Origin of the sequence: Paracoccus stylophorae (assembly GCF_028553765.1) — a bacterium.
GTDB lineage: Bacteria > Pseudomonadota > Alphaproteobacteria > Rhodobacterales > Rhodobacteraceae > Paracoccus > Paracoccus stylophorae.
Window position 1 is genome coordinate 327,200 of the sequence record NZ_CP067134.1, and the last position, 56,099, is coordinate 383,298.

51 protein-coding genes, 2 pseudogenes and 2 riboswitches (2 of these 55 running past the window's edge) are annotated in these 56,099 nt (G+C 67.7%); of the genes and pseudogenes, 25 read left to right on the plus strand and 28 right to left on the minus strand.

Annotated elements, in window-relative coordinates:
• Together phoU and phoB are read left to right on the plus strand one after the other, a co-directional pair.
• A protein-coding gene (gene phoU / locus JHW45_RS01575; RefSeq protein WP_272859218.1) for a phosphate signaling complex protein PhoU crosses the window boundary here: on the plus strand, positions 1–657 show its 3' portion. It extends 66 nt beyond the left edge of the window; the window shows 657 of its 723 coding nt (coding positions 67–723); its start codon lies off the left edge, out of view; its stop codon occupies positions 655–657.
• A gap of 5 nt (positions 658–662) precedes the next feature.
• A complete protein-coding gene (gene phoB / locus JHW45_RS01580) occupies positions 663–1,352 on the plus strand; it encodes a phosphate regulon transcriptional regulator PhoB (RefSeq protein ID WP_272859219.1) in 690 nt (229 codons plus the stop codon).
• A gap of 3 nt (positions 1,353–1,355) precedes the next feature.
• Here phoB and JHW45_RS01585 read toward each other — a convergent pair whose 3' ends face one another.
• The 8 genes from JHW45_RS01585 to JHW45_RS01620 form a co-directional block, all read right to left on the minus strand.
• Complete coding sequence (locus tag JHW45_RS01585) at positions 1,356–2,234, minus strand: PfkB family carbohydrate kinase (RefSeq protein WP_272859220.1); 879 nt, start codon at positions 2,232–2,234, stop codon at positions 1,356–1,358.
• Positions 2,235–2,358: 124 nt separating this feature from the next.
• On the minus strand, positions 2,359–3,204 hold the full coding sequence (locus tag JHW45_RS01590) for a cytochrome c1 (RefSeq protein WP_272860505.1): 846 nt from the start codon (positions 3,202–3,204) through the stop codon (positions 2,359–2,361).
• Between the two features lie 543 nt (positions 3,205–3,747).
• On the minus strand, positions 3,748–5,070 hold the full coding sequence (petB, locus tag JHW45_RS01595; protein ID WP_272859221.1) for a cytochrome b: 1,323 nt from the start codon (positions 5,068–5,070) through the stop codon (positions 3,748–3,750).
• A gap of 12 nt (positions 5,071–5,082) precedes the next feature.
• Positions 5,083–5,643, minus strand: a complete 561-nt coding sequence (gene petA / locus JHW45_RS01600; protein WP_272859222.1) for a ubiquinol-cytochrome c reductase iron-sulfur subunit — start codon at positions 5,641–5,643, stop codon at positions 5,083–5,085.
• A 184-nt stretch (positions 5,644–5,827) separates the two neighbouring features.
• Complete coding sequence (gene radC, locus JHW45_RS01605; RefSeq protein ID WP_272859223.1) at positions 5,828–6,622, minus strand: RadC family protein; 795 nt, start codon at positions 6,620–6,622, stop codon at positions 5,828–5,830.
• A gap of 55 nt (positions 6,623–6,677) precedes the next feature.
• Positions 6,678–7,844 carry a molecular chaperone DnaJ gene (dnaJ, locus tag JHW45_RS01610; RefSeq protein ID WP_272859224.1) on the minus strand — a complete coding sequence of 389 codons (1,167 nt, stop codon included), beginning with the start codon at positions 7,842–7,844 and terminating at the stop codon, positions 6,678–6,680.
• 77 nt (positions 7,845–7,921) lie between these two features.
• Positions 7,922–9,841 (minus strand): molecular chaperone DnaK, encoded by a 1,920-nt coding sequence (dnaK, locus tag JHW45_RS01615; protein ID WP_272859225.1) that lies wholly within the window; start codon positions 9,839–9,841, stop codon positions 7,922–7,924.
• 203 nt (positions 9,842–10,044) lie between these two features.
• Entirely contained in the window at positions 10,045–10,839 is a 795-nt protein-coding gene (locus tag JHW45_RS01620; RefSeq protein WP_272859226.1) for an ABC transporter permease, read from the minus strand.
• A 169-nt stretch (positions 10,840–11,008) separates the two neighbouring features.
• On the opposite strand from JHW45_RS01620, the gene cysQ reads away from it, so the two are divergent.
• The 8 genes from cysQ (at position 11,009) to JHW45_RS01660 (ending at position 19,908) form a co-directional block, all read left to right on the plus strand.
• The gene (gene cysQ, locus JHW45_RS01625; RefSeq protein ID WP_272859227.1) at positions 11,009–11,806 is read left to right on the plus strand and encodes a 3'(2'),5'-bisphosphate nucleotidase CysQ; all 798 of its coding nucleotides are present in this window, start codon (positions 11,009–11,011) and stop codon (positions 11,804–11,806) included.
• A gap of 1 nt (position 11,807) precedes the next feature.
• The gene (gene kdsB / locus JHW45_RS01630) at positions 11,808–12,608 is read left to right on the plus strand and encodes a 3-deoxy-manno-octulosonate cytidylyltransferase (protein WP_272859228.1); all 801 of its coding nucleotides are present in this window, start codon (positions 11,808–11,810) and stop codon (positions 12,606–12,608) included.
• A gap of 169 nt (positions 12,609–12,777) precedes the next feature.
• Complete coding sequence (locus tag JHW45_RS01635) at positions 12,778–13,674, plus strand: UTP--glucose-1-phosphate uridylyltransferase (protein WP_272859229.1); 897 nt, start codon at positions 12,778–12,780, stop codon at positions 13,672–13,674.
• Positions 13,675–13,676: 2 nt separating this feature from the next.
• Positions 13,677–14,663: a UDP-glucose 4-epimerase GalE gene (galE, locus tag JHW45_RS01640; RefSeq protein WP_272859230.1), complete on the plus strand. Its 987-nt coding sequence runs from the start codon at positions 13,677–13,679 to the stop codon at positions 14,661–14,663.
• A 1-nt stretch (position 14,664) separates the two neighbouring features.
• Positions 14,665–15,714, plus strand: coding sequence for a glycosyltransferase family 2 protein (locus JHW45_RS01645; protein ID WP_272859231.1), 1,050 nt, complete (start codon positions 14,665–14,667; stop codon positions 15,712–15,714).
• Between the two features lie 86 nt (positions 15,715–15,800).
• Positions 15,801–16,829, plus strand: a complete 1,029-nt coding sequence (locus JHW45_RS01650) for a glycosyltransferase family 2 protein (RefSeq protein ID WP_419181850.1) — start codon at positions 15,801–15,803, stop codon at positions 16,827–16,829.
• Complete coding sequence (locus JHW45_RS01655; protein WP_272859232.1) at positions 16,826–18,514, plus strand: DUF5927 domain-containing protein; 1,689 nt, start codon at positions 16,826–16,828, stop codon at positions 18,512–18,514. Before JHW45_RS01650 ends, JHW45_RS01655 begins: the two co-directional genes overlap by 4 nt.
• Positions 18,511–19,908, plus strand: coding sequence for a sulfotransferase family 2 domain-containing protein (locus tag JHW45_RS01660; protein WP_272859233.1), 1,398 nt, complete (start codon positions 18,511–18,513; stop codon positions 19,906–19,908). The genes JHW45_RS01655 and JHW45_RS01660 overlap by 4 nt, the downstream gene beginning before the upstream one ends.
• A 15-nt stretch (positions 19,909–19,923) precedes the next feature.
• Here the strand turns inward: JHW45_RS01660 and JHW45_RS01665 are convergent, their stop codons facing one another.
• Positions 19,924–21,315 carry a phosphohexomutase domain-containing protein gene (locus JHW45_RS01665; protein ID WP_272859234.1) on the minus strand — a complete coding sequence of 464 codons (1,392 nt, stop codon included), beginning with the start codon at positions 21,313–21,315 and terminating at the stop codon, positions 19,924–19,926.
• Positions 21,316–21,495: 180 nt separating this feature from the next.
• On the opposite strand from JHW45_RS01665, the gene JHW45_RS01670 reads away from it, so the two are divergent.
• The 6 genes from JHW45_RS01670 (at position 21,496) to JHW45_RS01695 (ending at position 25,827) form a co-directional block, all read left to right on the plus strand.
• Positions 21,496–21,897 (plus strand): ketosteroid isomerase-related protein, encoded by a 402-nt coding sequence (locus tag JHW45_RS01670; protein WP_272859235.1) that lies wholly within the window; start codon positions 21,496–21,498, stop codon positions 21,895–21,897.
• Positions 21,894–22,478 (plus strand): GNAT family N-acetyltransferase, encoded by a 585-nt coding sequence (locus JHW45_RS01675; protein WP_272859236.1) that lies wholly within the window; start codon positions 21,894–21,896, stop codon positions 22,476–22,478. Before JHW45_RS01670 ends, JHW45_RS01675 begins: the two co-directional genes overlap by 4 nt.
• The gene (locus JHW45_RS01680; RefSeq protein WP_272859237.1) at positions 22,475–23,329 is read left to right on the plus strand and encodes a carbon-nitrogen hydrolase family protein; all 855 of its coding nucleotides are present in this window, start codon (positions 22,475–22,477) and stop codon (positions 23,327–23,329) included. The genes JHW45_RS01675 and JHW45_RS01680 overlap by 4 nt, the downstream gene beginning before the upstream one ends.
• A gap of 90 nt (positions 23,330–23,419) precedes the next feature.
• Positions 23,420–23,842 carry an alternative ribosome rescue aminoacyl-tRNA hydrolase ArfB gene (arfB, locus tag JHW45_RS01685; protein WP_272859238.1) on the plus strand — a complete coding sequence of 141 codons (423 nt, stop codon included), beginning with the start codon at positions 23,420–23,422 and terminating at the stop codon, positions 23,840–23,842.
• Complete coding sequence (locus JHW45_RS01690) at positions 23,839–24,330, plus strand: NUDIX hydrolase (protein ID WP_272859239.1); 492 nt, start codon at positions 23,839–23,841, stop codon at positions 24,328–24,330. Before arfB ends, JHW45_RS01690 begins: the two co-directional genes overlap by 4 nt.
• Before the next feature lie 33 nt (positions 24,331–24,363).
• A complete protein-coding gene (locus tag JHW45_RS01695; protein ID WP_272859240.1) occupies positions 24,364–25,827 on the plus strand; it encodes an inorganic phosphate transporter in 1,464 nt (487 codons plus the stop codon).
• On the opposite strand, the gene pncB is transcribed toward JHW45_RS01695, so the two are convergent.
• Both pncB and pncA read right to left on the minus strand, forming a co-directional pair.
• Positions 25,828–27,120 (minus strand): nicotinate phosphoribosyltransferase, encoded by a 1,293-nt coding sequence (gene pncB / locus JHW45_RS01700; protein WP_272859241.1) that lies wholly within the window; start codon positions 27,118–27,120, stop codon positions 25,828–25,830.
• A 71-nt stretch (positions 27,121–27,191) separates the two neighbouring features.
• On the minus strand, positions 27,192–27,788 hold the full coding sequence (gene pncA, locus JHW45_RS01705) for a bifunctional nicotinamidase/pyrazinamidase (protein WP_272859242.1): 597 nt from the start codon (positions 27,786–27,788) through the stop codon (positions 27,192–27,194).
• A 133-nt stretch (positions 27,789–27,921) separates the two neighbouring features.
• Here pncA and JHW45_RS01710 point away from each other — a divergent pair.
• Positions 27,922–28,176 (plus strand): annotated as a pseudogene (locus JHW45_RS01710) (oxygen-dependent tRNA uridine(34) hydroxylase TrhO); the annotation flags it as partial.
• Between the two features lie 49 nt (positions 28,177–28,225).
• Here the strand turns inward: JHW45_RS01710 and JHW45_RS01715 are convergent.
• Positions 28,226–29,158 carry an IS5 family transposase gene (locus JHW45_RS01715; RefSeq protein WP_119136892.1) on the minus strand — a complete coding sequence of 311 codons (933 nt, stop codon included), beginning with the start codon at positions 29,156–29,158 and terminating at the stop codon, positions 28,226–28,228.
• A 59-nt stretch (positions 29,159–29,217) separates the two neighbouring features.
• Here JHW45_RS01715 and trhO point away from each other — a divergent pair.
• Positions 29,218–29,883 (plus strand): annotated as a pseudogene (trhO, locus tag JHW45_RS01720) (oxygen-dependent tRNA uridine(34) hydroxylase TrhO); the annotation flags it as partial.
• Here the strand turns inward: trhO and JHW45_RS01725 are convergent.
• Both JHW45_RS01725 and JHW45_RS01730 read right to left on the minus strand, forming a co-directional pair.
• Positions 29,880–30,971, minus strand: a complete 1,092-nt coding sequence (locus JHW45_RS01725) for a DUF475 domain-containing protein (protein WP_272859243.1) — start codon at positions 30,969–30,971, stop codon at positions 29,880–29,882. The pseudogene trhO and the gene JHW45_RS01725 overlap by 4 nt on opposite strands.
• 163 nt (positions 30,972–31,134) lie before the next feature.
• Positions 31,135–32,619, minus strand: a complete 1,485-nt coding sequence (locus JHW45_RS01730) for an inorganic phosphate transporter (RefSeq protein WP_272859244.1) — start codon at positions 32,617–32,619, stop codon at positions 31,135–31,137.
• Between the two features lie 288 nt (positions 32,620–32,907).
• On the opposite strand from JHW45_RS01730, the gene JHW45_RS01735 reads away from it, so the two are divergent.
• Positions 32,908–35,694 carry an aminotransferase class I/II-fold pyridoxal phosphate-dependent enzyme gene (locus tag JHW45_RS01735; protein ID WP_272859245.1) on the plus strand — a complete coding sequence of 929 codons (2,787 nt, stop codon included), beginning with the start codon at positions 32,908–32,910 and terminating at the stop codon, positions 35,692–35,694.
• A 21-nt stretch (positions 35,695–35,715) separates the two neighbouring features.
• Here the strand turns inward: JHW45_RS01735 and JHW45_RS01740 are convergent, their stop codons facing one another.
• Entirely contained in the window at positions 35,716–36,297 is a 582-nt protein-coding gene (locus tag JHW45_RS01740; protein ID WP_272859246.1) for a cupin domain-containing protein, read from the minus strand.
• A gap of 142 nt (positions 36,298–36,439) precedes the next feature.
• On the opposite strand from JHW45_RS01740, the gene JHW45_RS01745 reads away from it, so the two are divergent.
• The 4 genes from JHW45_RS01745 (at position 36,440) to JHW45_RS01760 (ending at position 41,656) form a co-directional block, all read left to right on the plus strand.
• Positions 36,440–37,738 carry a 4-aminobutyrate--2-oxoglutarate transaminase gene (locus tag JHW45_RS01745; RefSeq protein WP_272859247.1) on the plus strand — a complete coding sequence of 433 codons (1,299 nt, stop codon included), beginning with the start codon at positions 36,440–36,442 and terminating at the stop codon, positions 37,736–37,738.
• A 279-nt stretch (positions 37,739–38,017) separates the two neighbouring features.
• Positions 38,018–39,010: a carbon-nitrogen hydrolase family protein gene (locus tag JHW45_RS01750; protein ID WP_272859248.1), complete on the plus strand. Its 993-nt coding sequence runs from the start codon at positions 38,018–38,020 to the stop codon at positions 39,008–39,010.
• 184 nt (positions 39,011–39,194) lie between these two features.
• Entirely contained in the window at positions 39,195–40,646 is a 1,452-nt protein-coding gene (locus tag JHW45_RS01755; protein WP_272859249.1) for a biotin carboxylase, read from the plus strand.
• Positions 40,647–40,654: 8 nt separating this feature from the next.
• A complete protein-coding gene (locus JHW45_RS01760; RefSeq protein WP_272859250.1) occupies positions 40,655–41,656 on the plus strand; it encodes a C45 family autoproteolytic acyltransferase/hydrolase in 1,002 nt (333 codons plus the stop codon).
• Here JHW45_RS01760 and cobF read toward each other — a convergent pair.
• The 6 genes from cobF to cbiE form a co-directional block, all read right to left on the minus strand.
• Positions 41,590–42,399, minus strand: coding sequence for a precorrin-6A synthase (deacetylating) (gene cobF / locus JHW45_RS01765; protein WP_272859251.1), 810 nt, complete (start codon positions 42,397–42,399; stop codon positions 41,590–41,592). The genes JHW45_RS01760 and cobF overlap by 67 nt on opposite strands.
• 49 nt (positions 42,400–42,448) lie before the next feature.
• Positions 42,449–43,114 carry an energy-coupling factor ABC transporter permease gene (locus JHW45_RS01770; RefSeq protein ID WP_272859252.1) on the minus strand — a complete coding sequence of 222 codons (666 nt, stop codon included), beginning with the start codon at positions 43,112–43,114 and terminating at the stop codon, positions 42,449–42,451.
• Between the two features lie 33 nt (positions 43,115–43,147).
• A riboswitch (cobalamin riboswitch) is annotated at positions 43,148–43,372 on the minus strand.
• Positions 43,373–43,390: 18 nt separating this feature from the next.
• Positions 43,391–44,722, minus strand: a complete 1,332-nt coding sequence (locus tag JHW45_RS01775) for a cobyrinic acid a,c-diamide synthase CobB (protein WP_272859253.1) — start codon at positions 44,720–44,722, stop codon at positions 43,391–43,393.
• Positions 44,719–45,504, minus strand: coding sequence for a precorrin-4 C(11)-methyltransferase (gene cobM, locus JHW45_RS01780; RefSeq protein WP_272859254.1), 786 nt, complete (start codon positions 45,502–45,504; stop codon positions 44,719–44,721). Before cobM ends, JHW45_RS01775 begins: the two co-directional genes overlap by 4 nt.
• The gene (locus JHW45_RS01785) at positions 45,501–45,848 is read right to left on the minus strand and encodes a cobalamin biosynthesis protein (protein WP_272859255.1); all 348 of its coding nucleotides are present in this window, start codon (positions 45,846–45,848) and stop codon (positions 45,501–45,503) included. The genes cobM and JHW45_RS01785 overlap by 4 nt, the downstream gene beginning before the upstream one ends.
• Positions 45,845–47,035, minus strand: coding sequence for a precorrin-6y C5,15-methyltransferase (decarboxylating) subunit CbiE (gene cbiE, locus JHW45_RS01790; RefSeq protein ID WP_272859256.1), 1,191 nt, complete (start codon positions 47,033–47,035; stop codon positions 45,845–45,847). Before cbiE ends, JHW45_RS01785 begins: the two co-directional genes overlap by 4 nt.
• Between cbiE and JHW45_RS01795 the strand changes: the two genes are divergently transcribed.
• Positions 47,034–47,792, plus strand: coding sequence for a cobalt-precorrin-6A reductase (locus JHW45_RS01795; protein ID WP_272859257.1), 759 nt, complete (start codon positions 47,034–47,036; stop codon positions 47,790–47,792). The two genes, cbiE and JHW45_RS01795, sit on opposite strands and share 2 nt — an antisense overlap.
• Here the strand turns inward: JHW45_RS01795 and cobJ are convergent.
• Genes cobJ through JHW45_RS01830 form a run of 7 tightly spaced genes read right to left on the minus strand, consistent with a single transcriptional unit; the run spans position 47,756 to position 55,625 of the window.
• Complete coding sequence (cobJ, locus tag JHW45_RS01800) at positions 47,756–48,499, minus strand: precorrin-3B C(17)-methyltransferase (protein WP_272859258.1); 744 nt, start codon at positions 48,497–48,499, stop codon at positions 47,756–47,758. The genes JHW45_RS01795 and cobJ overlap by 37 nt on opposite strands.
• Positions 48,496–49,239, minus strand: a complete 744-nt coding sequence (locus JHW45_RS01805; protein ID WP_272859259.1) for a precorrin-2 C(20)-methyltransferase — start codon at positions 49,237–49,239, stop codon at positions 48,496–48,498. The genes cobJ and JHW45_RS01805 overlap by 4 nt, the downstream gene beginning before the upstream one ends.
• Before the next feature lie 2 nt (positions 49,240–49,241).
• A complete protein-coding gene (locus tag JHW45_RS01810; protein WP_272859260.1) occupies positions 49,242–49,871 on the minus strand; it encodes a precorrin-8X methylmutase in 630 nt (209 codons plus the stop codon).
• Positions 49,871–50,980: a precorrin-3B synthase gene (locus JHW45_RS01815; protein ID WP_272859261.1), complete on the minus strand. Its 1,110-nt coding sequence runs from the start codon at positions 50,978–50,980 to the stop codon at positions 49,871–49,873. Before JHW45_RS01815 ends, JHW45_RS01810 begins: the two co-directional genes overlap by 1 nt.
• The gene (gene cobN, locus JHW45_RS01820; RefSeq protein WP_272859262.1) at positions 50,977–54,210 is read right to left on the minus strand and encodes a cobaltochelatase subunit CobN; all 3,234 of its coding nucleotides are present in this window, start codon (positions 54,208–54,210) and stop codon (positions 50,977–50,979) included. Before cobN ends, JHW45_RS01815 begins: the two co-directional genes overlap by 4 nt.
• On the minus strand, positions 54,210–55,256 hold the full coding sequence (cobW, locus tag JHW45_RS01825; RefSeq protein ID WP_272859263.1) for a cobalamin biosynthesis protein CobW: 1,047 nt from the start codon (positions 55,254–55,256) through the stop codon (positions 54,210–54,212). The genes cobN and cobW overlap by 1 nt, the downstream gene beginning before the upstream one ends.
• A 3-nt stretch (positions 55,257–55,259) precedes the next feature.
• Complete coding sequence (locus tag JHW45_RS01830; protein ID WP_272859264.1) at positions 55,260–55,625, minus strand: DUF1636 domain-containing protein; 366 nt, start codon at positions 55,623–55,625, stop codon at positions 55,260–55,262.
• Between the two features lie 99 nt (positions 55,626–55,724).
• Positions 55,725–55,928, minus strand: a riboswitch (cobalamin riboswitch).
• A gap of 39 nt (positions 55,929–55,967) precedes the next feature.
• Here JHW45_RS01830 and cobO point away from each other — a divergent pair.
• On the plus strand, positions 55,968–56,099 hold the start of the coding sequence (gene cobO / locus JHW45_RS01835) for a cob(I)yrinic acid a,c-diamide adenosyltransferase (protein ID WP_272859265.1). Its footprint extends 498 nt past the window's final position; only the first 132 of its 630 coding nucleotides appear in the window; the start codon lies at positions 55,968–55,970; its stop codon lies beyond the right edge, outside the window.

Here is a 56,099-nt window from a genome sequence, read left to right on the forward strand (position 1 = left end):
GTGAAGATGGGCGGCATGGTCGAGGCCGCAATCGCCGACGCCTCGGCCGCGCTGGAGGGGCGCGACGAGGATCTGGCCGAACAGGTCCGCCGCCGCGACCGGGCCATCGACGCGCTGGAGGCGCAGATCAACGAGGATGCGGCCCGCCTGATCGCGCGGCGCGCACCCACGGCAACCGATCTGCGGATGGTTCTGGCCGTGATCAAGATCAGCGCCGCGCTGGAACGGGTGGGCGATTACGCCAAGAACATGGCCAAGCGGACGCCGGTGCTGTCGCAACTGCCGGTGATCGACGGCGCGGCGATGGCGCTGCGCCGGATGAACCAGTCCGTCAGCCGGATGTTGCAGGACGCGCTGGACGCCTATATCCGCCGCGACGCCCGGCTGGCCGAGGATGTGCGGCTGCGCGATCTTGAGGTGGACCAGATGTATAACGCGCTGTTCCGCGAGTTCCTGACCCACATGATGGAGGATCCGCGCAACATCACCGCCTGCATGCATCTGCATTTCCTGGCCAAGAATACCGAACGGATGGGCGATCACGCGACCTCGATTGCCGAACAGGTCATCTATCTGGTGACCGGCCGGATGCCCGACGACGCCCGCCCCAAGTCGGACAGCGTGCAGATGGCCGCGCCCGCGCCGGGCGGGGGTTAAGGGCGATGGCCGATCACGCCCCCTGCGTTCTGGTGGTCGAGGACGAAGGCGCGCAGCGCGAGATCCTGCGCTATAACCTGGAATCCGAAGGGTTCGGCGTGGTTCTGGCCGATAACGGCGAAGACGCGCTGTTGCTGGCGCGCGAGGAAGTGCCCGATCTGATCGTGCTGGACTGGATGCTGCCCCGCGTGCCGGGGATCGAGGTCTGCCGGCGCATCAAGGCCGATGCGGGCCTGCGCGACATCCCGGTCATCATGCTGTCGGCGCGCGGCGAAGAGGCCGACCGGGTGCGCGGGCTGGAAACCGGGGCGGACGATTACGTCGTCAAACCCTTCTCCGTGGTCGAACTGATCGCCCGGCTGCGCACGCAACTGCGCCGCACCCGTCCCGCCAGCATGGGCCAGCGGCTGAGCTTTGCCGATATCGTGCTGGATGCCGCCGAACACCGCGTGTCCCGCGCCGGCCGGCCGCTGCATCTGGGTCCGACCGAATTCCGGCTGCTGTCCACGCTGATGGAGCGCCCCGGCCGGGTCTGGACGCGCGAACAGTTGCTGGACCGCGTCTGGGGCCGCGACATCCATGTCGATTCGCGCACCATCGACGTGCATGTGGGCCGGCTGCGCAAGGCGCTGATGCAGCATGGCGGCGACAACCCGGTGCGCACCGTGCGCGGCACCGGCTATGCGCTTGGGTAAGATCTAGGCCGGGTTGCGGCGGATGAAGTCCAGAACCTCGTCGCGGTCCGGAATGGCGTCGCCCGCGCCGGGCCGCGTGACCTGCAACGCCGATGCGGCGGCCGCCAGTCGCAGCGCCGCCGGAATGGCATCGCCGCGATCCAGCGCGGCGGCGAAATAGCCGGCAAAGGTGTCGCCCGCCCCGGTCGTATCGACGGCGGTGACGCGAAATGCGGCCTGCCGGTATGTTTGGCCGGTGCGCAGATCGCGGTATTCGGCCCCGTCCGCCCCGCGCGTGATCAGCAGCCCCCGGACCGGCAGATCGCCCGGCAGCGCCGCGAAAAGCTGCTGCGCCTCGCCCGCGTTCATGGCCAGGATCGACACATGCGGCAGCACCTGCCGCACCGCGTCGATGTCGAACGGCGCGGCGGAATAGATCACCCGCGCGCCGGCCTGCCGCGCCTGCCTTGCGGCTTCGAGCTGACAGCTGGTCTCGTTCTGCAACAGCAGCGTGTCGTCGGGCCCGATTTCGGACAGCGCGCGGCGCAGCGCGTCGCGGTCGATTGCGCGGTTGGCGCCGGGGTGGATGACGATGGCGTTTTCGCCCGCCCGGTCCAGCAGGATGATCGCGTGCCCGGTCGCCTCGTCCGGCAGGCGCTGGATGCCCGCCGGGCAGGCGCCAGTGGCGCGGATACGCTCGATCACCCAGTCATCGCCCTGACCCATCGCGCCCAGATGGCGGGTCCGCGCGCCCGCCCGCGCGGCGGCGACGGTCTGGTTCGCGCCCTTGCCGCCCAGCCCGGTGGAATAGCTGCGCGCGGCCTGCGTCGCGCCGGGTTCCGGCAGGCGATCCAGCCGATAGACATGGTCGATATTGATCGAGCCCAGATTCCAGATCGGCATGATCACCCTTTCCCCTTCGCCTGCATCTGAGCGTCGCGGGTCTGCCTTGTCCAGCGGCCGGGCATGAAAAAACGCGCCCCGGTCAGGGGGCGCGTCGATTGTTCTGGTCCGGTGCTGGGCCGGATCAGTCTTTGGACCGTTTCGCGCCCTTGTGCGGGGCCCACAGACGCTTGTTCGTCAGATACAGCAGCGCCGTCAGCACGATCAGGAACAGGACCGAGACCAGACCGACCATCTTGCGGTCCATCATCTTCGGTTCGGCGGTCCACATCAGGAATGCCGACACGTCGCGCGACATCTGGTCGACCGTGGCCGGCGTGCCGTCCTCGTATGTCACCAGATCGTCCGACAGCGGCGGCGGCATCGAGATCGCCCCGGTCGAGAAGGCGGTGTTGACATAGAACACGCTGCCCGCCTGTTCGACCTCTTCGCCGGTATAGCTGGTCAGCAGGGCATGGATATACTCTGGCCCGCCGATCCCCCTGAACAGCTGGCTGAGCCCGGTGCCGTAGGGGCCGTGGAAACCCGCGCGCGCCTTGGCCATCAGCGACAGGTCCGGCCCCATGCCCATTCCCGTCACCTCGGGGAAATGGTCGGTCGGAAGGCGGGTGCGATCCTCGCCGGTTTCCTCGTCGGTGACTTCGGACATGTTGGCGGCATAGGCGCGGACCTGATCCTCCGGCAGGGCGGGTCCGCCATCATCCGCAAGGGTGCGGATCGGCACGAACTTCATGCCGTGGCAGGCCGAGCAGACCTCGGTATAGACCTGCAGGCCGCGCTGAAGCTGGAACTGGTCGAACTTGCCGAACGGACCCTCGAAGCTGAACGAGATATCCTCGATATGGCCGCCCTCATGTTCGCCGGCGCCGGTTTCGTCATGCGCGCCGCCGCCCGCACCGGCAGAACCGGAATCGATCGTCTCGTCGGCTTCCTCGGCGGTCACGGGCTCTGCCTCGGTCGGTTCCTCCATCTCGTCGCCGATGGCGTCGTCGGTGGCGGCCTCCCCGGCCTCGGTCGCCGCCTCGTCCTGTTCGCCCGCGTCAGCCGGTTCGGCATTGGCGTCTGCGGCGGATTCCGCCGTGGGTTCGGCGTCGGCCTCGGCGGCATCCTGATCCGCGGCGGCTTCGTCCGCCGCTTCATCCACCGCCTCATCACCTGCCGCCTCATCACCTGCCGCCTCATCGGTGGCGGGTGCGGTGTCGTCCTGCGTCGCAGGCTCGTCCGCCGCAGCCTCTGCCGCCGGCGCATCTTCTGCCGGCTGGTCTTCTTCCGCCGGCGCGGCATCCGCGGCCGCGTCTTCGGTTTCCGCGTCGCCCGTCGCCGCGTCGTCTGTCGGCGTGGCCACGAAGGTCGTGCTTCCCTCGGCGACCGGGGCGCTTTGCGCCTCGGCCGGTTGCTGCAAGGGCACCGTGGTGGTCGAGCCATCCTGCGCCAGCGCGAAGCCGGCGGCAGAGATGGTCAGGGCCGCAACGGCCGTGAGCGTCTTGGTTCTCAGGGTCATTGATGGCTCTCCTTACTCGGCCATGCGCGTGGGCGATTCGTGATGCGCGAGGAAATCTTCCTCGATCGTGGCCGGCATCGGGTCGGGTTTCTCGATCACCCCCAGAAGCGGCAGGATCACCAGGAAATAGGCAAACCAGTAGGCCGAACCGGCCAGCGCGATATAGGGATAGATCCCTTCGGGCGGCTGTGCGCCGACCCAGGTCAGGACCACGAAATCGACCACCAGCAGCCAGAACCACCACTTGAACTGCGGACGATACTTGCCCGACCGCACGCGGCTGGTATCAAGCCACGGCACCAGCGCCATGACCAGGATCGCGCCGAACATGGCGATGACGCCGAAGAACTTGGCGTCGATGATCCCGAAGCTGATCCAGTTGACAAGCTGCACCAGCCAGACATCTGCGGTGAATGCGCGCAGGATGGCGTAGAACGGCAGGAAATACCATTCCGGCACGATATGGGCCGGCGTCGCCAGCGGGTTCGCCTCGATATAGTTGTCGGGGTGGCCCAGATAGTTCGGCATGAAGCCCACGATCGCGAAGAACACGATCAGCACGATCCCCAGCGCGAACAGGTCCTTCATCACGAAATAGGGCCAGAAGGGCAGGGTGTCCCTTTCGGCCTCTTCCTTGCTGGTCCGGCGCACCTCGACCCCGGTGGGGTTGTTGTTGCCGGTGGTGTGGAAGGCCCAGATATGGACCACGACCAGCGCCGCGATGATGAACGGCAGCAGATAATGCAGCGAGAAGAAGCGGTTCAGCGTGGCGTTGTCCACCGCCGGCCCGCCCAGAAGCCAGGTCTGGATCGACGGCCCGATGCCCGGAATCGCGCCGAACAGGCCGGTGATCACGGTCGCGCCCCAGAACGACATTTGCCCCCAGGGCAGCACATAGCCCATGAAGGCGGTGCCCATCATGCACAGATAGATCAGCATCCCGATGATCCAGGTCACCTCGCGCGGGGCCTTGTAGCTGCCGTAATACAGCCCGCGGAAGATGTGCAGATAGACCGCGAGGAAGAACAGCGACGCGCCGTTCGTGTGCAGATAGCGCAGCATGTAGCCGCCGTTCACGTCGCGCATGATGTGTTCGACACTGGCAAAGGCCAGATCGACATGCGGCGTGTAATGCATCACCAGCACGATGCCGGTGATGATCTGCAACGCCAGGCAGAAGGCCAGCACGATGCCCCAGATCCACATCCAGTTGAGGTTCTTGGGCGTCGGGATCATCAGCGTGTCGTAAAGGAGGGCCACAACCGGAAGACGGCGGTGCAGCCAGCGTTCGAAGCCCGAGCCGGGCTCGTAATGGTCGTGCGGAATACCTGCCATGTGGAACCCTCCTCAGCCCAGCTTGATGGTTGTGTCGTCGACGAACTCGGCGACCGGAATATGCAGGTTCTCGGGCGCCGGGCCGCGGCGGATGCGCCCGGCGGTGTCGTAGTGCGAGCCGTGGCAGGGGCAGAACCAGCCGTCGTAATCGCCCGCGCCGTCGCCGATCGGCACGCAGCCCAGATGAGTGCAGACGCCGATCATGACCAGCCATTCGCCGGCCTCGTCCAGCGTCCGGTTCTGGTCAAGCGCGGGTTCGCCAGGCCTGTTGGGATTTTCGGCGTCCTGGTCGATCAGCTCGTTCAGCTGGACCGCGCGGCCTTCCTCGATCTCGGTTTCGGTCCGACGCCGGATGAATACGGGCTTGCCCAGCCATTTGACCGTCAGCTGCGTGCCGGTCTCGACGCCGCTGATGTCGACCTGGATCGAGGAGAGCGCCTGAACGTCGGCGGACGGGTTCATCTGGTTAACAAGCGTCCAGGCGGCGGCGCCAGCGGCCACCGTGCCTGCGCCCGCCGTGGCATAATAGAGGAAATCCCTCCTTGTGCCTACGTGGTCATCTGCGTGGGACACGGGTCATTCTCCAATTCGGGCCGGGGGCCGGCCGATACGACAATCCGGGCCGCGTCTGATCGCAGCCTTCGCGTCCGCGGTTCTACCGATCAATTATGTGTCAGTCCAGACGATAAGCCGGTCCGGCCCGGTGCATATCGCCGCATCTGTTGAATTTTTGTCGCGCAGCGCCATGGCGGGCCGCCTACAGCAACCCCTCGGCCCGAAAGCTGAGTTCGCGGGATTTTCCGATGATCAGATGGTCGTGGATGGTGATTCCCATGCTGTCGGCGGCCTGCGCGACGCGCGCCGTCATCGAAATGTCCGAATCCGAGGGGGTGGGATCGCCCGAGGGATGGTTGTGGACCAGAATCAGCGCCGAGGCGTTCAGTTCCAGCGCCCGCCGGATGATCTCGCGCGGATAGACCGGGACGTGATCGACGGTGCCGCGGCCCTGCTCCTCATCCGCGATCAGCACGTTCTTGCGGTCCAGATACAGAACCCGGAACTGTTCGATCTCGCGATGCGCCATCGCCGTGTGGCAGTAATCCAGCAGCGCGTCCCAGCCTGACAGGACCGGACGATGCATCACCCGCGCGCGCGACAGGCGCTGCGCCGCGGCCTCGACGATCTTCAGCTCGGTGACGACGGCGGGGCCGACGCCCTCGGTCTCCGCCAGACGCGCCGGGCTGGCCGACAGCACCCGGTTGAAATCGCCGAACCGGTCGATCAGCCGGCGCGCCAGCGGCTTGACATCCTGTCGGGGAATGGCGCGGAACAGCACCAGTTCCAGCATTTCGTAATCCGGCATCGCGGATGCGCCGCCCTGCATGAAGCGTTCGCGCAGCCGCGCGCGATGATCGGCCAGATAGGACGGCGCGGCCTTGGCGGGCCGCGCCGCCGGACCGGAGCCGGCCGGTGTTTGCGGCTGCGCCACATCGTCGGGCGCGGGCGAAAAAAGGGGCATCGGCATCTCGCCGAAGGAACGATTCGGGCTCATGGCCCCAGCATGGCGCGGAAGCGATGAAGAACCGGTTAACGCACGCCGGCCCGGATCAGCGGGTCATGTCGTCCCAGAAGCCCTTGACCTTGTTGAAGAAGCTGTCCGATTGCGGGCTGTTGTCGGCCTTAACCGCCTCGAATTCCCGCAGCAGTTCTTTCTGTCGCGCGGTCAGGTTCACCGGCGTCTCGACCACCAGTTCGATCAGCATGTCGCCCGCCTCGCCGTTCGAGCCGGCGCCGTGGCGCAAGGGCGGCATGCCCTTGCCGCGCAACCGCATCTGGCGTCCCGACTGGCTGCCCGCGGGCACCTTCACGCGGGCGCGTCCGCCGTCGATAGTGGGCACCTCGACCTCGCCGCCAAGCGCGGCCGCGGCCATGCTGACGGGCACCTGGCAGGCCAGAACCTTGCCGTCGCGCAGGAAGATGTCGTGTTCCTGCACCTCGACGAAGATATAGAGATCGCCCGCGGGACCGCCGCGCAGGCCGGCCTCGCCCTCGCCGGCCAGACGGATGCGGGTGCCCGTCTCGACCCCGGCGGGGATGTTGACCGACAGCGTGCGTTCCTTTTCCTCGCGTCCGGCGCCGTGGCAGGATTTGCAGGGATTCTTGACGATCTGACCCTGGCCGCCGCAGGTCGGGCAGCTGCGTTCGACGGTGAAGAAGCCCTGCTGCGCACGGACCTTGCCCATGCCGCCGCAGGTCGGACAGGTGGCGGGCTGGGTCGCGCCTTCGGCACCGGTGCCCTGACAGTCGCTGCACGCGACCGATCCGCGCACGGTGATGGTCTTTTGCAGGCCGCTATACGCCTCTTCCAGCGCGATCCGCAGGTTATAGCGCAAATCCTGTCCGCGCTGCGCCCGCGACCGCCCGCCGCCGGGTCCGCGCCGGCCCATCATGTCGCCGAACAGATCCTCGAACACGTCGGCAAAGGCCGAGCCGAAATCGCCCGGATGCGCGCCGCGCGCGCCGCCGAAACCGCCGCCCATGCCGCCATTCTCGAACGCCGCGTGACCGAAACGGTCATAGGCGGCCTTCTTCCGGTCGTCCTTCAGACAGTCATAGGCTTCGTTGACTTCCTTGAAACGGGCCTCGGCCTGGCTGTCGTCCTTGTTGCGGTCGGGGTGAAGCTCTTTCGCCTTGCTGCGATAGGCTTTCTTGATTTCTTCCGTCGAAGCCCCGCGGGTGACGCCCAGAACTTCGTAATAGCAACGCTTGGCCATGTCGTTTCCTGTTCACTTCCCCAAGAATGAGGCCGGCCCGCCGTCAGCGGACCGGCCCATGCGGGGCGCGGCCCGGATCAGCCGCGTTTCTTGTCGTCGTCGAGATCCTCGAAATCGGCATCCACGATGTCGTCATCGACATCGCGCGGCGAATCGGGTTCGGCCGCAGCGGCGCTGTCGGCACCGTCCTGCTGCGCCTTGTAGATCGCCTCGCCCAGCTTCATCGACGCATCCATCACGTTCTGGATGCCCGACTTGATCTTGCCGGCGTCGTCCGATTTCAGCGCCTCTTCCAGCGCGTTGATCGACAGCTCGATCGCCTCGACGGTCGATTCGTCGACCTTGTCGGCATGCTCCTCAAGCGACTTGCGGGTCGTGTGGATCAGGCTTTCGGCCTGGTTCCGGGCCTCGACCAGTTCGCGACGTCCCTTGTCGGCCTCGGCATTGGCTTCGGCGTCCTTCACCATCCGGTCGATATCCTCGTCCGACAGACCGCCCGAGGCCTGGATGGTGATGTTCTGTTCCTTGCCGGTGCCCTTGTCCTTGGCGCTGACCGACACGATGCCGTTGGCGTCGATGTCGAACGTCACCTCGATCTGGGGCATGCCGCGCGGTGCCGGCGGAATATCCTCGAGGTTGAACTGGCCCAGCATCTTGTTGTCCGCGGCCATCTCGCGTTCGCCCTGGAAGACCCGGATCGTCACCGCGTTCTGGTTGTCCTCGGCGGTCGAGAAGATCTGGCTTTTCTTGGTCGGGATGGTGGTGTTGCGGTCGATCAGGCGGGTGAACACACCGCCCAGCGTCTCGATGCCCAGGCTCAGCGGCGTCACGTCCAGCAGCACGACATCCTTGACGTCGCCCTGCAGCACGCCGGCCTGAATCGCGGCACCCAGCGCCACGACCTCATCGGGGTTCACGCCCTTGTGGGGTTCCTTGCCGAAGAAATCGGTGACTTCCTGGAACACCTTGGGCATCCGGGTCATGCCGCCGACCAGAACGACCTCGTCGATGTCGCTTTTCGAGATGCCGGCATCCTTCAGCGCGTCCTGAACCGGTTTCATCGTGCGCTTGATCAGATCGCCGACCAGGCTTTCCAGCTTGGCGCGGGTCAGTTTCATGACCATGTGCAGCGGCGTGCCGCTGTCCTTGTCCATGCTGATGAAGGGCTGGTTGATCTCGGTCTGGCTGGAGCTGGACAGTTCGATCTTGGCCTTTTCCGCCGCCTCTTTCAGGCGCTGAAGGGCCATCTTGTCCTTGGTCAGATCGACGCCGTGTTCCTTTTTGAACTCGTCGGCGAGATAGTTGACGATCCGCATGTCGAAATCTTCGCCGCCCAGGAACGTGTCCCCGTTGGTCGATTTCACCTCGAACAGGCCGTCGTCGATTTCCAGGATGGTGATGTCGAAGGTCCCGCCGCCGAGGTCATAGACCGCGATCGTCTTGGTTTCCTTCTTGTCCAGACCATAGGCCAGCGCGGCCGCGGTCGGTTCGTTGATGATGCGCAGCACCTCGAGCCCGGCGATCTTGCCGGCGTCCTTGGTGGCCTGACGCTGTGCGTCGTTGAAATAGGCCGGAACGGTGATGACGGCCTGCTTGACCTCTTCGCCCAGATAGGATTCGGCGGTTTCCTTCATCTTCTGAAGGATCATCGCGCTGACCTGAGCCGGCGAATATTTCTCGCCCTTCACCTCGACCCATGCGTCGCCGTTGCCGCCGTCGATGATCGAATAGGGGACCAGCTTCTTGTCCTTCTCGACGGCCTCGTCGCCGATGCGGCGGCCGATCAGGCGCTTGACGGCGAAGACGGTGTTGGTCGGGTTGGTCACGGCCTGGCGTTTGGCGGACTGGCCGACCAGCCGTTCGCCATCGGTGAAGCCGACGATCGACGGGGTGGTGCGGGCGCCTTCGCTGTTCTCGATCACCTTCGGCTGGCTGCCGTCCATGATGGCGACGCAGCTGTTGGTGGTGCCAAGGTCGATGCCGATAACTTTGGACATGTGTCTTTAACCTCTCTTGCGGCGATGTCTTGGGCCTTGGGTCCGTTACGGCCCCCGTGGCCCGATCCCAGTGTTCAGATCGCCTTCGGACATGCCCGAAGGCTTCGGGGCTGTATATAGGGATGGTTTTCGGCCTCGCAAGCGCATGGTCGATCCAATTTGCGCCCTCTTTCGCCACGCGCGCGAGGGGAGCGGACAGGCCCTTACTGCGCCGCAGTCCAGCTGAGCGATTCGTATTTGCGGGTGGTGAAGTTGATCAGAAGCCCGACCATCAGCGCCGCCAGCGAGAACCACAGCGCGTAAAGCGGATCGGTCTTTCGCGGCGTATAGTTGATGAACAGATCGCCGCGCATCTGGTCGATGATGTGGAACAGCGGGTTCCACGCGAACCACGGCAGCATGAAGCCGGGCAGCATGTTGGCCACGAACATCTTGCCCGAAGCGAACATGTTCACGCGCTGATAGACGGTGGTCAGCAGCGGCGCGACCTTGGGCGCCCAGGGGCGGATGCCCAGAAACACCAGCCCCACGCACGCGCCCGAGAACCAGGCCAGCATGTACATCGCCAGACAGCCGATCGGATCGTCGATGCTGACCGGGCTGATCGCCACGTGATAGATCGCCAGGATCGCGGCGCAGCTGATCGTCTGGCGATACAGCGCCGTCAGCGATCCCGCCGCGATCAGCACCGCCGGCGTCAGCGGTTCGTGCTTGACCAGGCTGTTGGTGACCGAGTGGCTGCCCGCCACCGCGCCCACGGTCTTCACATGCGTCATGAACAGGAAGATGCCCGACATGATATACATCATGAAATCGCCGCGGATGGGCGACTGCCGCACACCAAGAATCAGATAGATCAGCAGGAACACGACCATGAAGGCCACCGTTTGCAGGATCGTCAGCAACAGCCCGATGATCGCGTTCCGGTGGTCCGTTCGCAGATTGTAAACGGTCTGGTGATAGATCAGCGCCAGCGTGGTGCCGGCGGCCTGGATCATGTTCCTGTTTCGGCGCTGCGTGAACAAGCTGATGCATCCACCTGTGGGGTCGGGTCGCGGCCTGCCGGGGCAGGCGCTTGCCCCAGCCGTCATGGACGATCATAAGGGGTTGGGGTTCTGCGCACAATTGCGCGACGGTGTCGGGGCGCCAGATGGGAAGGAAGAATGCATGGAATTTGATCGACTGACCGCCGAGATGCGCCGCCTTGCCCTTCAGGCCGGCCGCCGCATCATGGAGATCTATGAGGCCGAGGATATGGCGGTGCGGGCCAAGTCCGACGAATCGCCCGTGACCGCCGCGGACGAGGCCGCCGATGCGCTGATCTCGGACGGCTTGCGCGCGGCCTTTCCCGACATCCCGCTGGTGACCGAGGAACAGGCGCAGACGCACGAACAAAGCGTCGGCACCTTCCTGATCGTCGATCCGCTGGACGGCACCAAGGAATTCGTCCAGCGGCGCGGCGATTTCACCGTGAACATCGCCTATGTCGAAAACGGCGTGCCGGTGCGGGGCGTCGTCTATGCGCCGGCCAAGGGGCGGCTGTTCTATACCACCGGCGACGGCCGCTCGGTCGAGGAGAAGGGGCCGTTCGGCGACCAGCCGGGCACGACCCAGCCCATCGGCGTCAATCCGACGCCCGACAATCGCGGGCTGATGGTCGTGGCCTCGAAATCGCATCGCGATGCCGCGACCGACGCCTATATCGCGCAATACGGCGTGCGCGACATGACCAGCGCCGGATCGTCGCTGAAATTCTGCCTCGTGGCGACGGGCGAGGCCGATCTGTATCCCCGCCTGGGCCGCACGATGGAATGGGACACCGCCGCGGGCGACGCGGTGCTGCGCGGCGCGGGCGGCGAGGTGGTGCGATTCGACGACCACACGCCGCTGACCTATGGCAAGCCCGGTTTTGAAAACCCCTTCTTCGTCGCCTATGCGCCCGGCGTGCTGCTGGTCAAGGCGTGACATGTCGGTTCTGATCGTCATTCCCGCCCGCCATGCTTCGACCCGCTATCCGGGCAAGCCGCTGGTCGATCTGAAAGGCGCGTCGGGACAGGCGCGCAGCCTGATCCGGCGCAGCTGGGACGCGGCGATGGCCGTCGGCGGCGCGGACCGGGTCGTGGTCGCCACCGATGACGAACGCATCCGCGATCATGCCCGATCCTTCGGGGCCGAGGTGGTGATGACCTCGACGGCATGCCGCAACGGGACCGAACGCTGCGCCGAGGCGGTCGGCAATCTGGCCGTCTCGCCCGATATCGTGGTCAATCTGCAGGGCGACGCGCCGCTGACTCCGTCCTGGTTCGTCGAGGATCTGGTCGCCGGGCTGCGCGCCGACCCGCAGGCCGATGTGGCGACGCCGGTGCTGCGCTGTTCGGGGCGGATGCGCGCGGACCTGATCGCCGACCGGATGGCCGGACGCGTGGGCGGCACTACGGCGGTGTTCGGGCACGACAACCAGGCCCTCTATTTCTCGAAAGAGGTCATTCCGTTCGCGGCGGGCAGTTTCGACGACGACGCCGACAGCCCAGTCTTTCACCATGTCGGCGTCTATGCCTATCGCCCATCGGCGCTGGCGCAGTATCCGGGCTGGGACGAGGGGCGGCTGGAACGGCTGGAAGGTCTGGAACAGCTGCGCTTTCTGGAACGCGGCCGGCGCATCCTGTGCGTCGAGGTCGAGGCGCGCGGACGACAGTTCTGGGAACTCAACAACCCCGAAGATGTTGCACGTATCGAGGAGATGATGCGCACGATGGGAATCGACTAGGACGAACACGGCGGGCAGGCGCGCATCGCGCCCTGTGCCCAGGGGATGCGGACAGGCAGGCGATATGCCGCCCGGAACCGTGGCCGCGGGCTTGCAACGCCCCGCGATATGGTATGATTGGCCGCAACGCGAAGTTCGCGGCCTCCGCAATGCACAAGGGTGTCAGACAATGAGTCGCAAGGTAACGAAGGCCATCTTTCCCGTCGCCGGTCTGGGAACACGGTTCCTGCCCGCCACGAAAAGCATCCCGAAAGAAATCATGACGCTGGTCGACCGACCGCTGATCCAATACGCCATCGACGAGGCGCGGGCTGCCGGGATCAAGGAATTCATCTTCGTCACCTCGCGCGGCAAGGGCGCGCTGGAAGATTATTTCGATCACGCGCACGAGCTGGAATCCAGCCTCAAGCGGTCGGGCAAGACCGAGTTGCTGGAAACGCTGCGCGCCACCAACATGGAATCCGGCGCGATTGCCTATATCCGTCAGCACAAGGCGCTTGGGCTGGGCCACGCGGTCTGGTGCGCCCGCCGGCTGGTCAGCGACGATGAACCTTTCGCGGTGATCCTGACCGATGACGTCATCATGGGCCAGCCGCCCTGCCTGCAACAGATGATCGAGGCCTATGGCGAAACCGGCGGCAGCATGGTCGCCACCATGGAGGTCGCGCCGGACAAGGCGCAGTCCTATGGCGTGCTCGACGTCAGCGAGGATATGGGCGCCATCGTCAAGGCCCGCGGCATGGTGGAGAAACCGGCCCCCGGATCGGCGCCGTCGAACCTGGCGGTGATCGGGCGCTATATCCTTGCACCGACGGTGATGAAGAACCTCAACAAGCTGAAACAGGGATCGGGCGGAGAGATCCAGCTGACCGACGCCATCGCCGACGAGATCGAGGCCGGGCGCGGCGTCTATGGCCTGCGGTTCCGTGGCCAGCGATTCGACTGTGGCTCGAAGGCGGGCTTCCTGCAGGCCACCGTCGCCTTCGGGCTGGAACGTGACGAGCTGAAGGACGAGTTCGCCGAATATCTGCACGGCGTCATGTCGATGCAGCGCGCGGCGGAATAAACGTGGCGCAGACGGTTCTGGTCACCGGCGGCGCCGGCTATATCGGCTCGCATGCCTGCAAGGCGCTGGCGGCGGCGGGGTATCTGCCGGTCACGCTGGACAATCTGTCCACCGGCTGGCGCGATGCGGTCAGGTTCGGGCCGTTGATTGAGGCCGATCTGATGGATCGTGCCGCGCTGGATGCGGCCTTTGCCGCCCATCGCCCGGTTGCCGTGCTGCATTTCGCGGCGCTGAGCCAGGTGGGCGAGGCGATGGCCGAACCCGGCCGATACTGGCGCACCAACGTGGCCGGATCGCTGAACCTGATCGAGGCGGCGGTGGCGGCGGGCTGCCTGGATTTCGTCTTCAGCTCGACCTGCGCGACCTATGGCGACCGCGACGGCGAGGTGCTGGACGAGGAGACGCCGCAGAACCCGCTGAACGCCTATGGCGCCTCGAAACGCGCCATCGAGGATATGCTGTCCGATTTCGGCGCGGCGCACGAATTGCGGCATGTCATCTTCCGCTATTTCAACGTCGCCGGCGCCGACCCCGAGGCCGAGGTGGGCGAGTTTCATCGCCCCGAGACGCATCTGATCCCGCTGATCCTCGATGCGGTGGACGGCAAGCGCGATGCGCTGACCATTCACGGAACCGATTATCCGACCCCGGACGGCACCTGCATCCGCGACTATGTCCATGTCGTGGATCTGGTCGACGCCCATGTGGCCGGTCTGGAATGGCTGCGCGCGGGCCGGGGCAGCCGCGTGTTCTGCCTGGGCACCGGCGACGGGTTTTCCGTCCGCGAAGTGGTCGATGCCACGCGGCACGTCACCAACCGTCCGGTTCCGATGCAGGACGGCCCCCGCCGGGGCGGCGACGCGGTCAAGCTGGTCTGCGGCAGCCAGCGGGCGCGCGACGAGCTGGGATGGGTTCCGGCACGCTCGACCATGAAGCAGATGATCGGCGATGCCTGGCGCTGGCACCAGAACGGCCATTACGAGCGTTAAGATGGCCCCGGGCCGGCTGCGCGGCGCATGGTCGGCCTATCGCCTGCGCTGGAAGCGTCGCCAGCTGATCTGGCGGGCGATCCGCGCCGGACGCCGCCTGACGCCGCTGGCCGACCGGACGGCGACGATCGCGCGGGGCGAGATCCTGCTGTTTGCGACGCTGAGGAACGAGGCCGCGCGAATCCCCGAATTCCTGGACCATTACCGTCGCCTTGGCGTCGGCCATTTCCTGATCGTGGACAATGACAGCGACGATGGCACGGACCGCCTGCTGCGCGATCTGCCCGATATCTCGCTGTGGCGCGCGACCGACAGCTATCGCGATGCCCGGTTCGGCATGGACTGGCTGGGCGCGCTGCTGTTCCGGCACGGCCACGGCCATTGGTGCGTGACCGTCGATGCAGACGAAATGCTGGTCTATCCCGATTGCGACCGGCGCGATCTGAGCGAACTGACCGCGTTTCTGGATGCGCGCGGCGTGGCCGGCATGGGCGCGCTAATGCTGGATCTGTATCCGCGCGCGGCACTGGGGCAAGCGGATGCGCCGCCGGGGGCGCCGCTGACGCATCGACTGCCCTATTTCGACGCTGGCCCTTATCGGTGCCGGGTCCAGCAGCCCCGGCGCAACCGGTGGGTGCAGGGCGGCGTGCGCGAACGGGTCTTTTTCGCCGAGCGCCCGCGCCGCGCGCCCACGCTGAACAAGCTGCCGCTGATCCGCTGGCGGCGCGGGTTCGCCTATGTGAACTCGACCCATTCGATGCTGCCGCCACGGCTGAACGACCTGTATGACGGGCCGGGCGATGCGCGCCTGTCGGGCGTGCTGCTGCACGGCAAGTTCCTGCCCGACATCGTGGCCAGATCGCGCGAGGAACTGGCGCGGCGCCAGCATTTCGCCGACCCCGACGCCTATGCGTCCTATCACCGCGCCCTGATCCGCGCGCCGGTCCTGTGGCATCGGGACTCGGTCCGCTATCAGGGGCCGCAGCAACTGGTCGATCTGAGGCTGATGGGGGCGGCGGGATGGCAGGGCGACCCTGCGGCCGAAGGTTGAAATGACTTGCCAATCTTTCCCCAAGATCGCATGTCGGTTGCGATGATGCGGAACAGAACATCCCCTGCGGGCGGTGCCCCGCCATGATGCGCGCGCTTGGCAGGTTGCCGCTGACCGACCGGATGCGCCGCCGCGCCGAACGTCAATATCTGATCGGCCGCGCGATCAACCGCCGTGGCGTGCTGCGCGCCGTGGCCGACCGCACGGCGCTGATCCGAACAGGCGACATCCTGGCCTTCGTCACGCAACGCAACGAACGCGTCCGGCTGCCCTATTTCCTGGACTATTATCGCGATCTGGGCATCGGGCATTTCCTGTTCGTGGACAACGCCAGCGACGATGGCAGCGCCGATTATCTGCGCGAACAGAAGGACGTGTCGCTGTGGCGCACCAATGCCAGCTACAAGCGGGCGCGTTTCGGCATGGACTGGATCAACTGGCTGCTGCTGCGCTACGGCCGCAACCATTGGTGTTTGACCGTCGATCCCGACGAATTCCTGGTCTATCCCCATTCCGACAGCCGGCCGCTGCGGGCGCTGACCGACTGGCTTGACGATTCGGGGCGGCGGTCGTTCCCGGCGATGCTGCTGGACATGTATCCGCGCGGCAATCTGGACGATCAGGTCTATGTTGAGGGGCAGGACCCGTTCCAGATCGCGCGCTGGTTCGATCCGGCCAATTACGCGATCAGCAAGAACGACTATTCCGGCAATCTGTGGATTCAGGGCGGGCCGCGCACGCGGGCGTTTTTCAGCTATGATCCGCTCAGCGGGCCGGCGCTGAACAAGATCCCGCTGGTCAGATGGCACTGGCGCTATGCCTATGTCAGTTCGACCCACATGCTGCTGCCGCGCAGCCTGAACCTCGTCTATGACGAGGACGGGGGCGAGCGGGCATCCGGCTGTCTTCTTCACGCCAAGTTCCTGTCCACCTTCGCCCGCAAATCCGCCGAAGAGCTGGACCGCCGGCAGCATTACGCCAACAGCCAGGAATACCGCGCCTATCATTCCGGTCTGCGCGACGGTCTTCGGCTGTGGTGCAGCGAATCGCGCGAATATCGCGATTGGCGGCAGCTTGAGGATCTGGGCCTGATCAGCCGGGGCAACTGGGCATGACCGCGCCGGTCCGCCTGGGCGTCATCCTGTTGTGCCACGCCGAACTGGCGGTCGCGGCCCGCATGGCGCGGATCTGGGCCGAGGGCGGGGCGCGCGTGGTCATCCATGTCGATGCCAAGGTGCCCGGGGATCGCATCGCCCCCATGCGCGCCGAACTGGCCCGGTTTCCCGACATCCGCTATTCGCGCCGGCACCGCTGCGACTGGGGCCGGTTCAGTCTTGTGCGCGCGACGCAGGATGCGGCCCAGACGCTGCTGGCGTCGTTTCCCGATACCACCCATGTCTATCTGGCGTCGGGCGCGTGCCTGCCGCTGCGCCCGGTGGCCGAGCTGATCGCGTTCCTGGCCGCCGATCCCGAACGCGACCACATTGAAAGCGTCAGCGCCCACGAGGTCGGCTGGACCGTGGGCGGGCTGAACGAGGAACGGTTCACGCTGTATTACCCGTTCGGCTGGCGCAACCGGCGCTGGCTGTTCGACCGGTTCGTCGAGCGGCAGCGCAAATGGGGCGTGCGCCGGCGCATCCCGCGCGGGGTGTCTCCGCATCTGGGATCGCAATGGTGGTGCCTGACCGCGACCACGCTGCGCGCGATCCTGCACGATCCAAGACGGGCCGAATTCGACCGTTATTTCCGGTTCGTCTGGATTCCTGACGAAAGCTATTTCCAGACGCTGGCCCGCCGCCACACCACCCGGATCGAAAGCCGCTCGCTGACGCTGGCCAAGTTCGATCACAAGGGCCGGCCCTATCAGCTGTATGACGATCACATCCAGATGTTGCAGGAATCGCGCTGTTTCGTGGCCCGCAAGGCGTGGCCGGGCGCATCCGGGCTGCTGGCGTATTTTCCGCGACCCGCCGGCGCGGTCCCGGATCTGTCGCCGCCCCGGCCGGCGCGGATCGAACGGCTGATCAACCGCACCGTCCGCCGCCGCACACTGGGCCGGCCGGGGCTTTACATGCAAAGCCGGTTTCCCCGCAAGGACGCCGAGAACGGCAAGACCTCTGCACCCTATGCCGTGTTTCAGGGCTTCAGCGACGTGTTTCCCGGGTTCGAGACGTGGTTGTCGCAGCGTGTCACGGGCGACGTGCACGGCCATCTGTTCGGGCCCGAGCGGGTCGAATTCGCCGGGCGCCCGGAAATCGGGCCGGGGGCGATCTCATCCAGCCCGGTGCTGCGCGATCACGATGCGCAGGGCTTTCTGACGGCGCTGATCCGGATCACCGCGCGGATGCAGGTGTTTCAGTTCAGCCCGCGCGACAATCAGGTGCTGAACTGGTTCATCGCCACCGACCCGAACGCGCATCTGATCGTGATCACCGGCGCGTGGATGCTGCCCCTGCTGCGATCGGGGATGCCGTTCGACGACATCAGGCGCGTCACCGCGCAGTTGCAGCGGGCCGAGCTGGACCAGCTTCAGGTGCTGAACTCGGTCTGGGTCCGGGCGCGGGTGCAGGTCCATGACCTGACCGATTTTCTGGCCCGCCCGCTGGCCCTGCTGAACGAGGCCGTGCGCCAGATCGAACCGCAGGCCGAGCCGGTCACCGACCTGCCGCCGATGCGCGATCTGACCGGGCTGGAACAGCTTTTGCGCAGGCTGCGCAATTCCGGGCTGAAACCGCGCCTGACGGGCGACGGGCTGCCGCAGCCCCGGCCCGCCGACCACGACAGGACCGCCGCCCAATGACCGCACGATTCCGCAGCTTCGTGATCTTCGCCGAGATGCGCACAGGCTCGAACCTGCTTGAGGCGACGTTGAACCGGGTCCGGAAGGTCACCTGCTTCGGCGAGGCGTTCAACCCCTACATGATGGGCTGGCCCGACAAGGAGGAATTGCAGGGCGTCACCCGCCAGCAGCGCGAGGACGATCCGCTGACGCTGCTGGCCAGATTGCGCGACCGGCCGGGCCATCTGTCGGGTTTCCGCTATTTCCACGATCACGATCCGCGGGTGTTCGACGCAATCATGGATGACCGCGCCTGCGCCAAGATCGTGCTGACGCGCAATCCCGTGGACAGCTATGTCTCGACCCGGCTGGCGCGAGAAACGAACCAGTGGAAGCTGAACCAGACCGAAACCCCGATCGCGGCTGCGACGACCTATGATCCGGCCGAATTTCGCGACACATTGTCCCGGATCGAGGAGTTCCAGCTGAAGGTGATGCACCGCTTGCAGGTCAGCGGGCAGACCGCCTTCTGGCTGGGATACGAGGATCTGCGCGATGCCGGGGTGATGACCGGGCTGCTGCACTGGCTGGGCCGCACCGATCTGGAGCGCGTCGAACCCGCCCGCGATCAGGTGCCGCAGAACCCGCGCGAGATGGCCGACAAGGTGCGCAATTTCCATGAGATGCAGGCCGATCTGGCGCGGCTGGACCCGTTCGGCCTGCGCAACATCCCCAGTTTCGAGCCGCGGCGCGGCCCTGCGGTGCCCGGTTTCCGGACCTGCGAGGCGGGGGCCGGCCTGCTGCACATGCCGATCCACGGCGGCCCGGTCGAGATGCTGGACGGCTGGATGCGCGGGCTGGGCGCGGTTGCGGGCGATTTCACCCAGAATTCGCTGCGCCGCTGGAAACGCGGCCATCCCGGTCACCGCAGCTTTGCCGTGCTGCGCCATCCGCTGCACCGGGCATGGGACGCGTTCCTGCATCTGCTGACCCACGCCCATCCCGACCTGCGCCGCCAGATGCGCGAGGTTCACCGCGTGCCCTTGCCCGAAGATGCCGCGCTGGCCGACCTTACCGAGGATCGCAGCGCCGCGCTGTTTGCAGATTTCCTGGACTTTCTGCGCCGCAACCTGAACGGGCAGACGACGTTGCCCACGCATCAGAACTGGGCCACCCAGTCCGAGGTGATCGCCGGGTTCGCCCGGTTCGCCCAGCCCGACCTGCTGGCGCGCGAGGGGCGGCTGGCCGAGGATCTGTCGTTCCTGTGCCGCCAGACCGGCGTGGACGAGATGCGGCAGGATCGGCTGGCCGCCGAAACCTGGCCGGATTTCCTGTCCGACCGCGCCCTGATCGCGGCCGCCAGATCGGCCTATCAGCGCGATTACGTGGCGTTCGGGTTCGACGACGTGCCCTGACGGCGCACCCGCGTCCTATGCCTTCAGCAGCGCCGCCAGCTCGGCCTGTTTTTCGGCCACAAGTTCCGCGTCGCCATCCGATTCCAGGTTCAGCCGCACGACCGGTTCGGTGTTCGATTTGCGCAGATTGAAGCGCCAGTTGCCGAAATCCAGCGACACGCCGTCCAGATCGTCGCGGCTTTCGGCCTGGGGTTCATAGCGTTCGATGACACGTTCGATGGCCGCGTCGGGGTCGTCGATGTGATAGTTCGTCTCGCCCGAGGACGGGTAAAGCCGCATCCGTTCCTCGACCAGCTGCGCCAGCGTCTTGCCGGTGCGCGACAGCAATTCGACCATCAGAAGCCACGGGATCATGCCGCTGTCGCAGTAATAGAAGTCGCGGAAATAATGATGCGCCGACATCTCGCCGCCATAGATCGCGCCGACATCGCGCATCTTGCGCTTGATGAAGGCGTGTCCGGTCTTGCTGACCACCGCCTCGCCGCCGGCCTCGCGGACCAGCGCGCGCGTGTTCAGGATGACGCGGGGATCGTGGACGATTTTCTCGCCCGGCGATTTTTCAAGGAAGGCGACGGCCAGCAGCCCCACGATATATTCGCCGGGGATGAAGCGGCCGTTTTCGTCGAAAAAGAAGCAGCGGTCGAAATCGCCGTCCCATGCCACGCCCAGATCGGCGTTTTCGGATTTGACCTTTTCCACCGTGGGCGGCTGGTTTTCGGGCAGCATCGGGTTGGGAATGCCGTTGGGGAAACTGGAATCGACCTGGTGGTGCATGCGCACGAAGGTCAGCGGCGCGCCGCGCCGGTCCAGTTCGGCCGCGATGGCGTCGAAGGTGGGGCCGGCGGTGCCGTTGCCGGCGTTCACCACGATCTTCATCGGCCGCAGCGCCGCGATATCCACGAAATCCGCCATTGCGCTGGCGTAATCGGCGCGGGCATGGCTGAAATCGGTGACCTCGCCCTTGCGCTCCACCGGCGCGAAATCGCCCGAGGTGGCCAGCTGGACGATCGGCGGCAATTCGGTCGCCGGGTCCAGCGGGGCCGCGCCGCGCCCGACGATCTTCATGCCGTTATAGTTGATCGGGTTGTGCGAGGCCGTCACCTCGATCCCGCCATCGGTGTCGTGGAACCCGGTGTGGAAATACACCTCTTCGGTGCCGGCCAGCCCCAGATCCAGCACGTCGGCGCCGGCATCGGTCAACCCCTCGACCAGGGCGCGGGCCAGTTCGGGCGACGATTCGCGGCTGTCGCGTCCGACCACGACCCGTCCGGCCTTGCGCGCCTGCGCAAAGGCGCGACCGATCCGATAGGCGACATCGGCATCCAGGTTCTTGCCCAGCTCGCCCCGGACGTCATAGGCCTTGAAACAGGTGATGTCCCGGTGGCCAAGGTTGTTCTTGTCTGTCATGGGGGCGAATCCTTGCTGCGCTGCGTCGGGGCAAGCGCTAGCACCTTGGCGGCGAAATTCAAGCCGCGCCAGTCCTGCACACCCCGAACCAGGGCGCGGCCTGCCGACGGATGGCTTGCGCCGGGGCGACGCATTCTGTCAACTGGGCTGGATCGGACGCCGGCCGGACGGAGAGATGCGATGACTGCCCAGACCCTGATCGCCGCCTATTTCGATGCGTTCAACGCAGGCCAGACCGACCGGATGCTGGACCTGCTGCATGACGATGTCGAACATCACGTGAACGAAGGCGGCATCCGCAGGGGCAAGGCCCAGTTCGCGCAGTTCAGCCGGCACATGGCCGATTGCTATCGCGAGACGCTGACCGACATGGTGATCCTTTCCGATGCCTCGGACCAGCGCGCGGCGGCCGAATATGTCGTGAACGGCAGCTATCTGAAGACGGATGCGGGTCTGCCCGAGGCACGCGGTCAGACCTATCGCCTGCCGGCCGGCTCGTTCTTTGCCCTCCGCGACGGCCGGATCGCCCGCATCACCACCTATTACAATCTCGCCGACTGGATTCGGCAGGTCGAAAAATGACCGTCACGACCCGCATCCTGACCGGCACCGCCCTGACCGCCGCCCTGCCCGAGGTGGCGCGGCTGCGGATGCAGGTCTTTCGCGACTGGCCCTATCTTTACGACGGCGACGCCGAGTATGAAGAGGAATATCTTCAGGCGTATCAGTCGCCCGGCGCGGTCATCGTCGTGGCCGAGGATTCGGGTCGGATCGTCGGCGCGTCCACCGGCGCACCCATGCAGGATCACGCCGCCGATTTCGCCGCCACCTTCGCGGGCCGGCCGGAACGGCTGTCGCAGATCTTCTACTGCGCCGAATCGGTGCTGTTGCCCGAATATCGCGGACACGGGATCGGGCATGTCTTTTTCGACGCGCGCGAGGCGCATGCGGTCGGGCTGGGGGCGCGGTTTTCGGCGTTTTGCAGCGTGATCCGCCCCGACGACCATCCCGCGCGGCCGCCCGATTATCGCACGCTGGACGGGTTCTGGCGCAAGCGCGGCTATGCCCCGGTCGAGGGTGCCGTTGCCCGCTTTGCCTGGAAGGATCTGGGTCATGACCATGAGACCGAGAAACAGCTGCAATTCTGGATGAAAGAGCTATGAGAATCGCCGCCGCCGCCTATCCGATCGACTGGTTCGACGATTTCGCCGCCTATGAGGCCAAGCTGACCCGGTGGGTGCAGGATGCCGGCGGGGCCGATCTGCTGGTCTTTCCCGAATACGGCGCGATGGAACTGGCCTCGCTTGGCGGCGCCGAGGTGGCGGGCGATCTGGAATCCTCGCTGCGCGAGGTCGCGCGCCACGCCGATGCGGTGTCCGATCTGCACACGCGGCTGGCCACGCGGCATGGCTGTCACATCCTTGCGGCCTCGGGGCCGGCCTTCGACGGCGAACGGCCGGTGAACCGCGCCGTGCTGTTCGGGCCAAGCGGCATGATCGGCCATCAGGACAAGCAGATCATGACCCGGTTCGAGCGTGATCCGTGGCGGGTCGTCGGCGGGGACGGTCTGCGGGTGTTTCAGACGGAACTGGGCCGGATCGCGATCCTGATCTGCTATGACAGCGAATTTCCCCTGCTGGCCCGCGTCCTGGCTGAGGCAGGGGTGCAGATCCTGCTGGTGCCAAGCTGCACCGACACGGTTGCGGGGTTTCACCGCGTCCGCATCGGCGCGATGGCGCGCGCGCTGGAAGGCCAGTGCGTCGTGGTGCACGCCCCCACGGTCGGGCCGGTGGGCTGGAACCCGGCCATCGACGAAAACCGGGGCCGGGCGGCGATCTATGGTCCCCCCGACGGGTTCTGGCCGGAAACCGGCATCATCGCCGAGGGCGCGATGGACAGCCCCGGTTGGGTTCTTGCCGACATCGACATCACGCGCGTCGAACAAAGCCGCCGCGACGGGGCGGTTCTGCCGTTTCGGCACTGGCCCGAAAGCGCCGGGCGCAGGCTGGTCTGACCGGGCATTCCCGCCGCGCCGGCAAAGTTTTGCGGCCTCGCCTGTCGATCCGTCTTTAACTGCACGTGCCGCCTGCCCTAGTTTGTGGCCATGCTGTATGTGACCGACGATATCACCATCGAGGAATGGGAACTGTCCGAACAGTTCACCCGGTCGCAGGGACCGGGCGGGCAGAACGTGAACAAGGTGGAAACCGCGGTCGAACTGCGCTTCGAGGCGGCGCGGTCGCCCAACCTGCCCGAGCCGGTCAAGCGTCGCCTGCAACGTCTGGCGGGACGGCGCTGGACCGCTGACGGTGCGGTGCTGATCCTGGCGCAGGAAACCCGCAGCCAGTCCCGCAACCGCGAGATCGCGCGCGCCCGACTGGCCGATCTGATCCGCCGCGCCTCGGTCGCGCCCAAGCGCCGCATCGCCACGCGCCCCACGCTTGGCAGCCAGCGGCGGCGGCTGAAGGCCAAGACCGTGCGCGGGCAGGTCAAGGCGCTGCGGGGCAGGGTAGAGAGCGACGAATGAACCCCTTGCGCAGCGCGTTGCGGATGATCCTTGGCAAACGCCCCCCGGCGATGCAGGTCGGCGCGGTGTGCCGCGACCCGCGCACGGCCGAGATCCTGCTGATCACCAGCCGCGGCACCGGCCGCTGGATCATCCCCAAGGGCTGGCCGATGGCGGGCCGGACGCTGGCGCAGGCCGCCGCGCAGGAAGCCTGGGAAGAGGCCGGGGTCGAGGGGCGGATGCACGAGGCGGAAATCGGCCGCTATGAATACGAAAAGGAACAGGACAGCGGCTTTTCGGTCAGCGTCGAGGTGCGCGTGTTCCTGCTGGAGGTGGACCGTCTGCGGCACGCCTTTCCCGAAAGCGGCGAGCGCCGCCGCCGATGGTTCGCCCCGGTGGACGCCGCGCGGCTGGTCGCCGAACCGGGGCTGAAGCGGATCCTGCACGATCTGGGCCGCGCCGCACCGCCGCCCGCCCGCTCGGGCACCGAGGACGGCAACCGTGCCTGACGGCCTGCGACACATCGGGCAGGGGCCGGGGTGATGCGACGCGGGCGCGGTTTTCACACGCTGGCCAAGGACCTGGACCGCGTCACCCATGCCGAAGAGGCGCAGCGCCACGCCTTCGTGCCGGTGCTGCGTCTGGGGCTGGCGGTGCTGATGCTGGTGGCCGGGCTGGTCGCGGCGATGGGGCTGGGATTGCAGCAGCCCAATCTTGCCGCCCTGATCGCGGCTCTGGTCGTGGCCGGATGGCTGGGACTGGCGATCGGGTCGAACGATGTCGCCAACTCGCTTGGGCCGGCCTACGGCGCGGGCGCCATCGGGCTGATGCCGGGGCTGATGCTGATCGCGCTGGCCGAGATCGCCGGCGCCAGCCTGGCCGGCGGCGCGGTGACGCAGCGGCTGGCGGTCGGCATCGTCGATCCGGCGCAGCTTGCGCCGGGGCCGCTGGCGCAGGTGGTGATGCTGTCGGCGCTGGTCGGGGCGGCGGCGTGGATCACCGCCGCGACCGCCGCGGGCCTGCCGGTCAGCACCTCGCATTCCATCGTCGGCGGCATCGCCGGGGCGGGGATCGCGGCATTCGGCGCATCCTCGGTCGGGTGGGGGGCGCTGGCGGCCATCGCGACCACATGGATGCTGACACCGCTGCTGGCCGGGGCGCTGGCCGGGGCGCTGGTCGTCGTGCTGCGCCGGAACGTGCTCGAGGCGCCGGATCGCGGGCGTGCCGCGCTGCGCTGGCTGCCGCCGATGGTCGGGGCGATGTGCGGGCTGTTTGCGGCCTATGCGATGCTTCTGGCGCGGCCCGTGACCGGCACCGCGCTGGCCTTGCCTGCGGGCGCGGTCGCGGCGCTGATCGGCGGGGCCTTGATGCGCCGCAATCTGGTCCGGGAACTGGCGGGCGGCGCGGACAGGGGCGGCAGCAAGCGGCTGTTTCGCCCGCCGCTGCTGGTCGCGGCCGCGATGATGGGCTTTGCCCATGGCGCCAATGACGTGGGCAACGTCGCCGGTCCGCTTTCGGTGGTTCTGGGCGGCGGATCGGCTGCCGCCATCGCCGCGCTGCCGACCGCCTCGTGGTCCACCGCCTCGCTTCCCGTCGCGGCGCTGCTGCTGGCCGCGCTGGCCATCGCGCTTGGCACGCTGATGTTCGGGCGCAGGCTGGTGGTGATGGTCGGCAGCGGCATCACCCGGCTGAACGCGGCGCGCGCCTTTTGCGTCTCGCTGGCCACGGCGGTGACGGTGCTGACGGCCTCGGCCTTCGGTTTGCCGGTGTCGACGACCCATGTGGCGGTGGGCGGCGTGTTCGGCGTGGGATTTGCACGCGAATGGCTGGATCGGCGCGCCGCAAGGAACCGCCTGCCCGTTCCGGCCGAGGAAAACCGCCGCCGGTTGCTGATCCGCCGCAGCCACGTGGCGACGATCACCGTCGCCTGGATCGTCACCGTGCCGGTGACGGCGTTGCTGGGCGGGCTGGGCTGTCGGCTGATCCTGTGGGCCGCCGCGCCCTGATCAGACCAGCACCGGGATCGCCTGTTGCTCGGTCGCCTCGAAGATCCGGCGATAGCGGGCGATCTCGTCCGCGGGGCCGGTGGCCTTGGCGGGGTTGTCCGACAGCTTGACCGTGGGCCGCCCGTTCGCGGCCACCGCCTTGCAGACCAGGCTGAACGGCGCCAGCCCGTCGCCCGCGACCAGACCGCGAAAATCGTTGGTCAGCAGCGTGCCCCAGCCAAAGCTGACCTTGACGCGGTCGTGGAACCGGTGATGCAGATCGACGATCTTCTCGACGTCCAGCCCGTCCGAGAAGATGATCAGCTTGCGGCGCGGGTCCTCGCCCCGTTCGCGCCACCAGCGGATCGCGGCCTCGGCCCCCTCGACCGGGTCGCCGCTGTCGATGCGGATACCGGTCCAGCCCGCCAGCCAGTCGGGGGCGTGTTCCAGAAAACCCGCGGTGCCATAGGTGTCGGGCAGGATGACGCGCAGATTGCCCTCGTGCTCCTCGTGCCAGTCGGCCAGCACGTCATAGGGGGCGCGGCGCAGTTCTTCGTCGGTGTCGGCAAGCGCGGCATAGACCATGGGCAGTTCATGGGCGTTGGTGCCGATGGCCTCGATGTCGCGGCGCATCGCGATCAGGCAGTTCGAGGTGCCGGTAAAGCGTTCGCCCAGCCCTTCCATCATCGCCTGCACGCACCAGTCCTGCCACAGAAAGCTGTGCCGCCGCCGGGTGCCGAAATCCGCGATGCGCAGGTTGTCGAGCTGGCGCAGCGCCTGCACCTTTTCCCACAGACGGGTCATCGCGCGCGCATACAGCACCTGCAATTCGAACCGTCCCATGTCCTTCAGCACCGCGCGCGAGCGCAACTCCATCAGGATCGCCAGCGCGGGGATTTCCCACAGCATCACCTCGGGCCATTTGCCCTCGAAGATCAGCTCGTACTGGCCGTCGCGCTTTTCCAGCTGATAGGGCGGCAGCCGCAGCCCTTCCAGAAACTCCATGAAATCCGACCGGAACATCTGCCGGCGCCCGTAAAACGTGTTGCCGCGCAGCCAGGTGCTTTCCCCCCGGCTCAGCCGCAGGCCGCGCACATGGTCAAGCTGTTCGCGCAACTCGCCCTCATCGACCAGCTCGGCCAGGCGGATGGATCTGGTGCGGTTGATCAGGCTGAAGGTGACGGTGGTGTCGGGACGGTTGCGGAACACCGACTGGCACATCAGCAGCTTGTAGAAATCGGTGTCGATCAGCGACCGCACGATCGGGTCGATCTTCCATTTGTGGTTATAGACGCGCGTGGCGATATCGACCATCGGCGGCCCCCCTTGTTGTCAACGCATTGGTGCCCCGAAAGACTTTGCCTGCGCAAGGCCGCGCAGAACCCCTAGCGCAGGACCACCCCGGCCTCGCGCATCCGCTGTCGCGCCGCGTCCCGGCTGCGGTCCAGGTCGATGGCGCGGGTCGCGTCCTCGATCACGGTGGCGGAAAAGCCCAGCTTGAGGGCGTCCACCGCGCTCCAGGCGACGCAGAAATCATGGGCCAGCCCGACCAGTGTCAGATCCGTCAGGTCGCGTTCGCGCAGATAGCCGGCCATGCCGGTCGCCGTCTCGTGGTCGTTTTCGAAGAAGGCGGAATAGCTGTCGATCTGCGGGCGGAACCCCTTGCGGACGATCAGATCGGCCTGGTCCAGATCCAGTTCGGGGTGAAACGCGGCGCCATCGGTGCCGATCACGCAATGGCGCGGCCACAGCACCTGCGGGCCATAGGGCATCCGGGTCACGCTGAACGGCTCGGCCCCCGCATGGTTGTCGGCAAAGCTGGCATGGGTGGCGGGGTGCCAGTCCTGCGTCAGCACCACGGCATCGAAATCCGCCATCAGGGCGTTGATCTGGCCCACGATCTGGTCCCCGCCCGACACCGCCAGCGCGCCGCCGGGGCAGAAATCGTTCTGCATGTCGATCACGATCAGCGCCTTGCCCATGCCCTGTTTCCCCTGTCTTCACCGCCTTGCTGACCAGAAACCGCGATTGCCGCCCGCTTTGCAAGCCCTGCGGCCGGGTTTTCGCCGTGCAACGGCCTTGCGCCGGCCGGTGCGGCTGGATTATGCCGCGCTTATGCCGATCGTCGCTGCGCTTTACCATTTCACCCGGTTTTCGGACCCCGCCGCCCTGCGCGATCCGCTGGCGCGTCTGGCCTGCGCGCAGGGGGTGCGCGGCACGCTGCTGCTGGCGCCCGAGGGGGTCAACGGCACGATTGCGGGCACCCGGGCGGGGGTCGATGCGGTGCTGGCGCATATTCGCGGGCTGCCCGGATGCGGCGGGCTGGACTGGAAGGAAAGCACCGCCGCCGAAATGCCCTTCGGCCGGCTCTGTTGCACAAATCGGCTGCTGATCGGACTTCCCCTTTCCCCGGACAGATTTATCCTGCGACCTCTGTGATGGGCGTGCCGAGCGCGGTGAAGCCGTTGAGCACGGCGACGCGCACCTGGAACTCCGCGACCTGACGGTCGAACTCGCGTGCGGATAGGCGCTGACCCAGCAGCTTGACGCAGTGCATCTTGGTTTCTGCGCGGCTTCGGCGGTGATAGCCGCTCCATCGTCGCCAGATTGTCCGCCCGACGCGCTTCGATGTGCGCAGGATCTCGTTGCGGGCGACAGCCCCGGCTGTGTCGGGCTTCCAGGGCTTGGCGTTCTTGCGAGGCGGGATGATCGCCGCGGCACCGCGCGCGGCGATGGCGTCGTGGCACTTGCGGGTGTCGAAAGCACCATCTGCCGTGACGCTGGCGATCTCCTGGTCGGGTGGTATCTGGTCCAGAAGTTCGGGCAGCATGGGCGCGTCACCGACGTCGCTGGTGGTGAACTCGGCCGCCCGGATTTCCAGTGATTTCTCGTCGATCCCGATGTGGATCTTGCGCCAGACCCTGCGCTTCGTGCCGCCATGTTTGCGGGCGTTCCACTCGCCTTCACCCTCGACCTTGATCCCGGTGCTGTCGACCAGCAGGTGCAGCGGACCGGCCGATCCGCGGTAGGGGATGTTGACCTTCAGGGTCTTCTGGCGCCGCGACAGCGTGCTGAAGTCGGGCACCGCCCAGTCCAGGCCGATCAACCGCAGCAGGCTCTCGACGAAGCCCGTCGTCTGCCTGAGCGCCATCCCGAACAGCACTTTCATCGTGAGGCAGGTCTGGATGGCTGCGTCGCTGTAGTCCGCTTGTCGCCCGCGCTTGCCAGTCGGCGCGGCCTTCCACGTCATGGCGGGGTCGAACCAGATCGTCAGAGAGCCGCGGCGCTTGAGCGCTTGGTTATAGGCGGGCCAGTTCCTGGTCTTGTAGATCGGGGGTGTCGGTCTGCTCATGCAGTCAAGCTACCACGCTGGATTCACGAGATGAATCCCTCACGCGATTTGTGCAACAGAGCCCCTTCGGCCGCCTGAAGGTGCGGCTGAAGCGCGAGATCGTGACGATGGGCCAGCCCGATGTCGATCCGGCCGCCGCGGTCGGACATTACGTCGATCCGGCCGACTGGAACGCGCTGATCGGCGCGCCCGATGTCGCCGTGATCGACACGCGCAACGATTACGAGGTCGAGATCGGCACGTTCCGCGGCGCCGTCGATCCCGGCACCGCCAGCTTTCGCGACTTTCCCGCATGGTGGCAGCGCAACGCCCACCGCTTTGCGGGCAAACGCATCGCCATGTTCTGCACCGGCGGCATACGCTGCGAGAAATCGACCAATTACCTGCTGTCGCAGGGCGTGCGCGACGTGTTCCACCTGAAGGGCGGGATCCTGAAATATCTTGAGGATGTGCCCGCCGACGACAGCCTGTGGCAGGGCGAATGTTTCGTCTTCGATCAGCGCGTCAGCCTGACCCACGGGCTGCAACAGGGGCGGCACGGGCTGTGTCACGCCTGCCGCCGCCCGCTGGCGCCCGAGGATCGCGACCGGCCCGAATACGAGGAAGGCGCAAGCTGCCATCGCTGCGCGGGCGAATACAGCGACGCCGACCGCGCCCGGTTCCGCGAACGCCAGCGCCAGTTCGATCTGGCGGCCGCGCGCGCGGATCGGGACGGCGCGACCTAGGACGCCTCGGCCCGGTTCGAGCGGACCGAGGACCACAGCGACAGCCCGATCAGGCCGGCCCCGCCCAGCCCGGTCACGACCTCGGGGATGTGGAACAGCGATTGGGCGTACATGATCACCGACAGCGCGATGATCGCATAGAAGGCACCGTGTTCAAGATAGCGATACTGGGTCAGCGTGCCCTTTTCGACCAGCATGATGGTCATCGAACGCACATACATCGCCCCGATTCCCAGCCCGATGGCGATGACGAACAGGTTCTGGCTGAGGGCGAAGGCCCCGATCACGCCGTCAAAGCTGAAGGACGCGTCCAGAACCTCAAGATACAGGAACGCGCCCACGCCGCCCGCCGCCGCCGTCTTGCGCGCGCCCTGCGCATGGTCCAGGAACCCGCCCAGAACCTCGACCAGCAGAAATGTCAGCAGGCCCCAGATCGCGGCCGAAAAGAACACCTGCTGCGCGGCCGCATCGGGTTGCAGCCGCGCGAATCCCAGCACGGCCAGCAGCGCGATGGCGACCTCGATCCCGCGGATGGTGGCATAGCGCGCCATCTTGTCCTCGATCCAGCGGACCCAGTGCACGTCTTTCTCGTGGTCGAAGAAAAAGCTGAGACCGACCATCATCAGGAACGTCCCGCCGAAGGCCGCGATGGGCAGATGCGCGTCGTGCATGATGCGGGCGTATTCGGCAGGCCGGGCCGCCGCCAGCACCAGCGCCTGCCAGGGGCCGATCCCGGCCGCGATCACCACGATCAGCAGCGGAAACACGACCCGCATCCCGAACACCGCGATCAGGATGCCCCAGGTCAGAAAACGCCGCTGCCATTCCGGGCGCATCGACTTCAGCTTGTTGGCGTTGACGATGGCGTTGTCGAAGGACAGCGAGATTTCCAGCACCGCCAGCACCGCGCAGATGAAGAAGACCGTCAGCGTGCCGCCGACCGTGCCCGTCGTCTGCCAGCCCAGTGCCGCCCCCAGCGCCAGCCCAACTGCGGTGACGATGAACGCCCACCGGAAATAGCCCAGGATCGGGGCGGTTCCCGTTCCGGCGCGCCGGGCATCGCCCGAAGATGAAGTGCTGTCCTGCATGAATACATGTCTCGGCGGCGTGGGAACGTCGCGACGCCGACATCACGCATGCGCCGCCGCATCCGCCAGAGGGGCCCGGTCGCCGAACCGATCCGCCCGGATCGGGGCGGTCCGCGCGGATATAGCATCGCCGGGCGCGCGCGGAAAGCCCGGACCGCGCCGGTCAGTCGGTGATCAGGCGCAGGCCCAGGAAGATCGCCGCCGACAGGGTCGCGGCGGCGGGCACGGTGACGATCCACGCCGCGGCGATGGTCAGCACATGCGACCGGCGCACCAGCTTGCGCCGGCTGCGTTCCTCGGGGGCGATGCGGGGGCGGTCGGGGTCCTCGATCTGGGCCTTGCGCAGCCGTCGCGCCGTGTCCCATTCGCGAAAGAACCCGACGCCGAAGATCGCGCCGACCGCGATATGGGTGGAACTGACCGGCAGGCCCAGCCAGCTTGCCACGATCACGGTGATCGCCGCCGACAGCGCCACGCAATAGGCCCGCATCGGGTTCAGCTTGGTGATCTGGCTGCCGACCATGCGGATCAGCTTGGGCCCGAACAGGAACAGCCCGAACGAGATGCCGAAGGCGCCGATCAGCATCACCCAGATCGGAATGTCGATCTGGTCCGCGACATCGCCGCCCTGCGCCGCCTGCACGATGGCGGCCAGCGGGCCGACGGCGTTGGCCACGTCGTTGGCCCCATGCGCAAAGCTGAGCAGCGCGGCCGACACGACCAGCGGGATGCCGAACAGCACCTTCAGCGACTTGTTGCGGTTTTCCAGCCCGCGCGACTGCCGCCGGATCACCGGGATCATCACCAGCCAGACCGCGACGCCCAGCGCCGCCCCCAGCATCAGCGACATTCCCAGCGTGATGTCGAAAAGATGCTTCAGCCCCTTCAGCGCCAGATAGGCGGCAAAGGTGCCGGCCATAATCCCCACCAGCACCGGCACCCAGCGCCGCGCCGCCCGGATCTTGTCGGGCTGATAGATGATGCGCGCCTTGATGAACCACAGAAATCCTGCCGCGACCAGCCCGCCCAGCGCCGGCGACACGACCCAGCTGGCCGCGATCGAGCCCATCATCGACCAGTCCACCGACGCGAACCCGGCCGCGGCGATGCCCGCGCCCATCACCCCGCCGACCACCGAATGGGTGGTCGAGACGGGCGCGCCGATCCAGGTCGCCAGGTTGACCCACAGCGCCGATGACAGCAGCGCCGCCATCATCGCCCACAGGAAGATGTCGGGCGCGCCGATGCTTTCGGGCGCGATGATGCCCTTCGAGATGGTTGTGACCACGTCGCCGCCGGCGATCAGCGCCCCGGCGCTTTCGAAGATCGCGGCGATGACGATGGCGCCGCCCATCGTCAGCGCGTTGGCGCCCACCGCCGGACCCATGTTGTTGGCGACGTCGTTGGCGCCGATATTCAGCGCCATATAGGCGCCGAAGGCGGCGGCGATGGCCACGACCGGACCATTGCTGCTTTTGTCCAGAAACAACGTGGCGGCCAGCGCCGCCAGCAGGATGAAGATGAACGAAATCCCCGGCCCGACCAGCGGGCGACCGATATAGGCCGTTGCGACTTCCAGCGCCGAAAACCGGCTGAGATCGCGATCGAGTGTTTCCAGATGGCGCGCTTCCAGATCTCTGTCGGCCATGATCCCCCCGGGGTATCCCAGCGCGTTGACTAGGCGTGTTTCCCGCGTGGATCAAGCGCCCCGCGGATCGCGGCGCGGGTTTTTGCGCCGGTATGGCTCGCCCGACGCTGCGTCGGGTCCGCGCGTCGGCCGCCGCGCCCGCCGGCAGGGGGTGTCGTGCGGGGCGGGGCGTGATCGCGCGCCATCCCGTCTTTACGATTGTAACATGCGGGCGTTGTGGGCCATCCTTGCCCCACAAGGTGCCAAAGCACCGCACGCGCGCGCGACGCGACAGTCTGGGGGTTGGGAATGAACGATCAACATCATGGCGAGGCGGCGCCGTCCCGTGCGCTGACCGAGGGCGGCACGGGCCTGTCCCGGATCGGCGATTACTACAGCGCGACGCAGCTGCGCGCCGACCGGTGGAGTTCGCTGCGCGACATCGCCGAAGAGCTGAGGCTGCACGGCGCGGAGGGGCGGCGCGGCCGCAAGCGGCTGACCGAGGCAGAAGAGCTGATCGACGCGCTGGCCCCCATCGAATCCTACTGGGCATTTCCGGGTGCCAGCGCGTTCGCCTATATGCGCCGGCTGCTGGAGCAGCGGAAGATCCACGATTTCTCGCAGGCGGTGCGGCGGGCGGCGCGCGCCCTGATCTCGGGCGCGTATCGCCGCCGCACGATCCAGCTGACGGTCGAGGACACCGAGAACGAGGATTTTCAGGACGAGATCGCCCTGTCGCCCGATGCGCGGGCGTTGGGCCGGCCCTATTTCGAGGTGCTGATCGTCGACGATCTGAACGATCATCAGGAACGCTGGCTGCGCCAGAGCCTGCAACAGGTCCGCCGCCCCGAAGACGCCTTCGTCTATGAGGCGGTGATCGTGCCCAGCCTGGAAGACGCGCTGATCGGGATCCTGTTCAATCATAACGTGCAGGCGGTGGTGGTCCGGCCGGGGCTGACGCTGAAATCGCTGAACGATGTCGAGATCCTGAACAAGTATCTGCGGCGCGCCAGCGAGGACGAGGATGTGGACGGGCTGCATCCAGACGAATACGGCCCCGAAACCTGCCGCCTCGTCCACAAGATCCGCCCCGAACTGGACACCTATCTGGTCACCGACCGGTCGGCCGAGACGATTGCGGCGATGGATCTGGGCGGGTGCCGGCGCGTCTTCTATAACCAGGAAGACTTTCTGGAACTGCACCTGAACATCCTGCGCGGCGTCAACAGCCGCTTCAAGTCGCCGTTCTTCACCGCGCTGAAGGAATATTCCAAGCAGCCCACCGGCGTGTTCCACGCCATGCCGATCAGCCGCGGCAAGTCGATTTCGCGCAGCCACTGGATTCAGGACATGGGCGCGTTCTATGGCCCCAACATCTTCCTGGCCGAAACCTCGGCCACGTCGGGCGGGCTGGACAGCCTGCTGGAACCGCGCGGCCCGATCAAGAAGGCGCAGGAATACGCGGCGCGGGCCTTTGGCTCCAAGCAGACCTTCTTTGCCACCAACGGCACCTCGACCTGCAACAAGATCGTGGTACAGGCGCTGATCCGGCCCGGCGACATCGTGCTGGTGGATCGCGACTGCCACAAATCGCATCATTACGGCATGGTGCTGGCGGGGGCGAATGTCGTCTACATGGACAGCTATCCGCTGCATCAGCATTCGATGTATGGCGCGGTCCCCATGCGCGAGATCAAGCACAAGCTGCTGGAACTGAAGGCCGACGACAAGCTGGACCGGGTCCGCATGGTCCTGCTGACCAACTGCACCTTCGACGGGCTGATCTATAACGTCGAACGGGTGATGGAGGAATGTCTGGCCATCAAGAAGGACCTGGTGTTCCTGTGGGACGAGGCGTGGTTCGCCTTTGCCCGCTTCAACCCCGCCTTCCGCCAGCGCACCGCCATGGCCAACGCCGCCAATCTGCGCCAGACCCTGCGCACCCCCGAACGCAAGCGCGAATGGGAGGCGCAGCAGGAGAGGCTGAAGGACGCCGACGATGAGACGCTGCTGAACACGCGGCTGATCGCGCCGCCCGACGCGCGGGTGCGGGTCTATGCCACGCAGTCCACCCACAAGACGCTGACCTCGCTGCGGCAGGGGTCGATGATCCATGTCTATGACCAGGATTTCAAGGGCGAGACGGAACAGGCCTTCCACGAAGCCTACATGACCCACACCTCGACCTCGCCCAATTACCAGATCATCGCCTCGCTGGATGTCGGGCGGCGTCAGGTCGAGCTTGAGGGTTACGAGTTTGTCCAGCGCCAGATCGAAAGCGCGATGTCGCTGCGCCGCGCCATCGGCACGCATCCGCTGCTGTGCAAGTATTTCAAGGTGTTGACGCTGGCGGACATGATCCCGGCCGAATACCGCGAAAGCGGGGTCGAATCCTATTACGACAGCAAGCGCGGCTGGCAGGACAGCTGGGACAACTGGGCCACCGACGAATTCGTGCTGGACCCGACCAAGGTGACGCTGGCGGTCGGCGGCACGGGCTGGGACGGCGACACGTTCAAGACCCAGATCCTGATGGACAAGCACGGCATCCAGATCAACAAGACCTCGCGCAACTCTGTGTTATTCATGACCAATATCGGCACCACCCGGTCCTCGATCGCGTATCTGATCGAGGTGCTGGTCAGCATCGCCCGCGATCTGGACGATCTGCTGGACGACGCCTCGAAGATGGAGCGCCGGTCGTTTGATGCGCGGGTGAAAAGCCTGGTCGAACAGGTGCCGCCGCTGCCCGATTTCAGCCGCTTTCATCCCGCCTTCCGCGGCGGCCAGACGCCCGAAGGCGATATCCGCAGCGCGTTCTTTCTGGCCTATGACGAAGATAACTGCGACTATCTGGATCTGGATCAGGCCCTGCGCGAAAAGCTGGACAGCGGCGAGGAGCTGGTGTCGGCCTCGTTCATCATCCCCTATCCGCCGGGCTTTCCCATCCTGGTGCCGGGGCAGGTCATCAGCCGCGAGATCCTGACCTTCATGCGCGCGCTGGATGTCAGCGAGATCCACGGATACCGCCCCGATCTGGGCCTGCGCGTCTTCACGTCCGAGGCGCTTGCGCGGGTCGAGAACGCGAAATCCTGACCCCGCCTGGCGCGCCGCCGCCTAGAAGGTCGGCGGCGTGCAGGCGCTGACGATCACGCAGCGCACCGTGCCGGGATTGCGGAACCGGTGCGGGCGGCGGCTGTCGAAGATATAGGCGTCGCCGGGTTCCAGCACCGCCACCTCGTCGCCCACCGTGATCTCGATCCGTCCCTCGATCACGATCCCGGCCTCTTCGGCGTCGTGGCTGTAGAACGTCTCGCCGGTGTCGGCGCCGGGATCATAGGTTTCGTGCAGCATCATCAGGCTGTTGCGGTCGGCGCGGCCGATGCGCAACAGCGACAGCTTCGCCGCCGTCGCCTGCGGGCCGTGCACCGTGGTCGAGCGGATTTCCGGCAGATCGGCATGCGCCCAGAAGGTGCGCGGCTCTTCCTCGGTTTCCATGAAGAAATCGACCATGCTGGTCGTCAGCCCGTCCAGGATCTTCTTGAGATTGGCGACCGACGGGCTGATCTTGTTCTGTTCGATCATCGAGATCAGCCCGTTCGTCACCCCCGCCCGCGAGGCCAACTGGCGTTGCGACAGCCGCCGGTCCTGCCGCAGCAGGCGCAGCCGCGTGCCGATGTCGAAATCCATATCGCTCATGTTCCTGCCTCGTCCGGCCGTCTGATCGTTCTGTCGTCGCTGCGGTGCAGAAACGACGCACCTGATCGCGCGGTTCGGTGAAACATCTTGCCCCGCTGATCGGCGTGATTAATATATTGAGCAGAATTTCAGGAGTCATGCCATGACCAATGCAGAACTTTCCGAACGCCGTTCGGCCGCCGTCGCGCGCGGCGTCGGTGTCGCCACCCCGCTTTTCGCGCAGAAGGCGAAGAATGCCGAGCTGTGGGACAGCGAGGGCCGGCGCTTTATCGACTTTGCCGGCGGGATCGCGGTCGTGAATACCGGCCACAGCCATCCGCGCGTGGTCGAGGCGGTGAAGAACCAGATCGACCATTTCAGCCATACCTGCCATCAGGTCGCGCCCTATGAAAACTATGTCGAACTGGCCGAGAAGCTGAACGCGGCGGCGCCGGGCGATTTCCCGAAAAAGACGATGTTCGCCACCACCGGGGCCGAGGCGGTCGAGAACGCGGTCAAGATCGCGCGCGCATTCACCGGGCGTCAGGCGGTGATCGCGTTCTCCGGCGGGTTCCACGGACGCACCTTCATGGGCATGTCGCTGACCGGCAAGGTCCAGCCCTACAAGGCGGGCTTCGGCGCGATGCCGGGCGATGTCTGGCACGTGCCGTTCCCGATGGCGCCCCACGGCATCACCGCCGAGGATTCGCTGGCCGCGATCGACGGGCTGTTCAAGGCCGATGTCGATCCCGCCCGCGTCGCCGCGATCATCATCGAACCGGTGCAGGGCGAAGGCGGCTTCTATCCGGCGCCGCCCGAACTGATGCGCGAGCTGCGTGCGCTGTGCGACAAGCACGGCATCCTGCTGATCGCGGACGAGGTCCAGACCGGGTTCGCCCGCACCGGCAAGCTGTTTGCGATGGAACATCACGACGTCGCCGCCGATCTGACGACGATGGCGAAAAGCCTTGCCGGCGGTTATCCGCTGTCGGGCGTGGTCGGCCGTGCCGAGGTGATGGACGCGCCGCAGCCGGGCGGGCTGGGCGGCACCTATGGCGGCAGCCCGCTCGGCATCGCCGCCGCGCTGGCGGTGCTGGAGGTGATCCGCGACGAGGATCTGTGCGCGCGGGCCGAAAAGCTGGGCGATACGCTGAAATCGCGCCTGTCGTCGATGCAGAACGAGGTGCCCGAACTGGCCGATATTCGCGGCCCCGGCTTCATGGTCGCGGCCGAGTTCATCGACGCCGAGGGCACGCCGCTGCCGCAGATGGCCACCGCCGTCCGCGACGAGGCGATGGAACGCGGGCTGATCCTGCTGACCTGCGGCGTCTATGGCAACGTCATCCGCTTCCTGTCGCCGATCACCATCGAGGACGAGGTGTTCGCCGAGGCGCTGGACATTCTGGGCGACTCGCTGCGCGCCGCCAAGGCCGCGCAGGACGCCCGCGCCGACGCCGCCTGATCGCAGGCCAACGCCCCGCCGGCCCGTCCGGCACGCAAACCCGTCCCGCCGCGCCGGTCGCGGCGGGCGTTGCGTTCCCAAAGGGGCAGATCGCGCGCGGGAACGCAGCGTCACGGGAACAATCGCGCAACGCGGGGGTTGCGCACGATGCCCTTCACCCGCCGACCCCGTGCCGGGGCGCTTGAGACCGTGCGCCCCGCGCCTTAAGCGTCACCGCAAGATTCGCATGATCCGGTCCCGATGGCCGGACATTGCCCGATGAAACTGGAGTAGAACGAAATGACACCCTTCGCGATTGCCGGCATCCAGATGCATGTCGCCGCGCTGCACTCGAACGTCGAGGCGATGCTGCATCGCGTCGATATCCTGATGGCGCGCTTTCCCTGGACCCAGATGGCGCTGTTCAGCGAACTGGCGCCCTATGGCCCGCTGCACCGCTTTGCCCAGCCCTTCCCGAACGAGGCGCTGGAACAGTTCCAGCAAAAGGCCCGCCAGCACAAGCTGTGGCTGATTCCCGGTTCCATGTTTCGAAAGCTGGAAGACGGGCGGCTGATGAACAGCTCGGTCGTGATCAACCCCGAGGGCGAGATCGTCAAGACCTATGACAAGATGTTCCCGTTCCGCCCCTATGAGGAAGGGATTTCGGCCGGCACCGATTTCTGCGTCTTCGACGTGCCGCAGGTGGGCCGGTTCGGCCTGTCGATCTGTTACGACATCTGGTTTCCGGAAACCACGCGCCAGCTGACCAGCCAGGGCGTCGAGGTGCTGTTGCACCCGGTCCTGACCGGCACCACCGACCGCGACGCCGAACTGGCCATCGCGCGGGCCACGGCGGCGCAGTTCCAGTGCTATGTCTTCGACGTGAACGGGCTGGGGGCGGGTGGCGTCGGCCGGTCGCTGGTGGTCGATCCCTCGTCGCTGGTGCTGCACCAGTCTGCGGGCCAGGAAGACATCTTCCCGATCGAGGTCGATCTGGAACTGGTCCGCCGGCAGCGCGAGACCGGCATGAAGGGTCTGGGCCAGGTGCTGAAAAGCTTTCGCGACCGCGACGCCGATTTTTCGGTCTATGACCGGACCAGCAATGTCGATGCCTATCTGAAGACGCTTGGGCCGCTGGAAACGCCGCGGCAGGGATCGCCTGCCGGGTTGACCGCGACCGATCCGCGCACCGCGCTGGAAACCGCCGAATCCTCGCGGGTCGAGACCTATGGCGCGGCGGTCTATCGCGACAATCTGGCGCCCTTCCCGCTGGCGCGCGGCGACGGCGAATAGGGGCCGCGTCACACCGTTTCCGGCGCGCCCCACGGCGGGCCGGGGGCAAATCCCCTTGCGTCACGGGACGATGCGCGCAAGGCTGATCGTCGAGAAGATCGAGGTATCCCGGCGGTGGCGGCATTTCCCGCCCCGCCGGGATGCGACCGAAAAACCGACAGTATCAGTCAGGGAGAGGACGGAAATGCCCAAGAAGACACTGAGAAACATCTCCGAGATACGGCGCTATTTCCACACCAACGAAGACCCGATCTATTTTGTCTCGGCGACGAACTTCAATCTGCTGGGCATCGACGAATGGGTGAAGAACTTCAAGTATATCTGCTATATGGATTGCTTCGACGGACGGCACCCCAACGTCTTCGTCCCCTCGGAAATCCCGCATGAGGAATTCCAGTCCATCGAGGACATCAACAACTATCTTCTTCAGCACAAGGAAGTCATCGACTTCGTGAAACGCCGCGGCGGCAAGCCGAAATTCGTGTTCCTGATGTTCGACGAAAAGACCGAGATGCTGGTCAAGGAACTGGGCGGCGAGGTCTGGTTCCCCAAGGCCAAGCTGCGCGAACGCTGCGACAACAAGATCGAGACGGTGCGGATCGGCAACAAGGCCGGCGTGCCCTCGGTGCCCAACACCCTGTCCGAAGTGCGCGACTACGATCATCTGCGCCAGATCTGCGAAAAGGCCGGGCTGGGGCACGATCTGGTCCTGCAATCCGCATTCGGCGACAGCGGGCACACCACCTTCTTCATCAAGTCCGAAGCCGATTTCCGCAAGCACGAACACGAGATCGTCGGTCAGGGCGAGATCAAGATCATGAAGCGGATCGACTGTCGCGGATCGGCCATCGAAGGCTGCGTGACGCAGCAGGGCACGATCGTCGGCCCGCTGATGACGGAGCTGGTCGGGTTCAAGGAACTGACCCCCTATCGCGGCGGCTGGTGCGGAAACGAGATCTTCGCGACCTCTTTCCCCGCCAGGACCCGCCAGAAGGCGCGGGATCTGACCTTCAAGTTCGGCGAACAGCTGCGCAAGGAAGGCTATCGCGGCTATTTCGAGCTGGATTTCCTGATCGAGAAGAAGAACGGCGAATTGTGGCTGGGCGAATTGAACCCGCGCATCACCGGCGCCAGTTCGATGACCAACCACGCCGCCTTCGCCCATGCCGATGCGCCGCTGTTCCTGTTCCACCTGCTGGCCTTTTCGAAGAAACCGTTCGAACTGGACGTCGAAGAGCTGAATGCAAGATGGGCCGATCCGGAAATGATCGACAGCTGGTCGCAGATGGTCATCAAGCACACCGATGACGACGTGGACATCATCACCGAGGCACCGCAAAGCGGCATCTACAAGATGCTGGAGGATGGGCGCGTGGTCTTCGACCGCTTCGATTATCACCGCCGCGCCGTCGAGACCGAGAACGAGGCGTTCTTCCTGCGCATCTCGGGCGTGGGGGATTACCGCTATGAAGGGGCCGATCTGGGCATTCTGGTGATGCGCGGCCGGTCGATGACCTCGGGCTTCAAGCTGACCGAGCGGGCGGGAAAATGGATTCACGGCATCAAGAACGCCTATGCCGCACGGCCGCTGCCCGCGGCACAGGCGCTTGACGCGCCGGCCTTCAAGATCATGTAAAGGCGCGGATGTCGCTGCATTTCAAGGCCATCAGCGAAGATCGACCCGGCCCCGTCTGGGCCGGGTTGTTCGACCTGTTCTGGCCGTCCTATCGCAGATGGTGGGCGTCCGAGGGCGTGTTCGGGCGGCCGACCTATCGCGAATGCCGCATCGCCATTGCCACGCATATGCCGGAAATCCTGCCGCTTTACGAGGAATTGTGCGAACTGGCCGGCGGCGGCGACAGCCAGGCCCGGTTTCTCAGCTTCTATTGTCCGCCGCGCTATCTGTCGGGGTGCAGCCAGGCGATCTGGCAGGGCGACCGGCCGCTGCTGGTGCGCAATTACGACTATCACCCCGGCGCCTTCGACGCGATCCTGCTGGCGACGCGCTGGCAGGGGCGGCGCGTCATCGGGATGAGCGACGGGATGTTCGGCCTGATCGACGGCATGAACGATGCGGGCCTGTCGCTGTCGCTGACCTTCGGCGGGCGGCGCGAGGTGGGCGAGGGGTTCGGCATCCCGCTGATCCTGCGCTATATCCTGCAAACCTGCGAAACGCTGGACGACGCCGCCGCCGTGCTGCAACGCGTGCCTTGTCACATGAGCTATAACGTCACCGTTCTGGACCGGCAGCGACGCTATTTCACCGCCTATCTGACGCCCGACCGGCCCTCGATCATCTCGCGCGTGCCGGTGGCGACCAACCATCAGGAACGGGTGGAATGGTCCAGCCACGCCCGCTTTACCGCGACGGTGGAACGGCAGCGTTTCCTGTTGAACCGGCTGACCATGCACCCCGAGACGCAGGACCGCTTCATCGGCGTGTTCCTGCGCCCGCCGCTGTATTCCACGGCCTTCTCATCGGGGTTCGGCACGCTTTACACTGCCGCCTACATGCCGGCCGAGGGCAAGATGCAGGTCTGGTGGCCCGATCACGTCTGGACCCACAGCCTGAACGATTTTCACGCCGGATCGCAGTTCATCCTGATCCCCGGCGCCGCGCCGCCGCCGCCGCCGCTGATGGGCTGATCGCGCCGCAGCAGATAGATGTCCATGATCCAGCCATGCGCCGCACGCGCGCGGGCACGGGCGCGGACGATGCGCGGACCGGCCTCGGTCAGCGGGCCGTGATCCAGGATCTGGCCGGCCATGCCCACGAACCCGCCCCACCAGATCCGCAGCCCATCCGGCGGCAGCGCGCGGAACGAACATGCGCCGTCCAGCATGACGACGACGGTATCGGCACCCTCGGGCCAGCCGTGATCGCGCAGCCTGCGCCCGGTGGTGATCTGTACCGGCGCGCCGATCCGGTTCAGCGGGATGGCGTGCGCCGCGCAAAGCGCCTGGATCGCGGTGATGCCCGGTATGACGCGGCAGGTCAGCGGCAGGTCCAGACGCCCGGCAATGCGCAGCGTGCTGTCATACAGCGACGGATCGCCCCAGACCAGCAGCGCGACCCGCCCCGAAAGCCGGGGCAGATGCGCCGCGATGCAGGCCCGCCAGGCCGCCGCGATGGCGTCGTGCCAGCAATCGACGCCGCGGCGATAATCCGCCGCGCCGTCGTCGCGCTGCGGCAGGTCGAACTCGACGATGCGCGTCGCCGGGCCTGCGTGACGGGCGCAGATGTCACGTCGCAACCCGGCCAGATCCTGCTTGTCCGCGCCTTTCAGCGGGATCAGGATCAGATCGGCCCCGGCGATTTCGGCCGCCGCCTGCAAGGTCAGATGATCGGGATTGCCGGTTCCGATCCCGATCAGCGTCAATTCGATCATGCGGGCGTTCCGTGCGGCGCGGGCAAGGGGCCGCGCCGCCCCTGTCGCGTCAGGCGAACAGCCGGGGCGTGACCAGCCCACTGCGCCGCAGCCCGTGCAGCGACTTGGCCCCGGCCAGCACCGCCAGATCGACCAGCGGCTCGATCAGCACGACCATCATGTAGGCGGCGCCGAACGTGGCGATCCCGCCGATCCCGGCAAGACCCTGGCCATAGATCGCCCAGAACGCGACCCAGACCACGACCCCGCCCTGATAGGCGGTCGACAGCGCCAGCGCCTGACCATAGCGCAGATCGACATAGGGCGTGTGCGGCGCGATGATCCGGCGCGCCAGCGCCTGCACCGCGAACAGCGGCACCAGCAGCGTGGTCACGTTCATGCCGAATTGCGGCAGATCGAAGGGCGCGAAGAACAGACCCTGAAGCAGCAGCCCCATCGCCAGCCCGATGGCCGCAGGCGCCGCGCCGAACAGCAGGAACAGGGTCGAGCCGAGGATGAAATGCACCTCGGACACGCCGACGGGGAAATGCGGCAGGATCTGGAAGAAGGTGAAGACGCCGGCCGTGCTGATCGCGCTGCGCGCCAGCAAAGAGCCGATGCCGCGTTCGCGTATCGCCGTCAGCGCCTCGCGCGCGGCATACAGCCCCGCACCGGCGGCGGTGGCATAGCTGAGCGCGAGCTTCGCGCCGGTGACGATTCCGGGTTCGATATGCATGTCAGTCTCCTTGTGCCGTCACACCCGACGGCTGGTGGCGATGTGCTGATGGCCGGTTTCCTGGCTTGCGGGTCGATGCGTGGCTTCGGCCTTCCCCGGCCCTTCAGGGCCCAGTGGCGTTGTCGAAGCACGCTCTCCGCATACAGTCGCGGGGGCGGCTGGGGCTTCGGGCGCCGCGATTTGGTCCGCCCTTCCCCATTCCCGATGAAGCCCGACGCATTCGCGTCATGACGGGCACCGATCAGGGGTTCAGATAGACGCGTTCGCGACCGCGGGTCAAGCCGTGGCGGCCCGCGCGATCAGGTGAAAGAAGCTGCCGGTGATCTGCCCGCCGCCGGGCATGGCGCGGAACGACCCGGTTTCCGGCACCTCGGTGCCGTTCGCGTCGCAGGCGCGGGCCAGCGGCGCATCCGGCTGCGACAGGATCGTGGCATAGTGGAATTCATGGCCGCGCAGCGCCGTGCCCGCCGCCATTCCCGGCATGGGCTGCGACAGCACCGCGCGGCGATAGCCAAGATGCATCTTCCGGCTGTGGTAGCTTGTCTCAAGCCCCAGAAGCCCGACCATCGCGTGACGATGCCCGTCCGCATCGACCAGCCCCGCGCCCAGTGCCATATAGCCGCCGCATTCGCCGTGCACCGGGCGGGTCCGGGCGAATCGCGTCAGCCCCGCGTGGAACGCCCGCGCGGCGGCGATGCGCCCGGCATGCAGTTCGGGATAGCCGCCGGGCAGCCAGCAGGCATCGGCGCTGTCGTCGGGGACCTCATCGGCCAGCGGCGAAAAGGGCAGGATCGTCGCCCCCTGCCGGCGCCATTCCGCCAGCAGATGCGGATAGACGAAGCTGAAGGCGGCATCGCGCGCCAGCGCGATCCGCCCGCCCGGCGGCGGCACCGGCCGATGCGGCTTCGACCCGGCTGCGGCCCGCGCGCCCGCCGCCGCCACGATGGCGTCCAGATCGCAATGCGCGGCCACGAAGTGGGCCGCATGGCGCAGGATGTCGTCCAGTTCTGCGGTTTCCTCGGCCTGGACCAGACCCAGATGCCGTTCCGGCAACTCGATATTGCCGCGCCGGGGCAGCGCGCCCAGAACTGTGATGCCGGCCCGGGCCATGCCCTCGCGGATCAGCGCGTCGTGGCGCGGCGAGGCGACGCGGTTCAGCACCACGCCCGCGAAGGGCAGATCGGGGCGCAGCGTGGCAAACCCCCGCGCCACCGCCGCCGCCGACTGCGCCTGGCCCGACACGTCCAGGATCAGCACCACCGGCCAGCCCATCAGCGACGCGATCTCGGCGCTGGAACCGATGCCCGTCTCGCCCGCACGGGCGACGCCGTCGAACAGCCCCATCGACCCCTCGGCCAGCACCAGATCGGCGTCCTGTGCCAGCCCTGCATGGGCCGCGATCTGGCCCGCGCCCATCGCCCAGCTGTCCAGATTGAACGATGCCCGCCCCGAGGCGGCCAGATGAAACGCCGGGTCGATATAGTCCGGCCCGGACTTGAACGGCTGCACCGTCAGCCCGCGCCGGCGCAGCGCCGCCAGCAGGCCCAGCATCAGCACCGTCTTGCCGGTGCCCGATGCGGGCGCGGAGATCATCAGCCCCGGCGTCATTCCGGCACCGTTCCGGGAAAGCGCGGCGCAGGCCCCGTGGGGCGGTATCGGCGGTCGTAACCGGCGGCGTAAAGGCGGCTGTCGTCGAACCCGTCGGCCGCCAGCGCCGGGCCGACCAGGATCAGCGCGGTCCGGTCGATGCCTTCTGTCTGTGCCGCGACGGTGGCCAGCGTGGCGCGGATCAGCTTCTGATCCGGCCAGCTTGCCCGCCACACCACCGCCACCGGACAGTCGGCACCGTAATGCGGCGTCAGATCGTCGATGACACGATCCAGCGCGTGAATGGACAGGTGGATCGCCAGCGTCGCGCCGGTGCGGGCGAAATTCGCCAGCGTCTCGCCCGCAGGCATGGCCGAGGCGCGGCCCGGCGTCCGGGTCAGCACGACGGATTGCGCCACGCCCGGCAAGGTCAGTTCCGCCTCCAGCGCGGCTGCGGCGGCCGCGAAGGCCGGCACGCCCGGCGTGATCCGATACGGGATGTCCAGCCCGCGCAGCCGGCGCAACTGTTCGCCCATCGCGGACCAGATGGAGAGATCGCCCGAATGAAGCCGCGCCACGTCAAGCCCCCGCGCATGGGCCTCCTGCATCTCGGCGATGATGTCGTCCAGGCTCAGCGGGGCGGTGTTCACGATCCGCGCGCCCTGCGGGCAATGGGACAGCAGGGCGGGCGGCACCAGCGATCCGGCGTAAAGACAGACCGGGCAGGCGGCGATCAGGTCGCGGCCGCGCAGCGTGATCAGATCGGCCGCGCCGGGTCCGGCGCCGATGAAATTGACGGTCATTCGCGTGTCTCGCTTTCGGCGATGGCGGCGGTGGCGCGACCGCAGCGGCTGAGGACCCGGGCAACGACGATCCGCGCGCCCGGCCCGCAGGCGGCCAGCGCGGCGGCCTCGGCGACCGAGCCGGTGCGGTGCAGGGCGTGGATGCGGGCGGAACGGGTGGGCGTGGCGATGTCGCCGACCGCGACGACATGGACGGGCAGGCCCAGGGCCGCGACATTTTCGCGCCGTGCGGCGATGGTGGCCAGCGCGGCGACGGGACCGGCCTGCGCCTCGGCCCGCGCCAGCGCATCGCGCAGGGCGGCAGGCGGGGCGTCCGCGCGGCAGCCGATGCCCGCGACCTTCATCGCTGCACCTGCCATTGCGTTACCGGCCGCGCCGGTTGCCAGCCGCGCATCTGGCCCAACGGCGCGGCCTCGGCAATCTCGATCCGCTGCAGCAGGCCGCCATGGCGTGCGTGCAGGTCGGCCAGCAGCGCCTCGGTCTCAAGCGTCACGGCATTGGCGACCAGCCGCGCGCCGGGCGGCAGCAGCGGCCACAAAATCTGGAACAGGGGGGCATCGCCGCCGCCGCCGACAAAGACCGCATCCGGTTCGGGCAGACCGGACAACGCCGCCGGTGCCGCGCCGGGACACAGCGTCACCCGGCCCTCAAGCCCGAAAGAGCCGATATTGGCCGCGATGTTGCGCTGACGGGTTTCGCGCGGCTCGATGGTCCAGGCCCGCCCGCCGGCCAGCGCCCATTCGAACGATATTGCGCCCGACCCGCCGCCGATGTCCCACAGGATCTCGTCCGGTCGCGGCGCAAGCGAGGCCAGCGTCAGCGCGCGGATCGCGGGCCGGGTGATCTGGCCGTCATGCGAAAACAGCGCCTGCGCGCGTCCGGGCACCGTCGCCATGCCGGTGCCGCGCGGCAGATCGTCGCCGTCCAGCGCCACCGCGACGGGCGCATCCTTCTGCCCGTCGCCGAACCCGGCCGCGCGACAGCGGCGCAGCCGTTCCTGCTGGCCGCCGACCCGTTCCAGCACCGTCATGTTCATCGCGCCCATGTCCTGCGCCGTCAGCCAGCGCGCCAGCTGCGCGGGCGCGTCGCCGTCGCGCAGCGTGGCGATGATCCGGCAGCCGCGCGCCAGATGCGGCCGCATCTTTGCCAGCGGCGCGGCGTGCAGGCCCAGACAGGTCGTGTCCTCGATCCGCCAGCCCAGACGCGCCGCGACCAGCGAGAAGATCCCCGGCGCCGGCAGGGCGCGCCATTCGTCTGCCTGAAGATGCGCGGTCAGGCTGCCGCCCGCGCCGAACCAGAACGGATCGCCCGAGGCCAGGACCACGACCGGCCGCCCGCGCTGCGCCAGAACCGGGGCGATGTCGAACGGCACCGGCCATTCCCGCCCGCGCGCGCCCGCCCCCGCCAGCGCCAGATGGCGCGGACCGCCGAAGACCAGATCGGCGCGCGACAGCAGCGACCGGCTTGCATCCGTCATGCCTTGCAGGCCATCCTCGGTGATGCCGATGATCGTCAACCAGGGGTCGCCCATGTCACGCATCCTTCTTCTGGGCGGCACGGCCGAGGCCGGCGCGCTGGCGCGGCTGCTGGCCGGGGCGGGGATGGACGCGGTCTATTCCTATGCCGGGCGCACGGCGCGGCCGGCGGCGCAGCCGCTGCAGACCCGGATCGGGGGGTTCGGCGGCGCGACGGGGCTGGCCGACTATCTGCGCGCGCACCGGATCGGGCGCATCATCGACGCGACCCATCCTTTCGCGGCCCGGATCAGCCGCAACGCCATCGACGCCGCGAGCCAGACCGGGGTGCCGATCCTGTCGCTTCAGCGCCCGGCATGGGAGGCGGAGGCCGGCGATGACTGGCATCGCGTGCCCGATCTTGCGGCGGCGGCCGTGGCCCTGCCCGATCGTCCCGCGCATGTATTTCTGGCCCTCGGACGGCAGCATCTGCAGGCGTTTGCGGGGATGCCGCATCGCTGGCTGCTGCGGCTGGTCGATCCGCCCGCGGGGCCGCTGCCGCTGCCCGGTGCCCATGCGGTCGTGGCGCGCGGGCCGTTCACGCCCGCCGACGATCAGGCGCTGCTGTCCGCCCATGGGATCACCCATGTCATCGCCCGCGATGCCGGCGGCGACGGGGCGCGGGCCAAGCTGGTGGCGGCGCGGCGTCTGCGCCTGCCGGTGATCCTGATCGACCGGCCGGTGGTGCCCGTCCGCCGGATCGTCGCGACCCCCGAAGATGCGATGCGGTGGCTGCATCAGACGCCCGCCGCCCTGGCGCTGCGCGGGGTATAGACCCACCGCCCGACCCGCCGCGTGGCCCTGTTGCCGACCAGCACCACGGTCCGCATGTCGGCCATGTCGGGCGTGGCCTGCGCCAGCGACACGATCCGCAGATCCTCGTCCGGGGTGGACACGGCGCGGGCAAAGACCATCAGCCGCTGCGGCTCGCATTCCGCGCGCAGGATGTCGAGGACGCGGGCGAACCCGTCGGGCCGGCTGGCCGAGCGGGGGTTGTAGAACGCCATGGCGAAATCGCCGCGCGCGGCGTGGCGCAGCCGGCGTTCGATGATCGCAAAGGGCTTCAGGTTGTCGGACAGGTTGATGGCGCAGAAATCATGGCCCAAGGGCGCGCCCGCGCGGGCGGCAGCGGCCAGCATGGCGGTGATGCCCGGCAGCACGCGGATATCGGCGTCGCGGTCGGGCCGTTCCTCCAGCACCTCGAACAGGGCCGAGGCCATCGCGAACACGCCCGGATCGCCCGAGGAGACGATCACCACCCGCAGCCCCTGCGCCGCCATGTCCAGCGCGTGGCGCGCGCGGTCGGTTTCCGCGCGGTTGTCCGACGGGTGCAGCCGCAGCCCCGCGCGCGGCGCGATGCGCGCGACATAGGGGATATAGCCGACGACATCCGTCGCCTCGGCCAGCGCGTCGCTGACCTCGGGCGTGATCTGCGCCGCATCGCCCGGGCCCAGCCCGGCCACGGTGACCCACCCGGTCATTCCGCGGCCTCGGCCAGCAGGGCGGGGCGGCGTCCGTGACCGTGCACCATCACGATGGCGAAATAGGGGCAGTCGGTGTCAGGGGACTCGGCCAGACGGACGATGCGCTGGCCGGGCATGGTCCCGCGTTCGATCAGCCACGCCGCGTCCAGCCGGCCGGCCTGGGCCAGCGCGCGGCGGATCTTGGGCAGGTTGCGGCCGGTCTTCATCACCACCAGCGCGTCCGCGCCCGCCACCCGCCGCGCCAGCTCGGCCTCGGGCAGGGTGCCCATCAGCACCGCCAGCACATCGTCGCCCCAGGTGATCGGCTGGCCGGTGGCGTGCCAGCATCCGGCCATGCCGGGGATGCCGGGGATGACCTCGACCCGGGCGCGGGCGTGCAGGCGCGCGTGCAGATGCATGAACGAGCCGTAGAAGAACGGATCACCCTCGCACAGCACCACCACATCGTCGTGCATGGCCAGCGCGGCCAGCCGGTCGGCCCAGCCGTCATAGAATCGCGCCAGCAGATCGTTGTAATCGGCGCCGTCGAAGGGCAGTTCGGTCGTGACCGGGTATTCCATCGGATATTCGCGCACCTCGCGGTCCAGCATGTCCGCCACGATGCGGCGCGCCTGTCCCTGACGGCCCGCCTTGCGGAAATACGCCACCTGTCGGGCGGACCGGATGGCGCGGTCGGCGCGGACCGAGATCAGGTCGGGATCGCCCGGTCCCAGCCCGGCGCAGATGATCTTGCCCATCGTCATTCCCTCCGGCTGGCCAGCGCGTTGACGGCGGCGACGGTGATGGCCGATCCGCCCAGCCGTCCGGCGACGATCAGCCAAGGCGCCACCGCCGACGCCGCCAGCGCGTCCTTCGATTCGGCCGCGCCCACGAAACCCACCGGGCAGCCGACGATCGCGGCGGGGCGCGGGCAGGCCGGGTCTTCCAGCATGTTCAGCAGATGGAACAGCGCGGTCGGCGCATTGCCGATGGCGATCACCGCGCCGGCCAGATGCGGTCGCCACAATTCCAGCGCGGCGGCGCTGCGGGTGTTTCCCATCTGGTGCGCCAGATCGGGAACGCGCGGATCGTGCAGGGTGCAGACGATTTCGTTCGCCGCGGGCAGACGCGACCGGGTGATCCCCTCGCTGACCATGCGCGCGTCGCACAGAACCGGCGCGCCCCGGGCCAGCGCCAAGCGGGCGGCGGCGGCCATGCCGGGGCTGAAGCGGACATCGCGTTCCAGCCCGACAAGCCCGGCGGCGTGGATCATGCGGACGACCACCGGTTCCTCATCGGCGTCAAACCGCGCCAGATCGGCCTCGGCCCGGATGGTGGCGAAGGACTGGCGATAGATCGCGGCGCCGTCCTTTTCATAATCATGGGCCATCAGGGCACCTCGGTCAGTCGGTCGGGGTCCAGGCCGCGACGGTCGGGCGTGTCGCCGGCGCGGCCGCCCCGGATCAGGTCGAACCCGTCGGGCGTGGCGGTCAGCGTCAGATCGGCGCGGCGCGGCCAGCCGCAGCCCTTGGCGCAGCCCGACACATGCAGGATCGCACCCGGCGGCACCGTCCGCATCAGCCGTCGCGCCAGATCGCGGGTCGGCGCGAAGGCGGCAGGGCAGGCGGGCGCGCCGGGGCAGGCGCGCAGGCGCAGACGCGGATCGCCCTGCTGCCCGATCAGGCCGGGCAGGTCGGGCAGCGCGCTTGCCCCCTCGATCAGCAGCATCCGCCACGGCGTCAGCCGCAGCGGCCCCAGCCGCGCCACGGTTGCCAGCAGCGCCGCCTCGATCTGCCCGAACTCCAGCGCGGCCAGAAATCCGCCCGCGCACGGGCCGGGGCCGGGTGCGGCCACGGGCGCAAGGGCCGGAATGTCGGCGCCGTCGGGCACGATGCCGCGCGCGATCAGCGCGCCCATGCGCCCGCGCCCGTCCACCGCGCCGCCGCGATCCAGAAACCATGCCGCCAGAGCCACGGCCTGCGCCGGATCGCCTAGCCGTTGTCCATGCGCCATGCCATCGGCGCGCAGGATCGGCCCGCCCCCCGCGTCGCGTTCCAGACGGATATCGGCAGGCGTGTCAGTCAGGCCCGGGGCCGGGCCGGTATCGACGGCAAAGCCGAACTTGGCCGGCAGGGCCAGGTCGCTGGCGGCCAGCGCGCGGCGCAGATCGGCGGCGATCCGGTCGGTTTCGGCATCCGCGAAAGGGGTGACGACGATGTTGTGCCGCGTCTCGGTCGCGATGTCGGGGTCGATCAGCGCCAGCGCCCGCAATTCGGCCAGCAGCGGCGCATGGCTGTCGGCGGTGATCCCGCGCAGTTGCAGGTTCGCCCGCCCGGTCAAATCGATCCGGCCATTGCCGTGAAGCCGGGCGGCGCGCGCGATCCCCGCCGCCTGCGCGCGGCTCAGCCGGCCTCCCGGCGGGCGCAGGCGCACGACCCAGCCATCGCTCGATTCCATCGGCCGCAGGGCACCCGGACACCAGCCTTTCACGACGCTCATGGCTGGGCCTCAAGCGTGGCGGCGATCGAATTTCGGCGCGTGGTCCACAGCCCCGCCTCGGCCAGCCGGTGGAACAGGTCGCGCATCGCGGCCAGCGCGGCGGGATTGGCGCGGGCCATGAAGCGGACGATCTCGGGCCGGCCCAGCGTCATGTCGCGATACAGATCGAACAGATGCGCGGGCACCGCCTGCGCCAGATGCGCGAAGGCGGCAAGATGATCCAGCGTCGCCGCAATCTCGGCCGCGCCGCGAAAGCCGTGGGCGGTCATGGCGTCGGCCCAGCGCGGGTCGGCGGCGCGGGCGCGAACCACGCGGGCGATCTCCTCGGTCAGCGTGCGGGCGCGCGGACGGTCGGGCTGCGTCGCGTCCAGATGATACAGCGCCGGCGCGCTTGCCCCGATCCGCGCCATGGCGGCGGCGAAGCCGGCCTCGTGCGCGGCATAATCGGCGGCCAGCAACAGGTCGCTTTCGGGCAGATCCTGCGCATGGACGAAACTGTCGGCACCCGTCAGCCGCATCTCCAGCGCGGCGCGGTCCGGGCGCGGCTGCCCGTCCCGCCCGATGGTCCAGCTTGAGGCGGCCAGCCACGCCTCGCCCGCCTCGTGCCGCGCCTGCGGGGTCAGGACCCCGGCCGCATCGCCCATGCCCAGCCCGTAAAGGCCCGGACGCGGGCCGAAGACGCGCGGGACGTCGGCCAGATAGGGATTGTCGGCCGGGTCCTCGTCGCGCCCCGCCAGCGCCGCCGCCCCGGTCTGAAACAGCTGCGCCAGCACCGGAAACACGTCACGAAACAGCCCCGAGACGCGCAGCGTGACGTCGATCCGCGGCCGGTCCAGCAGCGCCAGCGGGATCACCTCGACCCCCGACACGCGGCCCGATCCGGCGTCCCAGACCGGCTTCAGCCCGGCCAGGTGCAGGGCCATCGCGAATTCCTCGCCCGCCGTGCGCATCGTCGCGCTGCCCCACAGATCGACGACCAGCCCGCGCGGCCAGTCGCCGTGATCCTGAAGGTGACGGCGCAGCAATTCCTGGGCCAGGCGAATACCCTGCGCATGGGCCGAGGCGGTGGGCACCGCGCGCGGATCGACGCTGAACAGGTTGCGCCCGGTGGGCAGCACGTCGCTGCGCCCGCGCGCGGGCGAGCCGGACGGGCCGGGCGTCACGTGCCGCCCGTTCAGCGCCGTCAGCAGGCCCGCAGCCTCTTGCGCGCCGCATGTCCCGGTGCCGAAGACGTGCAGCCCGTGTCCGAACCGGCTTTCCTTCAGATCGCAGACAAAGCGGTCGATGCGGGTGATCGCCTCGGCGGCGCTGGCGCCAGACGGGATACCCAGATCGGTTTCGACGCCCGAGGCGCGCGCCTCGTCGCGGATATCGGCGATCAGGCGGTCGCGGCGCGCCGGGTCCAGCCCGTCGGCGGTGGAATATTCGTCCAGCAGCCGTTCCAGATGGATCAGCGCGGCGGGCGTCTGCGCCCGTTCCATCGGCGGCGGCAGATGGCCCAGCGTGACCGCGCCCAGACGCCGCTTGGCCTGCGCCGCCTCGCCCGGATCGTTGACGATGAAGGGATAGATCACCGGCAGATCGCCGGTCAGCGCCTCGGGCCAGCAATCGTCCGACAACGCCACCGCCTTGCCCGGCAGCCATTCCAGCGTGCCATGTGCGCCCATGTGGATCATCGCGTGCAGCCCCTGCGCGCGCAGCCACAGATAGAAGGCCACGAAACCGTGGCGCGGCACGCGGGTCAGGTCGTGATAATCGTCGTCGCGCCGGCTGGTGTCGCCGCGTTCGGGTTGCAGCGCCAGCAGCAGATTACCGCGCCGGATGGCGGCAAAACGGAACGCGCCGTCCGCGACCGCCGGATCGGTGGCCGGATCGCCCCAAACAGCCGCCAGATCGTCGCGCAGACGCGGCGGCAGGGTCTGCAGCGCGGCCCGGTAATCCGCCACCGGCCATTCCAGTCGCCGGGTGCGCAGGTCCTGCGCCGGCGGGCCGTCCGCGACGGCGTATCCATGGCGCGCCAGCAGCGCGGCTGCCGCATCGCCCGATGCCAGCGCATCCAGCCCGACCGCATGGGCCATCTGCCAGTCGCGACCGGGATAGGTCGACAGCACCAGCGCCACTTGCCGCGCGGCGGGGTCCGCCGTGGCCAGACGATGCCAGGCCGCAACGCGCCGCACCGTCGCGGCGATGCGGTCGGGATCGGCGCGATGCGCGAAACGGCTGTATTGCAGGTCGGGATCGCGTCGTTGCGCCGCCTTGAAGCTGACCACGCCGGCAAAGACCCGGCCGTCGATCTCGGGCAGGACGACATGCATCGCCAGATCGGCCGGCGACAGGCCCCGTTCGGCCGACGCCCATTCGCGGCGGCGATTGGTGGACAGGGCGACCTGAAAGACCGGGCAGTCAACGCCGTCGAAGGGCGATGTGCCGGTCTCGGCGCGCACCGAAAACCCGGTCGCGTTGACGATGGCCGCCGGGCTGTGGCCAAGGCCGTCGCGCAGCCAGTCGCCAAGTCCCGGCGCTTTCAGCGAGGGGGCGAACATGCCGCAACTGGCAAATCCGGCCTGACGGAATTCGCGGATCAGCGCATCGACCGGGCCGGTATCGGCGGCACTCAGATAGCTGCGATAGAAGCTGACCAGCACCAGCGGCCCCGGCGGCGCGGCCGCGATAACGCCGGTGTCGGGATCGTAGAATCCCCGCTCCGGCACGGTCTTCTGCCCCGGCACCGGCCCGGCATACAGCCCCGCCGCCAGCGCAAGCTGCGCCAGCGCCGCCTGCGCCGCCACCGCGCCGCCCGCATCGCACAGACGCTTCAGCTGCCGCAGCACCGATCCGGGCACGGTCGAGACCGCGTCGAGACGCGGATCGTCGCGCCCGTCCGCCGGCAGCACCGCCAGCGCGATCCCCCGCCGCCGCGCCAGATCCTGGACCGAGGCCAGCCCATAGGGCCAATACGCCTCGCCCCCGATCAGCCGGATCAGGATGCCGCGCGCATCGGCCAGCGTGTTCTCAAGATACGTATCGACCGAGACCGGGTGGCGCAGCGCCACCAAGTTGCACAGCCTCAGCGAGGGCAGGCCGCCCGCCGCGCGCCGCCATCCGGCCGCGAACGCGCCCAGATCGCTGTCCGAAAACGACAGCACCACCAGATCGGCAGGCGTCTGGCCGGGATCGTAGGGGGTGTCGGTCTCGTCCAGACCGTGGCTTTCGCGGAAGACGACGTGCATCAGGCGGGCACGGCGGCCAGCAGCGCGTCGCGGATCGCGGCCTCGTCCACATCGTCGTGTTCCGCGATCACCACCAGCCGGGACCGTCGCGGCAGATCGCCCCAGGGTCGGTCGAACTGATGCCGGACGCGCGCGCCGACCGCCTGCACCAGCAGCCGCATCGGCTTGCCCGCGATGGCCACGTGCCCCTTGACCCGCAGGATGTTGCGTTCGCGCGCCAGCCGCTGGATCGCGGCGACCAGATGCGCCGGATCGTCGAGTTCGGGCAACTCGATCACGGCCGTGTCGAAATCGTCATGTTCATGGTCCGCCGCGCCGTCGTGGTGGCTGGGCCGGGCGTCCAGATCGTCCTCGGCTGCCGCGCCAAGACCCAGGATCACCTTGGGGTCGATGGCGCCGTCGGTCACCGGCAGGATCGGCAGGCTGCGGGGCGATACCGCCTCGATGGCTGTGCGCGCGGCGGCGATGCCGTCGGCACCGGCCAGATCGGCCTTGGTCAGCAGGATCACGTCGGCGCAGGCGATCTGATCCTGAAACACCTCGGACAACGGGGTCTCGTGGTCGAGGCTGTCATCGGCCTCGCGCTGCGCCTGCACGGCGGCCTCGTCGGAGGCGAACCGGCCCGCCGCCACCGCCTCGGCGTCGGCCAGCGCGATCACCCCGTCCACGGTGATGCGCGAGCGGATCGCGGGCCAGTCGAAGGCTTTCAGCAGCGGCTTCGGCAGGGCCAGACCCGAGGTCTCGATCAGGATATGATCGGGCTTTTGCGGCATCGCCATCAGCCGTTCCAGCGTCGGGATGAAATCGTCGGCCACCGTGCAGCAGATGCAGCCATTCGACAGCTCGAGAATGTTCTCGGCCGGGCAGTTGTCGTCGGCACACCCCTTGAGGATGTCGCCATCGACGCCGACCGTGCCGAATTCGTTGACCAGAACGGCCAGCCGCCGGCCCTGCGGATTGCGCATCAGATGCCGGATCAGCGTCGTCTTGCCGGCACCCAGAAAGCCGGTGACGACGGTGACGGGGGTCTTGGTAAGATCGGTCATGGATCACTCGCTTTCGTCGGAAACTGTGGGCGGGATGCGGGCAAGGCTTTGCTTGCGGAAGATCGCCGGACGGTCGCGCCACGGCACCAGCCCGTCCTCGGCGGCGGCATAGGACGCAGCGCCCGCCAGGATGTCGGGCGCGTCCTGCGGGCCAAGCCGGCCATAGACATAGGACCATTTGCCCGGCGCGCTCAGCGCCACCGAACAGCCCTGCGAACAGGCGGACAGACATTCGACCGGGCGCAGTTCGACGCCTTCGGGCACAGTCCCGGCGGCCAGCGCGGCGTGCAGCTGCGCCCCCGGTCGCGGCGCAAGCGGGTCGGCCGCGATTCCGCGGCAGGTCGTGCAGACGTGCAAGATGGCGCGCATCGCGGCCCTTCCCCTCTGTGCGTCGGGGTCAGGGCCAGACGGACAAGGGGGCGCGCATCGCCAGACCTTGCCTGCCGGTCGCGGATCACCCCGTCCGCCCGTCAACAATTGCGTCTGGCAGGTCTCCCGGCTTGCGGATCAAACGGTCGGCCCGCCTTCCCGGCCTTTCGGGGCCAGTGGCCTGGGCGACCTCTCCGGTCACGGTCGCGGGGGCGGCTGCGTTCGGGACCGGCCATGGGGCCGGACCTTTCGCATTCCCTCTTCGCCTGTCATAGAACAGGAACCAGCGCGCCTTCACCTGAAGCAGGCGCACCCGTCTTGTCAAGCGCAAGGAGCCGCACGATGTCCGACACCGATCAGATCACGCCCGACGATCAGACCCGCCACGCGCAGAAGATGGCCAAGAAAAAGGCCGCGCGCGACCGGATGATGCAGACGAAGACCGGCGAAAAGGGGCTGGTGATCGTGCATACA

Excerpts from the sequence above, each read along its gene's own strand:
- phoB (WP_272859219.1), top strand. The coding sequence starts at position 663 with ATGGCCGATCACGCCCCCTGCGTTCTGGTGGTCGAGGACGAAGGCGCG.
- JHW45_RS01585 (WP_272859220.1), bottom strand. The coding sequence starts at position 2,234 with ATGCCGATCTGGAATCTGGGCTCGATCAATATCGACCATGTCTATCGG.
- JHW45_RS01590 (WP_272860505.1), bottom strand. The coding sequence starts at position 3,204 with ATGGAGGAACCGACCGAGGCAGAGCCCGTGACCGCCGAGGAAGCCGAC.
- petB (WP_272859221.1), bottom strand. The coding sequence starts at position 5,070 with ATGGCAGGTATTCCGCACGACCATTACGAGCCCGGCTCGGGCTTCGAA.
- radC (WP_272859223.1), bottom strand. The coding sequence starts at position 6,622 with ATGAGCCCGAATCGTTCCTTCGGCGAGATGCCGATGCCCCTTTTTTCG.
- dnaJ (WP_272859224.1), bottom strand. The coding sequence starts at position 7,844 with ATGGCCAAGCGTTGCTATTACGAAGTTCTGGGCGTCACCCGCGGGGCT.
- dnaK (WP_272859225.1), bottom strand. The coding sequence starts at position 9,841 with ATGTCCAAAGTTATCGGCATCGACCTTGGCACCACCAACAGCTGCGTC.
- JHW45_RS01620 (WP_272859226.1), bottom strand. The coding sequence starts at position 10,839 with ATGATCCAGGCCGCCGGCACCACGCTGGCGCTGATCTATCACCAGACC.
- cysQ (WP_272859227.1), top strand. The coding sequence starts at position 11,009 with ATGGAATTTGATCGACTGACCGCCGAGATGCGCCGCCTTGCCCTTCAG.
- kdsB (WP_272859228.1), top strand. The coding sequence starts at position 11,808 with ATGTCGGTTCTGATCGTCATTCCCGCCCGCCATGCTTCGACCCGCTAT.
- JHW45_RS01635 (WP_272859229.1), top strand. The coding sequence starts at position 12,778 with ATGAGTCGCAAGGTAACGAAGGCCATCTTTCCCGTCGCCGGTCTGGGA.
- JHW45_RS01645 (WP_272859231.1), top strand. The coding sequence starts at position 14,665 with ATGGCCCCGGGCCGGCTGCGCGGCGCATGGTCGGCCTATCGCCTGCGC.
- JHW45_RS01650 (WP_419181850.1), top strand. The coding sequence starts at position 15,801 with ATGCGCGCGCTTGGCAGGTTGCCGCTGACCGACCGGATGCGCCGCCGC.
- JHW45_RS01655 (WP_272859232.1), top strand. The coding sequence starts at position 16,826 with ATGACCGCGCCGGTCCGCCTGGGCGTCATCCTGTTGTGCCACGCCGAA.
- JHW45_RS01660 (WP_272859233.1), top strand. The coding sequence starts at position 18,511 with ATGACCGCACGATTCCGCAGCTTCGTGATCTTCGCCGAGATGCGCACA.
- JHW45_RS01665 (WP_272859234.1), bottom strand. The coding sequence starts at position 21,315 with ATGACAGACAAGAACAACCTTGGCCACCGGGACATCACCTGTTTCAAG.
- JHW45_RS01670 (WP_272859235.1), top strand. The coding sequence starts at position 21,496 with ATGACTGCCCAGACCCTGATCGCCGCCTATTTCGATGCGTTCAACGCA.
- JHW45_RS01675 (WP_272859236.1), top strand. The coding sequence starts at position 21,894 with ATGACCGTCACGACCCGCATCCTGACCGGCACCGCCCTGACCGCCGCC.
- JHW45_RS01680 (WP_272859237.1), top strand. The coding sequence starts at position 22,475 with ATGAGAATCGCCGCCGCCGCCTATCCGATCGACTGGTTCGACGATTTC.
- arfB (WP_272859238.1), top strand. The coding sequence starts at position 23,420 with ATGCTGTATGTGACCGACGATATCACCATCGAGGAATGGGAACTGTCC.
- JHW45_RS01690 (WP_272859239.1), top strand. The coding sequence starts at position 23,839 with ATGAACCCCTTGCGCAGCGCGTTGCGGATGATCCTTGGCAAACGCCCC.
- JHW45_RS01695 (WP_272859240.1), top strand. The coding sequence starts at position 24,364 with ATGCGACGCGGGCGCGGTTTTCACACGCTGGCCAAGGACCTGGACCGC.
- pncB (WP_272859241.1), bottom strand. The coding sequence starts at position 27,120 with ATGGTCGATATCGCCACGCGCGTCTATAACCACAAATGGAAGATCGAC.
- pncA (WP_272859242.1), bottom strand. The coding sequence starts at position 27,788 with ATGGGCAAGGCGCTGATCGTGATCGACATGCAGAACGATTTCTGCCCC.
- JHW45_RS01715 (WP_119136892.1), bottom strand. The coding sequence starts at position 29,158 with ATGAGCAGACCGACACCCCCGATCTACAAGACCAGGAACTGGCCCGCC.
- JHW45_RS01725 (WP_272859243.1), bottom strand. The coding sequence starts at position 30,971 with ATGCAGGACAGCACTTCATCTTCGGGCGATGCCCGGCGCGCCGGAACG.
- JHW45_RS01730 (WP_272859244.1), bottom strand. The coding sequence starts at position 32,619 with ATGGCCGACAGAGATCTGGAAGCGCGCCATCTGGAAACACTCGATCGC.
- JHW45_RS01735 (WP_272859245.1), top strand. The coding sequence starts at position 32,908 with ATGAACGATCAACATCATGGCGAGGCGGCGCCGTCCCGTGCGCTGACC.
- JHW45_RS01740 (WP_272859246.1), bottom strand. The coding sequence starts at position 36,297 with ATGAGCGATATGGATTTCGACATCGGCACGCGGCTGCGCCTGCTGCGG.
- JHW45_RS01745 (WP_272859247.1), top strand. The coding sequence starts at position 36,440 with ATGACCAATGCAGAACTTTCCGAACGCCGTTCGGCCGCCGTCGCGCGC.
- JHW45_RS01750 (WP_272859248.1), top strand. The coding sequence starts at position 38,018 with ATGACACCCTTCGCGATTGCCGGCATCCAGATGCATGTCGCCGCGCTG.
- JHW45_RS01755 (WP_272859249.1), top strand. The coding sequence starts at position 39,195 with ATGCCCAAGAAGACACTGAGAAACATCTCCGAGATACGGCGCTATTTC.
- JHW45_RS01760 (WP_272859250.1), top strand. The coding sequence starts at position 40,655 with ATGTCGCTGCATTTCAAGGCCATCAGCGAAGATCGACCCGGCCCCGTC.
- cobF (WP_272859251.1), bottom strand. The coding sequence starts at position 42,399 with ATGATCGAATTGACGCTGATCGGGATCGGAACCGGCAATCCCGATCAT.
- JHW45_RS01770 (WP_272859252.1), bottom strand. The coding sequence starts at position 43,114 with ATGCATATCGAACCCGGAATCGTCACCGGCGCGAAGCTCGCGCTCAGC.
- JHW45_RS01775 (WP_272859253.1), bottom strand. The coding sequence starts at position 44,722 with ATGACGCCGGGGCTGATGATCTCCGCGCCCGCATCGGGCACCGGCAAG.
- cobM (WP_272859254.1), bottom strand. The coding sequence starts at position 45,504 with ATGACCGTCAATTTCATCGGCGCCGGACCCGGCGCGGCCGATCTGATC.
- JHW45_RS01785 (WP_272859255.1), bottom strand. The coding sequence starts at position 45,848 with ATGAAGGTCGCGGGCATCGGCTGCCGCGCGGACGCCCCGCCTGCCGCC.
- JHW45_RS01795 (WP_272859257.1), top strand. The coding sequence starts at position 47,034 with ATGTCACGCATCCTTCTTCTGGGCGGCACGGCCGAGGCCGGCGCGCTG.
- cbiE (WP_272859256.1), bottom strand. The coding sequence starts at position 47,035 with ATGGGCGACCCCTGGTTGACGATCATCGGCATCACCGAGGATGGCCTG.
- cobJ (WP_272859258.1), bottom strand. The coding sequence starts at position 48,499 with ATGACCGGGTGGGTCACCGTGGCCGGGCTGGGCCCGGGCGATGCGGCG.
- JHW45_RS01805 (WP_272859259.1), bottom strand. The coding sequence starts at position 49,239 with ATGGGCAAGATCATCTGCGCCGGGCTGGGACCGGGCGATCCCGACCTG.
- JHW45_RS01810 (WP_272859260.1), bottom strand. The coding sequence starts at position 49,871 with ATGGCCCATGATTATGAAAAGGACGGCGCCGCGATCTATCGCCAGTCC.
- JHW45_RS01815 (WP_272859261.1), bottom strand. The coding sequence starts at position 50,980 with ATGAGCGTCGTGAAAGGCTGGTGTCCGGGTGCCCTGCGGCCGATGGAA.
- cobN (WP_272859262.1), bottom strand. The coding sequence starts at position 54,210 with ATGCACGTCGTCTTCCGCGAAAGCCACGGTCTGGACGAGACCGACACC.
- cobW (WP_272859263.1), bottom strand. The coding sequence starts at position 55,256 with ATGACCGATCTTACCAAGACCCCCGTCACCGTCGTCACCGGCTTTCTG.
- JHW45_RS01830 (WP_272859264.1), bottom strand. The coding sequence starts at position 55,625 with ATGCGCGCCATCTTGCACGTCTGCACGACCTGCCGCGGAATCGCGGCC.